At 70.5% G+C, this 57,460-nt stretch carries 51 protein-coding genes, 4 tRNA genes and 2 pseudogenes (1 of these 57 cut by a window edge); 12 read left to right on the top strand and 45 right to left on the bottom strand.

What is annotated here, in order from left to right; all coding sequences use genetic code 11:
* From IG05_RS0123130 to IG05_RS0123050, 17 genes are all read right to left on the bottom strand, one after another.
* A protein-coding gene (locus IG05_RS0123130; protein WP_030345403.1) for a glycosyl hydrolase 115 family protein crosses the window boundary here: on the bottom strand, positions 1-1,264 show its start. The gene continues 1,808 nt to the left of window position 1, outside the view; the window shows 1,264 of its 3,072 coding nt (coding positions 1-1,264); it begins with the start codon at positions 1,262-1,264; its stop codon lies beyond the left edge, outside the window.
* A gap of 153 nt (positions 1,265-1,417) precedes the next feature.
* Positions 1,418-2,353, bottom strand: coding sequence for a hypothetical protein (locus IG05_RS0123125; protein ID WP_234335972.1), 936 nt, complete (start codon positions 2,351-2,353; stop codon positions 1,418-1,420).
* Positions 2,354-2,474: 121 nt separating this feature from the next.
* Positions 2,475-3,668, bottom strand: a complete 1,194-nt coding sequence (tuf, locus tag IG05_RS0123120) for an elongation factor Tu (protein WP_030345400.1) — start codon at positions 3,666-3,668, stop codon at positions 2,475-2,477.
* A gap of 156 nt (positions 3,669-3,824) precedes the next feature.
* Entirely contained in the window at positions 3,825-5,951 is a 2,127-nt protein-coding gene (gene fusA, locus IG05_RS0123115) for an elongation factor G (protein ID WP_030345398.1), read from the bottom strand.
* A gap of 39 nt (positions 5,952-5,990) precedes the next feature.
* Positions 5,991-6,461, bottom strand: coding sequence for a 30S ribosomal protein S7 (rpsG, locus tag IG05_RS0123110; RefSeq protein ID WP_030345396.1), 471 nt, complete (start codon positions 6,459-6,461; stop codon positions 5,991-5,993).
* Positions 6,462-6,463: 2 nt separating this feature from the next.
* Positions 6,464-6,835: a 30S ribosomal protein S12 gene (rpsL, locus tag IG05_RS0123105; protein WP_003948652.1), complete on the bottom strand. Its 372-nt coding sequence runs from the start codon at positions 6,833-6,835 to the stop codon at positions 6,464-6,466.
* A 467-nt stretch (positions 6,836-7,302) separates the two neighbouring features.
* Complete coding sequence (locus tag IG05_RS0123100; RefSeq protein WP_030345394.1) at positions 7,303-11,202, bottom strand: DNA-directed RNA polymerase subunit beta'; 3,900 nt, start codon at positions 11,200-11,202, stop codon at positions 7,303-7,305.
* A 97-nt stretch (positions 11,203-11,299) separates the two neighbouring features.
* Entirely contained in the window at positions 11,300-14,785 is a 3,486-nt protein-coding gene (rpoB, locus tag IG05_RS0123095) for a DNA-directed RNA polymerase subunit beta (protein ID WP_030345393.1), read from the bottom strand.
* Positions 14,786-15,334: 549 nt separating this feature from the next.
* Positions 15,335-15,724, bottom strand: a complete 390-nt coding sequence (gene rplL, locus IG05_RS0123090) for a 50S ribosomal protein L7/L12 (protein ID WP_030345391.1) — start codon at positions 15,722-15,724, stop codon at positions 15,335-15,337.
* Positions 15,725-15,835: 111 nt separating this feature from the next.
* Complete coding sequence (gene rplJ / locus IG05_RS0123085; protein ID WP_014674354.1) at positions 15,836-16,366, bottom strand: 50S ribosomal protein L10; 531 nt, start codon at positions 16,364-16,366, stop codon at positions 15,836-15,838.
* Positions 16,367-16,893: 527 nt separating this feature from the next.
* Positions 16,894-17,811 (bottom strand): hypothetical protein, encoded by a 918-nt coding sequence (locus IG05_RS0123080; RefSeq protein WP_030345389.1) that lies wholly within the window; start codon positions 17,809-17,811, stop codon positions 16,894-16,896.
* 164 nt (positions 17,812-17,975) lie between these two features.
* Positions 17,976-18,701: a 50S ribosomal protein L1 gene (gene rplA, locus IG05_RS0123075; RefSeq protein ID WP_030345387.1), complete on the bottom strand. Its 726-nt coding sequence runs from the start codon at positions 18,699-18,701 to the stop codon at positions 17,976-17,978.
* 106 nt (positions 18,702-18,807) lie between these two features.
* Positions 18,808-19,242 carry a 50S ribosomal protein L11 gene (gene rplK / locus IG05_RS0123070; protein ID WP_030345386.1) on the bottom strand — a complete coding sequence of 145 codons (435 nt, stop codon included), beginning with the start codon at positions 19,240-19,242 and terminating at the stop codon, positions 18,808-18,810.
* A gap of 133 nt (positions 19,243-19,375) precedes the next feature.
* Positions 19,376-19,759: a hypothetical protein gene (locus IG05_RS43805; RefSeq protein ID WP_051790144.1), complete on the bottom strand. Its 384-nt coding sequence runs from the start codon at positions 19,757-19,759 to the stop codon at positions 19,376-19,378.
* 92 nt (positions 19,760-19,851) lie between these two features.
* A complete protein-coding gene (gene nusG / locus IG05_RS0123060; RefSeq protein WP_030345384.1) occupies positions 19,852-20,730 on the bottom strand; it encodes a transcription termination/antitermination protein NusG in 879 nt (292 codons plus the stop codon).
* A gap of 80 nt (positions 20,731-20,810) precedes the next feature.
* Entirely contained in the window at positions 20,811-21,095 is a 285-nt protein-coding gene (gene secE / locus IG05_RS0123055; protein ID WP_030345382.1) for a preprotein translocase subunit SecE, read from the bottom strand.
* Positions 21,096-21,201: 106 nt separating this feature from the next.
* Positions 21,202-21,274, bottom strand: a tRNA-Trp gene (locus tag IG05_RS0123050).
* Positions 21,275-21,534: 260 nt separating this feature from the next.
* Here IG05_RS0123050 and IG05_RS0123045 point away from each other — a divergent pair.
* Positions 21,535-22,761 carry a pyridoxal phosphate-dependent aminotransferase gene (locus IG05_RS0123045; protein ID WP_030345380.1) on the top strand — a complete coding sequence of 409 codons (1,227 nt, stop codon included), beginning with the start codon at positions 21,535-21,537 and terminating at the stop codon, positions 22,759-22,761.
* A gap of 126 nt (positions 22,762-22,887) precedes the next feature.
* Entirely contained in the window at positions 22,888-23,928 is a 1,041-nt protein-coding gene (locus IG05_RS0123040; protein ID WP_030345377.1) for an adenosine deaminase, read from the top strand.
* Between the two features lie 221 nt (positions 23,929-24,149).
* On the opposite strand, the gene IG05_RS0123035 is transcribed toward IG05_RS0123040, so the two are convergent.
* The 8 genes from IG05_RS0123035 to IG05_RS0123000 all read right to left on the bottom strand — a co-directional run bounded on the left by IG05_RS0123035 (position 24,150) and on the right by IG05_RS0123000 (position 29,159).
* Positions 24,150-25,241 carry a UDP-N-acetylmuramate dehydrogenase gene (locus IG05_RS0123035; protein WP_267883322.1) on the bottom strand — a complete coding sequence of 364 codons (1,092 nt, stop codon included), beginning with the start codon at positions 25,239-25,241 and terminating at the stop codon, positions 24,150-24,152.
* A gap of 199 nt (positions 25,242-25,440) precedes the next feature.
* Positions 25,441-26,901, bottom strand: coding sequence for a DHA2 family efflux MFS transporter permease subunit (locus IG05_RS0123030; protein WP_030345373.1), 1,461 nt, complete (start codon positions 26,899-26,901; stop codon positions 25,441-25,443).
* Between the two features lie 83 nt (positions 26,902-26,984).
* Positions 26,985-27,554 (bottom strand): TetR/AcrR family transcriptional regulator, encoded by a 570-nt coding sequence (locus tag IG05_RS0123025; protein WP_030345371.1) that lies wholly within the window; start codon positions 27,552-27,554, stop codon positions 26,985-26,987.
* Between the two features lie 110 nt (positions 27,555-27,664).
* Entirely contained in the window at positions 27,665-28,093 is a 429-nt protein-coding gene (locus tag IG05_RS0123020) for a MaoC family dehydratase (RefSeq protein ID WP_030345369.1), read from the bottom strand.
* A gap of 7 nt (positions 28,094-28,100) precedes the next feature.
* Positions 28,101-28,553 (bottom strand): MaoC family dehydratase N-terminal domain-containing protein, encoded by a 453-nt coding sequence (locus IG05_RS0123015; RefSeq protein WP_030345368.1) that lies wholly within the window; start codon positions 28,551-28,553, stop codon positions 28,101-28,103.
* A gap of 159 nt (positions 28,554-28,712) precedes the next feature.
* Positions 28,713-28,877, bottom strand: a complete 165-nt coding sequence (gene rpmG, locus IG05_RS0123010; RefSeq protein ID WP_003948671.1) for a 50S ribosomal protein L33 — start codon at positions 28,875-28,877, stop codon at positions 28,713-28,715.
* Positions 28,878-28,967: 90 nt separating this feature from the next.
* Positions 28,968-29,040 (bottom strand) — tRNA-Met (locus tag IG05_RS0123005).
* A 46-nt stretch (positions 29,041-29,086) separates the two neighbouring features.
* Positions 29,087-29,159: transfer RNA gene (locus tag IG05_RS0123000), tRNA-Thr, on the bottom strand.
* A gap of 419 nt (positions 29,160-29,578) precedes the next feature.
* On the opposite strand from IG05_RS0123000, the gene IG05_RS0122995 reads away from it, so the two are divergent.
* Positions 29,579-30,844, top strand: coding sequence for an amidohydrolase family protein (locus IG05_RS0122995; RefSeq protein ID WP_030345365.1), 1,266 nt, complete (start codon positions 29,579-29,581; stop codon positions 30,842-30,844).
* A 249-nt stretch (positions 30,845-31,093) separates the two neighbouring features.
* Entirely contained in the window at positions 31,094-31,750 is a 657-nt protein-coding gene (locus IG05_RS0122990; protein WP_030345363.1) for an SDR family oxidoreductase, read from the top strand.
* A 162-nt stretch (positions 31,751-31,912) separates the two neighbouring features.
* Here the strand turns inward: IG05_RS0122990 and IG05_RS0122985 are convergent, their stop codons facing one another.
* From IG05_RS0122985 to IG05_RS0122965, 5 genes are all read right to left on the bottom strand, one after another.
* A complete protein-coding gene (locus tag IG05_RS0122985; protein ID WP_030345361.1) occupies positions 31,913-32,125 on the bottom strand; it encodes a hypothetical protein in 213 nt (70 codons plus the stop codon).
* Between the two features lie 62 nt (positions 32,126-32,187).
* Positions 32,188-32,412: a hypothetical protein gene (locus IG05_RS0122980; protein ID WP_030345359.1), complete on the bottom strand. Its 225-nt coding sequence runs from the start codon at positions 32,410-32,412 to the stop codon at positions 32,188-32,190.
* A 44-nt stretch (positions 32,413-32,456) separates the two neighbouring features.
* Complete coding sequence (locus IG05_RS0122975) at positions 32,457-32,810, bottom strand: DUF6233 domain-containing protein (protein WP_037814508.1); 354 nt, start codon at positions 32,808-32,810, stop codon at positions 32,457-32,459.
* A gap of 429 nt (positions 32,811-33,239) precedes the next feature.
* Positions 33,240-35,069, bottom strand: coding sequence for an ATP-binding protein (locus IG05_RS0122970; RefSeq protein WP_078894397.1), 1,830 nt, complete (start codon positions 35,067-35,069; stop codon positions 33,240-33,242).
* A 5-nt stretch (positions 35,070-35,074) separates the two neighbouring features.
* Positions 35,075-35,533, bottom strand: a complete 459-nt coding sequence (locus IG05_RS0122965; RefSeq protein WP_030345355.1) for a hypothetical protein — start codon at positions 35,531-35,533, stop codon at positions 35,075-35,077.
* Positions 35,534-36,071: 538 nt separating this feature from the next.
* Between IG05_RS0122965 and IG05_RS49435 the strand changes: the two genes are divergently transcribed.
* Positions 36,072-36,290, top strand: coding sequence for a hypothetical protein (locus tag IG05_RS49435; protein ID WP_030345353.1), 219 nt, complete (start codon positions 36,072-36,074; stop codon positions 36,288-36,290).
* Between the two features lie 793 nt (positions 36,291-37,083).
* On the opposite strand, the gene IG05_RS42475 is transcribed toward IG05_RS49435, so the two are convergent.
* A complete protein-coding gene (locus IG05_RS42475; RefSeq protein ID WP_051790139.1) occupies positions 37,084-37,473 on the bottom strand; it encodes a hypothetical protein in 390 nt (129 codons plus the stop codon).
* 455 nt (positions 37,474-37,928) lie between these two features.
* On the opposite strand from IG05_RS42475, the gene IG05_RS0122945 reads away from it, so the two are divergent.
* Positions 37,929-39,086: a tyrosine-type recombinase/integrase gene (locus IG05_RS0122945; protein WP_234335970.1), complete on the top strand. Its 1,158-nt coding sequence runs from the start codon at positions 37,929-37,931 to the stop codon at positions 39,084-39,086.
* 56 nt (positions 39,087-39,142) lie between these two features.
* Here IG05_RS0122945 and IG05_RS0122940 read toward each other — a convergent pair.
* Positions 39,143-39,224 (bottom strand) — tRNA-Tyr (locus IG05_RS0122940).
* A 225-nt stretch (positions 39,225-39,449) separates the two neighbouring features.
* Between IG05_RS0122940 and IG05_RS0122935 the strand changes: the two genes are divergently transcribed.
* Entirely contained in the window at positions 39,450-39,938 is a 489-nt protein-coding gene (locus tag IG05_RS0122935) for a YajQ family cyclic di-GMP-binding protein (protein ID WP_030345349.1), read from the top strand.
* Positions 39,939-40,023: 85 nt separating this feature from the next.
* Here IG05_RS0122935 and IG05_RS0122930 read toward each other — a convergent pair whose 3' ends face one another.
* Positions 40,024-40,290, bottom strand: coding sequence for a GlsB/YeaQ/YmgE family stress response membrane protein (locus tag IG05_RS0122930; RefSeq protein WP_030345348.1), 267 nt, complete (start codon positions 40,288-40,290; stop codon positions 40,024-40,026).
* A gap of 154 nt (positions 40,291-40,444) precedes the next feature.
* Between IG05_RS0122930 and IG05_RS0122925 the strand changes: the two genes are divergently transcribed.
* Positions 40,445-41,698 carry an APC family permease gene (locus tag IG05_RS0122925; protein WP_030345346.1) on the top strand — a complete coding sequence of 418 codons (1,254 nt, stop codon included), beginning with the start codon at positions 40,445-40,447 and terminating at the stop codon, positions 41,696-41,698.
* 61 nt (positions 41,699-41,759) lie between these two features.
* Here the strand turns inward: IG05_RS0122925 and IG05_RS0122920 are convergent, their stop codons facing one another.
* The 12 genes and pseudogenes from IG05_RS0122920 to IG05_RS0122870 all read right to left on the bottom strand — a co-directional run bounded on the left by IG05_RS0122920 (position 41,760) and on the right by IG05_RS0122870 (position 53,147).
* Positions 41,760-42,152 (bottom strand): YccF domain-containing protein, encoded by a 393-nt coding sequence (locus IG05_RS0122920; RefSeq protein ID WP_030345344.1) that lies wholly within the window; start codon positions 42,150-42,152, stop codon positions 41,760-41,762.
* Positions 42,149-43,009: a zinc metalloprotease HtpX gene (htpX, locus tag IG05_RS0122915; RefSeq protein ID WP_030345342.1), complete on the bottom strand. Its 861-nt coding sequence runs from the start codon at positions 43,007-43,009 to the stop codon at positions 42,149-42,151. The genes IG05_RS0122920 and htpX overlap by 4 nt, the downstream gene beginning before the upstream one ends.
* Positions 43,010-43,199: 190 nt before the next feature.
* Complete coding sequence (locus IG05_RS0122910) at positions 43,200-44,717, bottom strand: NADH-quinone oxidoreductase subunit N (RefSeq protein ID WP_030345341.1); 1,518 nt, start codon at positions 44,715-44,717, stop codon at positions 43,200-43,202.
* Positions 44,714-46,288, bottom strand: a complete 1,575-nt coding sequence (locus tag IG05_RS0122905) for a complex I subunit 4 family protein (protein ID WP_030345339.1) — start codon at positions 46,286-46,288, stop codon at positions 44,714-44,716. Before IG05_RS0122905 ends, IG05_RS0122910 begins: the two co-directional genes overlap by 4 nt.
* A gap of 6 nt (positions 46,289-46,294) precedes the next feature.
* Entirely contained in the window at positions 46,295-48,289 is a 1,995-nt protein-coding gene (locus IG05_RS0122900; RefSeq protein WP_030345338.1) for an NADH-quinone oxidoreductase subunit L, read from the bottom strand.
* Complete coding sequence (nuoK, locus tag IG05_RS0122895; protein ID WP_030345336.1) at positions 48,286-48,675, bottom strand: NADH-quinone oxidoreductase subunit NuoK; 390 nt, start codon at positions 48,673-48,675, stop codon at positions 48,286-48,288. Before nuoK ends, IG05_RS0122900 begins: the two co-directional genes overlap by 4 nt.
* Positions 48,675-49,277: an NADH-quinone oxidoreductase subunit J gene (locus IG05_RS0122890; protein ID WP_030345335.1), complete on the bottom strand. Its 603-nt coding sequence runs from the start codon at positions 49,275-49,277 to the stop codon at positions 48,675-48,677. The genes nuoK and IG05_RS0122890 overlap by 1 nt, the downstream gene beginning before the upstream one ends.
* Positions 49,274-49,867 (bottom strand): NuoI/complex I 23 kDa subunit family protein, encoded by a 594-nt coding sequence (locus IG05_RS0122885; protein WP_051790136.1) that lies wholly within the window; start codon positions 49,865-49,867, stop codon positions 49,274-49,276. The genes IG05_RS0122890 and IG05_RS0122885 overlap by 4 nt, the downstream gene beginning before the upstream one ends.
* Before the next feature lie 2 nt (positions 49,868-49,869).
* A pseudogene (locus IG05_RS49430) lies at positions 49,870-50,760 on the bottom strand (complex I subunit 1/NuoH family protein); the annotation flags it as partial.
* Positions 50,735-52,105: pseudogene (locus tag IG05_RS49425) on the bottom strand (NADH-quinone oxidoreductase subunit C); the annotation flags it as partial. The pseudogenes IG05_RS49425 and IG05_RS49430, both read right to left, overlap by 26 nt.
* The gene (locus IG05_RS0122875) at positions 52,102-52,737 is read right to left on the bottom strand and encodes an NADH-quinone oxidoreductase subunit B (RefSeq protein WP_030345329.1); all 636 of its coding nucleotides are present in this window, start codon (positions 52,735-52,737) and stop codon (positions 52,102-52,104) included. The gene IG05_RS0122875 and the pseudogene IG05_RS49425, both read right to left, overlap by 4 nt.
* On the bottom strand, positions 52,728-53,147 hold the full coding sequence (locus tag IG05_RS0122870; RefSeq protein ID WP_030345327.1) for an NADH-quinone oxidoreductase subunit A: 420 nt from the start codon (positions 53,145-53,147) through the stop codon (positions 52,728-52,730). Before IG05_RS0122870 ends, IG05_RS0122875 begins: the two co-directional genes overlap by 10 nt.
* Positions 53,148-53,377: 230 nt before the next feature.
* Between IG05_RS0122870 and IG05_RS0122865 the strand changes: the two genes are divergently transcribed.
* The 4 genes from IG05_RS0122865 to IG05_RS42465 all read left to right on the top strand — a co-directional run.
* The gene (locus IG05_RS0122865) at positions 53,378-54,595 is read left to right on the top strand and encodes a sensor histidine kinase (RefSeq protein ID WP_030345325.1); all 1,218 of its coding nucleotides are present in this window, start codon (positions 53,378-53,380) and stop codon (positions 54,593-54,595) included.
* A gap of 287 nt (positions 54,596-54,882) precedes the next feature.
* Entirely contained in the window at positions 54,883-56,208 is a 1,326-nt protein-coding gene (locus IG05_RS0122860; protein WP_030345324.1) for a sensor histidine kinase, read from the top strand.
* Between the two features lie 130 nt (positions 56,209-56,338).
* Positions 56,339-57,010, top strand: a complete 672-nt coding sequence (locus tag IG05_RS0122855) for a response regulator transcription factor (protein ID WP_030345323.1) — start codon at positions 56,339-56,341, stop codon at positions 57,008-57,010.
* Between the two features lie 267 nt (positions 57,011-57,277).
* Positions 57,278-57,460: hypothetical protein (locus IG05_RS42465; protein WP_037814505.1), on the top strand; the 183-nt coding region annotated here is incomplete at its 3' end.

Below are 57,460 nucleotides of genomic sequence, written 5' to 3'. Positions count from 1 at the left end.
TGAACACCACGGTGACGTCGTCCGGCGCGCGCAGCCCGCGGTCCCAGTAGCGCTGGACCTCCTTGTAGAGCGTCCAGACCTGAGGGGTCTCGGCCGCCGGCCTGCCGGTGACCTCCTCGATGATGCGACGCTGGTCGGCGATGATCTGCTGCATCAGCTCGATGCCGTCGCCGTCGGGCAGGCCGGTGTCGCCGTTGCCGCGCATGCCGAGCGTCACCACGCCCTCGAAGCCCTGGTCGGCCATGCGCTGGATGCCGGCGCGCCAGTACGCGCGGATCGCCTCCGCGTTGCGGCGGTACGACCATTCGCCCGTCCCCCCGTAGGGGTCGGTCCCGGAGCCGGCGTGCCGGTTCCACTCCTCGATGCCCCGCATCATCGGCGCCTCGTGAGATGTGCCCATGACAACGCCGTACTCGGCGGCACGCCGGTGGTTGTCCGGGTCGTCCTCCGCGAAGGCCCGGCCCCACACCGCCGGCCAGAGGTAGTTCCCCTTCAGGCGCAGCAGCACCTCGAAGACCTTGGCGTAGAAGTCCGCGGTGAAGCCGCCGGGGTGACCCGGTGCCTTGCCGGGGCCGAAGTAGGCCGGCGCCCAGGTGCCGAGCGCGGGATTCTCGTCGTTCACGAAGATGCCCCGGTACTTCACCGCCGGGGTCCCCTGGGTGAAGCGGCCGGGCTTCACCCATACGTGGTCGCGCCGCGCCGGGGGCACGTCGTCCCACCAGTGCCAGGGCGAGACACCGATGCCGTACGAGACGTCGTACGCCCCGAAGACCGTGCCCCGCGGATCGCTGCCGGCGATGACGAACGCCCGCTCCACACCGGGCATCGGCCGGTCCACGACCGTCTGCAGCGAGGTCTCCCACCTGCCCCGCACGCCCGTCACGTCGAGCTTTCCGGACCGGATCAGCCCGTCGAGCAGCGGGCTGCGCCCGATCGTGCCGAGCAACACCGGGAAGCGGCCGAGCGTGCCGCCCGGGCGGACCCCCGTCACCCGTTCGAGGTCGTCCCGGAGATCCCCCGCGACCCGTACGACTCCGGGATGATCCTCCGGGCTCACCACCACCGGCGCGCCCACGAGGGAGAACGCCCCGTCCGAGAAGGAGACGTACGCCCCCGGGTCCGTCAGCACCGGGGCGCCGGCCGCCTCACCGGCCCCCGCCGTCCTGGGGCCGCCCGCCGCCCCGCCGGTCCACGCCCTCCCCGAGGCCGGCACGGACACGGCCCCGAGCCCCGCCCCCAGCACCGTCCTGCGCGCCACAGACATACGTCCCCTCCCCCACCCTGGGCCGCTTCCGCCTGGCCCGGACCCGATTTGCTCAGCGGCATGACAAATAGTGGAGGGAGCCGGCGGCGGGGGGAACGGGTCGGAGACGCCGAATAGTTTCGAAGGACGCGCGGGCTCAGCGGCCGTCCGAGATCAGGGGGCGTCCGGCACCAGGTTGTTCGCGCTCAGGACGTCGCCGCCCGGCGGGAGGCCCAGTGACCTGCGCAGGACACCGACGCCCGGGTCACGTACGGACACGGTCAGGGTGTAGGCCGGCTGACCGGTGATCGTGTTCGAGGAGTCGGTCGGCGGCGGGAGGTGCTCGGCCACGGCCGCCGCGCCGTATCCGGGACAGAGGGCCTCCGGCGGCAGGGACAGCTCGGCACCGCCGCCCTCGGCGAGGCCGATACGTACCGTGCCGGCGTCACCGGGCCGCGCGGGAGCGTCCCAGGTGACGGGCACGCCGTGGGCGCCGCCCACCAGCCCGTCCGGGCCCTCGATCTCGACCGCCACACCCTCGCCGCCCAGGGTCCGCGACAGCTCCAGCGCGCCCTTCGGGCCCGGCGCGAACAGCAGGCCGACGGTGAGGCGCCCGGGAACGCGACGGGACGGTTTCACGTACCCGTAGGAGCCGAGGACGAGCTGCGGGCCGGGCGACGGATCCGCGGAGCCGGGGGCCGGTGCGGAGGCGGCCGCCGGCAGCGGGAAGCGGTGGTAGCCCCTCGCTCCGCAGTGGTCGCCGTCGGAGACCCCGCCGCCCGGCAGCGCCACGGCCCGGGCCGGACCCGACGCGTCCGCGCGGGCCCAGGAGAGCAGGCCCTGCTCCCAGGCGCCGTAGACCACCACGGCCGCCGCGGCCAGCCAGGGCACGACCGCTTGGACGCCGGCGCGCACCGAGAAGCGGGCGGGACGCCGGAGCCCGCGGCGCACTCCGGCCCGGAGCCGGCCCAGCCGCGTCCTGGCGCGCGCGGACGGCTCCCTGGGAGCACCGGCACCGCCGCCCTCGGCGGCGTCGCGCAGGAACGCCGCCCACTGCTCGTCGGACAGGGGAGGCTGGTCGGACCCGTCGGCGGGCGGCACGGTACTCACGCGGAGAACCGTATGCGCTCCCCCGGAACGACAGGGAGCCGGGAATGCGGAAGAGGCCCGTACGACCGGAGTCGTACGGGCCTCCCCTCAGGTCAGGCAGTGACCTTCAAGCAAGCGGAACTTACTTGTTGATCTTGGTGACCTGGCCGGCGCCCACGGTGCGGCCACCCTCACGGATGGCGAACTTCAGGCCCTCTTCCATGGCGACGGGCTGGATGAGCTCCACCGTCATCTCGGTGTTGTCACCCGGCATGACCATCTCGGTGCCCTCGGGGAGGGTCACCACGCCGGTCACGTCCGTCGTACGGAAGTAGAACTGCGGGCGGTAGTTGTTGAAGAACGGCGTGTGACGGCCGCCCTCGTCCTTGGACAGGATGTAGGCCTGCGCCTCGAACGAGGTGTGCGGGGTGACCGAGCCCGGCTTGATGATGACCTGGCCGCGCTCGACGTCCTCGCGCTTGATGCCACGGAGGAGCAGACCGACGTTCTCACCGGCCTGGCCCTCGTCGAGCAGCTTGCGGAACATCTCGATGCCGGTGACCGTGGTGGTGGTCTTCTCGGTCTTGATGCCGATGATGTCGACGGTCTCGTTGACCTTCAGGACACCACGCTCGATACGGCCGGTGACGACCGTACCGCGACCGGTGATCGTGAAGACGTCCTCGATCGGCATGAGGAACGGCTTGTCGACGTCACGCTCGGGCTGCGGGATCGACTCGTCGACAGCCTTCATCAGGTTGAGGACGGAGTCGACCCACTCCTGCTCGCCCTCGAGGGCCTTGAGCGCGGAGACCTTGACGACCGGAACGTCGTCGCCCGGGAACTCGTACTCGGAGAGGAGCTCACGGACCTCGAGCTCGACGAGCTCCAGGATCTCCTCGTCGTCCACCATGTCGGCCTTGTTCAGGGCGACGACGATGTACGGAACGCCGACCTGGCGGGCCAGGAGCACGTGCTCCTTGGTCTGCGGCATCGGGCCGTCGGTGGCGGCGACCACCAGGATCGCGCCGTCCATCTGCGCGGCACCGGTGATCATGTTCTTGATGTAGTCCGCGTGACCAGGGCAGTCGACGTGGGCGTAGTGACGCGCCTCGGTCTGGTACTCGACGTGCGCGATCGAGATGGTGATACCGCGCTGACGCTCCTCAGGAGCCTTGTCGATGTTGTCGAACGGGGTGGCCTCGTTCAGGTCCGGGTACGCGTCGTGCAGCACCTTGGTAATGGCGGCCGTGAGGGTCGTCTTACCGTGGTCGATGTGACCGATGGTGCCGATGTTGACGTGCGGCTTAGTCCGCTCGAACTTCGCCTTCGCCACTGGGGTCCTCCTGTGGAGTGGTTCTGTACGCCTTACTTCATCGGCGCCAGGTGATCTTTGCTGTAAAGGCCCGGAACCCGGGGCAAACGCTCGCGATTGCGGACGTTTGCCCCTGGAGGCTCCGGAGTCAAGCCTACGGCGTGTGAACGCGGTGCGTTACTCGCCCTTGGCCTTCGCGATGATCTCCTCGGCGACGTTCCGCGGAACCTCGGCGTAGGAGTCGAACTGCATCGAGTAGCTTGCGCGACCCGACGTCTTGCTGCGGAGGTCTCCGACGTAGCCGAACATCTCCGACAGGGGCACGAGGCCCTTCACGACGCGGGCACCAGCCCGCTCCTCCATGGCCTGGATCTGGCCACGGCGGGAGTTGATGTCGCCGATGACTTCACCCATGTAGTCCTCGGGCGTGGTGACCTCGACGGCCATCATCGGCTCAAGCAGCACGGGGCTGGCCTTGCGCGCGGCCTCCTTGAAGGCCTGCGAACCGGCGATCTTGAAGGCGAGCTCGGAGGAGTCGACCTCGTGGTAGGCGCCGTCGTGGAGGATGACACGGACACCGGTCATCTCGTAGCCGGCGAGGATGCCGAACTGCATGGCCTCCTGCGCACCGGCGTCCACCGAAGGAATGTACTCCTTCGGGATACGGCCACCGGTCACCTTGTTCACGAACTCGTACGAGACGTCGCCACCCTCAAGGGGCTCGATGCCGATCTGCACCTTCGCGAACTGACCGGTACCACCGGTCTGCTTCTTGTGGGTGTAGTCGACGCGCTCGACGGCCTTGCGGATCGTCTCGCGGTAGGCCACCTGCGGCTTGCCGACGTTGGCCTCGACCTTGAACTCGCGCTTCATGCGGTCGACGAGGACCTCAAGGTGAAGCTCGCCCATACCGCCGATGACGGTCTGGCCGGTCTCCTCGTTGGTGTGCACCTGGAAGGAGGGGTCCTCCTCCGCGAGACGCTGGATGGCGACACCCAGCTTCTCCTGGTCACCCTTGGACTTGGGCTCGATCGCGACCTCGATGACCGGCGCCGGGAAGTCCATGGACTCCAGGATCACCGGGTTCTTCTCGTCGCAGAGCGTCTCACCGGTGGTGGTCTGCTTCAGGCCCATGACGGCGACGATGTCGCCGGCGCCCACCGAGTCGATCTCCTCACGCTTGTTGGCGTGCATGCGGTAGATCTTGCCGATGCGCTCCTTCTTGCCCTTGACGGAGTTCAGCACCGAGGTGCCGGACTCCAGGCGGCCCGAGTAGACCCGGACGAAGGTGAGCTTGCCCAGGTGCGGGTCGCTCATGATCTTGAACGCCAGCGCCGACAGCGGCTCTTCCTCGGACGGCTTGCGCTTGATGACCGTCTCGGGGTCCTTGACGTCGTGGCCCTCGATGGCCTCGATGTCGACCGGGGACGGCAGGTAGCGCACGACCGCGTCGAGCAGGGGCTGGACGCCCTTGTTCTTGAACGCGGTACCGCAGAACACCGGGGTCACCGTGGTGCCGGTGCCCTTGCCGGACGCGATGGTGATACGACGGATCGCGGCGTACAGCTGCTCCTCGGAAGGCTCCTCGCCCTCCAGGTACAGCTCCATGATCTCTTCGTCGTTCTCGGCCACGGCCTCGATCAGCTTGCCGCGGTACTCCTCGGCAGCCTCGGTGTGCGTGGCCGGGATGTCGACGACGTCGTACATCTCGCCCTTGGTGGCCTCGGCGGACCAGACGAGCGCCTTCATGCGGACCAGGTCCACGACGCCCTGGAAGTCGGCCTCGGCACCGATCGGGAGCTGCATGACGATCGGCTGCGCGCCCAGGCGGTCCGAGATCATGTCCACGCAACGGTGGAACTCGGCGCCCGTGCGGTCGAGCTTGTTGACGAAGCAGATACGCGGCACGCCGTAGCGGTCCGCCTGACGCCACACCGTCTCGGACTGCGGCTCGACACCGGCGACGCCGTCGAACACCGTCACGGCACCGTCGAGCACGCGCAGCGAGCGCTCCACCTCGACGGTGAAGTCGACGTGACCCGGGGTGTCGATGATGTTGATCGTGTGGTCGACGTCTTCCAGCGACCAGTGACAGGTGGTGGCAGCAGAGGTGATCGTGATGCCACGCTCCTGCTCCTGCTCCATCCAGTCCATGGTGGCAGCGCCGTCGTGGACCTCACCGATCTTGTAAGACACACCGGTGTAGAACAGGATCCGCTCGGTGGTGGTCGTCTTGCCCGCGTCGATGTGGGCCATGATGCCGATGTTGCGCACCTTGGCCAGGTCAAGTGAAGTGGTAGCCATAAGGCTTCAGTCTTCTCTCGGTCTCGATGTGGGTAGCGACTACCAGCGGTAGTGCGCGAAGGCCTTGTTGGACTCGGCCATCTTGTGGGTGTCCTCGCGCTTCTTCACGGCCGCACCGAGGCCGTTGGAGGCGTCGAGAAGCTCGTTGAGGAGACGCTCGGTCATGGTCTTCTCGCGACGGGCGCGGGAGTAACCGACCAGCCAGCGCAGCGCCAGGGTGCTGGCGCGGCCGGGCTTGACCTCGACCGGCACCTGGTAGGTGGCGCCACCGACACGGCGGGACTTGACCTCAAGGGTCGGCTTGATGTTCTCAAGAGCGCGCTTCAGCGTGATGACCGGGTCGTTGCCGGTCTTCTCACGCAGGCCCTCCATGGCGCCGTAGACGATGCGCTCGGCGGTGGAGCGCTTGCCGTTCAGCAGCACCTTGTTGATCAGGGAGGTCACCAGAGGAGAGCCGTAGACCGGGTCGATGATGACCGGGCGCTTCGGGGCGGGGCCCTTACGAGGCATTCTTACTTCTCCTTCTTGGCGCCGTAACGGCTGCGAGCCTGCTTGCGGTTCTTGACACCCTGGGTGTCGAGCGAACCGCGGATGATCTTGTAGCGAACACCCGGCAGGTCCTTCACACGGCCGCCGCGCACGAGCACGATGGAGTGCTCCTGCAGGTTGTGTCCCTCACCCGGAATGTAAGCAGTGACCTCGATGCCGCTGGTCAGACGCACACGCGCGACCTTGCGGAGGGCCGAGTTCGGCTTCTTCGGGGTGGTCGTGAACACACGCGTGCAGACGCCACGACGCTGAGGGGAACCCTCGAGTGCGGGCGTCTTGTTCTTCTCGACCTTGTCCTGCCGGCCCTTCCGGACCAGCTGCTGGATCGTAGGCACTACTTCTCCGGTTTCTGTGTGCCGATGTACAGCTAACCTGGAACGTCGCCGACCCACGCGGTCGGGTGTGTCGAATCCGCCAGACTCCCGCCGCAAGGCGAAAAGGGCGCGAATTACGGTGGCCGCTCGACGGCTCGCCATGCGGTTACAGGCACGCACAGGAGCCAGGGCACACCCCAGGCACAAGGTCTGAGCGTACCTACCTCATTGGCTGCGGTCAAAACAAATGGGGTGCACCTGATCACACCCGGCGCGCCGGCACGGTACGGCCCGGCGTGCAGCGCGGCCGCCCGGGCCCGTTCAGGCGCCCGCCCGCGCCCCCCGGGGGGGCTGCGTCGCCCTCCTCCGCCCGGGTCCCCGCCACGGCCGTCCAGCGGCGGCGTGGACCGCCTCACGGGCGCCCGCCCGCCGGCGACGCCGAAGGGCGGCCACCCCGTGGGGTGGCCGCCCTTCAGTGGACGTGCGCCTTACTGGTTGTACGGACCGTAGTCGTAGTCCTCCAGCGGAACGGCCTGGCCGGAGCCCGTGCCGAACGGCGAGTAGTCGATGTCGTCGTAGCCGACGGCCGAGTACATCGCGGCCTTGGCCTCCTCGGTCGGCTCGACCCGGATGTTGCGGTAGCGGGACAGACCCGTACCGGCCGGGATGAGCTTACCGATGATGACGTTCTCCTTGAGGCCGATGAGGCTGTCGGACTTGGCGTTGATCGCCGCGTCCGTCAGGACTCGGGTCGTCTCCTGGAAGGAGGCGGCCGACAGCCAGGATTCCGTCGCCAGCGAGGCCTTGGTGATACCCATCAGCTGCGGACGACCGGAGGCCGGGTGACCGCCCTCCTGGACCACACGACGGTTCTCGGTCTCGAACTTCGAGCGCTCGACCAGCTCGCCGGGCAGCAGCTCGGCGTCGCCGGACTCGATGATCGTCACGCGGCGCAGCATCTGCCGGATGATGATCTCGATGTGCTTGTCGTGGATCGACACACCCTGCGAGTTGTAGACCTTCTGGACCTCGCCGACCAGGTGGACCTGGACGGCACGCTGGCCCAGGATGCGCAGCACGTCGTGCGGGTTGGTGGCACCCACGGTGAGCTGCTGGCCCACCTCGACGTGGTCGCCCTCGCGGACCAGGACCTTGGCACGCTTCGAGATCGGGTACGCCGTCTCGTCGCTGCCGTCGTCCGGGGTGACGACGATCTTCTTGGTCTTCTCGGTCTCCTCGATCCGCACGCGGCCGGAGGCCTCGGAGATCGGGGCGACACCCTTCGGGGTACGGGCCTCGAAGAGCTCGACGACACGGGGCAGACCCTGGGTGATGTCGTCACCGGCCACACCACCGGTGTGGAAGGTACGCATCGTCAGCTGGGTACCGGGCTCACCGATGGACTGGGCGGCGATGATGCCGACCGCCTCACCGATGTCGACCAGCTTGCCGGTGGCCAGCGAACGGCCGTAGCACATCGCGCAGGTACCGACGGCGGACTCGCAGGTCAGGACCGAGCGGGTCTTGACCTCCTCGACGCCACGGCCGACGAGCTCCTCGATGAGGACGTCGCCCAGGTCGGTGCCGGCCGGGGCCAGCACCTGGCCGTCGACCACGATGTCCTCGGCGAGGCAGCGCGCGTACACGGACGTCTCGACGTCGTCCGCCTTGCGCAGCACGCCGTCGGCGCCGCGCTCGGCGATCCGCAGCTTGAGGCCGCGCTCGGTGCCGCAGTCCTCCTCGCGGATGATGACGTCCTGCGAGACGTCGACCAGACGACGGGTGAGGTAACCCGAGTCGGCGGTACGCAGGGCGGTGTCCGCCAGACCCTTACGGGCACCGTGCGTGGAGATGAAGTACTCCAGCACGGACAGGCCCTCACGGAACGAGGCCTTGATCGGACGCGGGATGGTCTCGTTCTTCGCGTTCGACACCAGACCACGCATACCGGCGATCTGCCGCATCTGCATCATGTTTCCTCGGGCACCCGAGTCAACCATCATGAAGATGGGGTTGGTCTTGGGGAAGTTCTCGTTCATCGCCTCGGCGACCTCGTTGGTCGCCTTGGTCCAGATCGCGATGAGCTCCTGAGTGCGCTCTTCCTTGGTGATCAGACCGCGCTCGTACTGCTTCTGGACCTTCTCGTCCTGCGCCTCGTAGCCCTTGACGATCTCCTTCTTCGCCTCGGGAACGACGACGTCGGAGATGGCCACGGTGACACCGGAGCGGGTCGCCCAGTAGAAGCCCGCCGCCTTCAGGTTGTCGAGCGTCGCCGCCACGATGACCTTGGGGTAGCGCTCGGCCAGGTCGTTGACGATCTCGGAGAGCTGCTTCTTGCCCACCGAGTAGTCGACGAACGGGTAGTCCTCGGGCAGCAGCTCGTTGAAGAGCGCGCGGCCCAGGGTGGTGCGCAGGCGGAACGAGTCACCCTGCTGCCACTCCGGCTCGCCCTCCTCGCGCGCCGGCGGGGTCCAGCCGCGCGGCGGGATGGTGCCCACCGGGAAGCGGATGTCGATCGGCGACTGCAGCGCGAGCTCGCCGGCGTCGAACGCCATGATCGCCTCGGCCGTGGAACCGAACGCGCGGCCCTCGCCCTTGGTGTCACGCAGCTCGCCGTCGGTGGTGAGGAAGAACAGACCGAGGACCATGTCCTGGGTCGGCATCGTCACCGGACGGCCGTCGGCCGGCTTGAGGATGTTGTTCGAGGACAGCATCAGGATGCGGGCCTCGGCCTGCGCCTCCGCGGACAGCGGCAGGTGCACGGCCATCTGGTCACCGTCGAAGTCCGCGTTGAACGCGGTGCAGACGAGCGGGTGGATCTGGATGGCCTTGCCCTCGACCAGCTGCGGCTCGAAGGCCTGGATGCCGAGGCGGTGCAGGGTGGGAGCACGGTTCAGCAGCACCGGGTGCTCGGCGATGACCTCTTCGAGGACGTCGTACACGACGGTGCGGCCGCGCTCCACCATGCGCTTGGCGCTCTTGATGTTCTGCGCGTGGTTCAGGTCGACCAGACGCTTCATCACGAACGGCTTGAACAGCTCCAGCGCCATGGCCTTGGGCAGACCGCACTGGTGCAGCTTCAGCTGCGGGCCGACGACGATGACGGAACGCGCCGAGTAGTCGACTCGCTTGCCGAGCAGGTTCTGACGGAAGCGGCCCTGCTTGCCCTTCAGCATGTCGCTGAGGGACTTCAGCGGACGGTTGCCGGGGCCCGTGACCGGGCGGCCGCGGCGGCCGTTGTCGAACAGCGCGTCGACGGCCTCCTGGAGCATGCGCTTCTCGTTGTTCACGATGATCTCGGGCGCACCGAGGTCGAGAAGGCGCTTCAGGCGGTTGTTGCGGTTGATCACACGGCGGTACAGGTCGTTCAGGTCGGAGGTCGCGAAGCGGCCACCGTCCAGCTGCACCATCGGACGCAGGTCCGGCGGGATGACCGGGACGCAGTCCAGGACCATGCCCTTGGGGCTGTTGGAGGTCTGCAGGAACGCGGAGACGACCTTCAGCCGCTTCAGGGCGCGGGTCTTCTTCTGGCCCTTGCCGGTGCGGATGATCTCGCGGAGCTTCTCGGCCTCCTCGTCGAGGTCGAAGGACTCCAGGCGCTTCTGCAGCGCCGCGGCACCCATCGAACCGTCGAAGTACGTGCCGAAGCGGTCGCGCAGCTCGCGGTAGAGCAGCTCGTCGCCCTCCAGGTCCTGGACCTTGAGGTTCTTGAACCGGTTCCACACCTCGTCGAGGCGGTCGATCTCGCGCTGCGCGCGGTCGCGCAGCTGCTTCATCTCGCGCTCGGCACCCTCGCGCACCTTGCGGCGCACGTCGGCCTTGGCACCCTCGGCCTCCAGCTCGGCCAGGTCGGCCTCAAGCTTCTTGGCGCGGGCCTCCAGGTCGGCGTCGCGGCGGTTCTCGATCTGCTGGCGCTCGACGGAGACGTGCGCCTCCAGGGAGGGCAGGTCGCGGGTACGGCGCTCCTCGTCGACGTACGTGATCATGTACGCCGCGAAGTAGATGACCTTTTCGAGGTCCTTGGGCGCCAGGTCCAGCAGGTAGCCGAGGCGCGAGGGGACACCCTTGAAGTACCAGATGTGCGTGACGGGCGCGGCCAGTTCGATGTGGCCCATCCGCTCACGGCGCACCTTGGCGCGCGTGACCTCGACGCCACAGCGCTCGCAGATGATGCCCTTGAAGCGGACGCGCTTGTACTTGCCGCAGTAGCACTCCCAGTCCCGGGTCGGACCGAAGATCTTCTCGCAGAAGAGTCCGTCCTTCTCGGGCTTGAGGGTGCGGTAGTTGATGGTCTCGGGCTTCTTGACCTCGCCGTGGCTCCACTGACGGATGTCGTCAGCGGTGGCCAGGCCGATCCGGAGCTCGTCGAAGAAGTTGACGTCGAGCACTATGCGTCAATCCCTCTCAGGGTCGAAAGTCTTTGGTCTGATACGGGGGCCTGGGGGTCGGCGGGGCCCTGTGGGTGAGGGCCCCGCCGGACTCCCGTCAGACCTCTTCGACGCTGCTCGGCTCGCGCCGGGACAGGTCGATGCCGAGCTCCTCCGCAGCGCGGAAGACGTCCTCGTCGGTGTCGCGCATCTCGATGGACATACCGTCGCTGGACAGCACCTCCACGTTCAGGCAGAGCGACTGCATCTCCTTGATGAGCACCTTGAAGGACTCGGGGATGCCAGGCTCGGGGATGTTCTCGCCCTTGACGATGGCCTCGTAGACCTTCACACGGCCGGTGACGTCGTCGGACTTGATGGTCAGCAGCTCCTGGAGGGCGTACGCGGCGCCGTAGGCCTCAAGGGCCCACACCTCCATCTCACCGAACCGCTGGCCACCGAACTGGGCCTTACCACCCAGCGGCTGCTGGGTGATCATCGAGTACGGGCCGGTCGACCGGGCGTGCAGCTTGTCGTCGACCAGGTGGTGCAGCTTCAGGATGTACATGTAGCCGACCGAGATCGGGTCCGGGAACGGCTCACCGCTACGGCCGTCGAACAGCCGCGCCTTACCGGTCGGGAGCACCATGCGCTCGCCGTCCCGGTTCGGGATGGTGTGCTGCAGCAGACCCGCCAGCTCGTCCTCCCGCGCACCGTCGAACACCGGGGTGGCGACGTTGGTGCCGGGGGCGACCTGGTCGGCGCCGATGACCTGCAGGCGCTGGGCCCACTCGTCGGCGAGGCCGGAGACGTCCCAGCCGCGGCTGGCGAGCCAGCCGAGGTGGATCTCCAGGACCTGTCCCGGGTTCATTCGGGACGGCACACCCAGCGGGTTCAGGATGATGTCGACCGGGGTGCCGTCCTCCAGGAACGGCATGTCCTCGATCGGCAGGATCTTGGAGATGACACCCTTGTTGCCGTGCCGGCCGGCGAGCTTGTCACCATCGGTGATCTTGCGCTTCTGCGCGACGTAGACGCGGACCAGCTGGTTCACGCCCGGCGGCAGCTCGTCGCCCTCTTCGCGGTCGAAGACGCGAACGCCGATGACCTTGCCGATCTCACCGTGCGGCACCTTCAGCGAGGTGTCGCGCACCTCGCGCGCCTTCTCACCGAAGATCGCGCGGAGCAGGCGCTCCTCCGGGGTCAGCTCGGTCTCACCCTTGGGCGTGACCTTGCCGACGAGGATGTCGCCGGCGACGACCTCGGCACCGATACGGATGATGCCGCGCTCGTCGAGGTCGGCGAGGACCTCCTCGGAGACGTTCGGGATGTCCCGGGTGATCTCCTCGGGGCCGAGCTTGGTGTCACGGGCGTCGACCTCGTGCTCCTCGATGTGGATCGAGGAGAGGACGTCGTCCTGCACGAGGCGCTGCGACAGGATGATCGCGTCCTCGTAGTTGTGACCCTCCCACGGCATGAACGCCACGAGCAGGTTCTTGCCGAGGGCCATCTCGCCGTTCTGGGTGGCCGGGCCGTCGGCGAGGACCTGGCCCTCGATGACGTGGTCGCCCTCGTTGACGATGACCTTCTGGTTGACCGAGGTGCCCTGGTTGGAGCGGGCGAACTTGGCCAGGCGGTACGTGATGTAGGTGCCGTCGTCGTTGGCGGTGGTGATGTAGTCCGCGGAGACCTCCTGGACCACACCGGCCTTCTCGGCCTTGACGACGTCGCCGGCGTCGACGGCGGAGCGGTACTCCATGCCGGTACCGACGAGCGGGGCCTCCGACTTAATCAGCGGAACGGCCTGGCGCATCATGTTCGCGCCCATGAGGGCACGGTTGGCGTCGTCGTGCTCAAGGAAGGGGATCATGGCGGTCGCGACCGACACCATCTGGCGCGGCGAGACGTCCATGTAGTCCACGTCCTCGGGGCCGACGTAGTCGACCTCGCCGCCACGGCGGCGGACGAGCACGCGGCTCTCCTCGAACCGGAGGTCGTCCGTCAGCGGCGCGTTGGCCTGCGCGATGACGAAGCGGTCCTCCTCGTCGGCGGTCAGGTAGTCCACCTCGTCGGTGACCTGGCCGTCGATGACCTTGCGGTACGGGGTCTCGACGAAGCCGAACGCGTTGACCCGGCCGTAGGAGGCGAGCGAGCCGATCAGACCGATGTTCGGGCCTTCCGGCGTCTCGATCGGGCACATACGGCCGTAGTGCGACGGGTGCACGTCACGGACCTCGAAGCCGGCCCGCTCACGGGAGAGACCACCCGGGCCAAGAGCCGACAGGCGGCGCTTGTGGGTGAGACCCGACAGCGGGTTGTTCTGGTCCATGAACTGCGACAGCTGGCTGGTGCCGAAGAACTCCTTGATGGAGGCGACGACCGGCCGGATGTTGATCAGGGTCTGCGGCGTGATCGCCTCGACGTCCTGGGTCGTCATGCGCTCGCGGACGACACGCTCCATACGCGCCAGACCCGTACGGACCTGGTTCTGGATGAGCTCGCCGACGCTGCGCAGACGACGGTTGCCGAAGTGGTCGATGTCGTCGGTCTCGACGACGACCGTGTCGCCGTTGTCACCGGTCGTCTCGGTCTCGCCGGCGTGCAGCTTCACCAGGTACTTGATCGTCGAGATGATGTCCTCGACGGTCAGGATGCCCGCGTCCAGCGGGGTGTCCGTACCCAGCTTCTTGTTGACCTTGTAGCGGCCGACCTTGGCGAGGTCGTAGCGCTTGGGGTTGAAGTAAAGGTTCTCCAGCAGCGTCTGCGCGGCCTCACGCGTGGGGGGCTCGCCCGGACGCAGCTTGCGGTAGATGTCGAGCAGCGCGTCGTCCTGGCCCTGGGTGTGGTCCTTCTCCAGGGTGGCGCGCATCGACTCGTAGTCGCCGAACTCCTCAAGGATCTGCTCGGTCGTCCAGCCGAGCGCCTTCAGCAGCACGGTGACCGACTGCTTGCGCTTGCGGTCGATACGGACACCGACCATGTCGCGCTTGTCGATCTCCATCTCCAGCCAGGCACCCCGGGACGGGATGATCTTGGCGGAGAAGATGTCCTTGTCGGACGTCTTGTCGATCGAGGAATCGAAGTAGACACCGGGGGAACGGACCAGCTGAGACACCACGACACGCTCGGTGCCGTTGATGACAAAGGTGCCCTTGTTCGTCATGAGCGGGAAGTCGCCCATGAAGACCGTCTGGGACTTGATCTCACCGGTCTCGTTGTTGGTGAACTCGGCGGTGACGAAGAGCGGGGCGGCGTACGTGAAGTCGCGCTCCTTGCACTCGTCGATGGAGTTCTTCGGCGGCTCGAAGCGGTGGTCCCGGAAGGTCAGGGACATCGACCCGGAGAAGTCCTCGATCGGCGAGATCTCCTCGAAGATCTCCTCCAGACCGGACTTGGTGGGGACGTCCTGACCGTTCTCAAGGGCCTCCTCGACCCGACTCTGCCAAGCGGTGTTGCCGAGCAGCCAGTCAAAGCTCTCGGTCTGCAGCGCGAGCAGGTTCGGAACCTCGAGGGGCTCCTTGATCTTTGCAAAGGAGATGCGCAGCGGGGCGGTGCTGGCGCCGTTGTTCGTATTCGCGGTCGAGGCAGTGCGCGAGGCGGCCAAGAGGGGGTCCTTCCGAGGGCTCGGACTCACTACGCGCGTACCGGTCCCTCTCCCGTACACAGAGACGGAGACCCCAGGTCAGGGGGGCTTCGGTCGACTGTGCTCAAGTGAGGGCAGACCCCTGGTGACGGGCAGGGGACAGCTAACAGGCAGCGCAAAGGGTCAGTGTAGCCACTTGGCACACTGATGTCCAGTGCGGGTTCTCAAAGACCCTCGTTGCCCTCAACGCCCTCTTCAACGCCCTCGGCATACCTGCCCTCAACGCACGTTGATACTGCCCTCTTCGTCGTCGATCCATGCCTCGGATTCGGATCCTTGTGACGACGCGTCCTGAGAATTGCGCGCTGCGTGCGGTTCGTCAAGGGTTCCTTGCCGGAACCGGAGTTTCGTCAGACACGACGAAGATCACCTTACCCCTCACGAACAGAGGTGCAAGGCGGCCCAGCCGGACCCCGGGGAACGCCGAAGGGCGACCACCCGGATGGATGATCGCCCTTCGGTGCGTTCGCGTTACAGCCCTAGCGGGCCGTTCCTGCGGTCGCGAAGGTCTTACTTGACCTCGACCGAGGCGCCGGCGCCCTTGAGGGCCTCGGCGGCCTTGTCGGCCTGCTCCTTGTTGACCTTCTCCAGGACCGGCTTCGGGGTGCCGTCGACGAGGTCCTTGGCCTCCTTCAGACCCAGCGAGGTCAGCTCACGCACGACCTTGATGACCTGGATCTTCTTCTCGCCGGCGCCGGTGAGGATGACGTCGAACTCGTCCTTCTCCTCCTCGGCCTCGGCGGCGGCGCCACCAGCGGCACCACCGGCGACGACGACCGGCGCGGCAGCGGCGGCGGTGACGTCGAACTTCTCCTCGAAGGCCTTCACGAACTCGGAGAGCTCGATGAGGGTCATCTCCTCGAACTGGGCGAGCAGGTCTTCCTGGCTGAGCTTCGCCATGATGGCGGTCCTTCCACTCAAATCGGCAGGTGCCGGATGTACTGGGTAAGGCGGGCGTACGTCGGCCCGCTGCGACCCGCGCCGTTGGTGCGGGTCAGAAAGCGAGCCGAATTACTCGGCACCGCCCTGCTCGGCCTGCTTGGCGCGCAGCGCGTCCACGGTGCGGACGAGCTTCGACGGCAGAGCCTGGAAGACGGAGGCAGCCTGGGACTGCTTCGCCTTGAAGGCACCGGCCAGCTTGCTGAGCAGAACCTCGCGGGACTCAAGGTCCGCAAGCTTCTTGATCTCGTCGGCGGAGAGGGCCTTGCCCTCCAGGACACCGCCCTTGATGACGAGATTGGGGTTGTCCTTGGCGAAGTCACGCAGACCCTTCGCCGACTCCACCGGGTCACCGGTGACGAAGGCGACGGCCGTCGGGCCAGCGAAGAGCTGGTCCTCCAGCGTGATCCCGGCCTCCTTGGCCGCAATCTTGGTCAGCGTGTTCTTCACCACGGCGTACTGGGCGTTCTCACCGAGCGACCGGCGCAGCGTCTTGAGCTGCGCCACGGTGAGACCGCGGTACTCGGTCAGCACGGCGGCGTTGGAGCTGCGGAACTTGTCCGTCAGCTCCGCAACCGCGGCAGCCTTGTCGGGCCTCGCCATAGAGCCTCGGCCTCCTTCCGGGTGATTCGGACCGCGCGGACCCGAAGGAGGACTGGGTAAAACGAAACGCCCCGGCGCAGGCGCACGGGGCGGACTCGACCGGCCGCACACGCGCTCGGCGCGCGCACTCCGGGAGTTCTTCCACAGTCACCTGCGCGGGTCGCCCACTTTTCAGCGGATCCTTCGGCCACCGCACCCTCGTTCGAGAGCACGGCAACGACCAGCGGTCTTTGGCTTCGGCAAGAGACTACGGGACGGGGGCTCCCGCGAGCAAATCGACCCGTTTCACGGCAGTGGGCCCGGCTGCGGACCCGCTACAACGGGCCCGGCTGTGGGCCGCTGCATGCACGGGGTACGGCTGCGGGCCCACTGCACCGGGGGCGACTGCGGGCCGCTGCCCGCAGTCGTACGGCGCCCTGTGGCGGCCCGGGCGGCGCACCCGGCCGCTCACCGCCGCCGAGCCCGGCCGGGGGCCCTCGGGCCGCTCCAGGCCGTAGCCGGGCTCCACGGCGCTTCCCCCTGGAACGTCAGGAGCTGGTGCCCGTGCCGCCGGACGCGAGGCCGCCGGACTTCATCATGTCGGCGAAGTCCTTGGTGTCGCTCGCCGGCGGCGCCTCGGCGGCGACCTTCGTGCCGTAGTCGGTGTAGTACGTCGTGCTGGTCATGGCGCCGTTGGACGTGTTCGCCTTCTCGGACTTCTTGACCAGCAGGTCCTGGTCGTTGATCCAGACGTCCACGGTCTCGGTGGTGACGCCGGCCTGGGTGAGCTGCTTCTTCAGCGCGGAGAGCTGCTCGGCGCTCAGGTTGCTGGTCTTGCCGGCCAGGTCGGCGACGTTCACCGTGCCGGAGTAGCGCGTGGTGTGCACGCCGGAGACCGTCTCCTCGCCGACCTTCTTGACGTCGCCGGAGGCCAGCAGCAGCTTCACGGACTGGTTCGGCGTGGCGTTCTGGATCTGGTCCTTCATGTACGAGCCGGACGCGCCGCCGAGCTTGGCGAGGTCGGCGTAGGAGTACTTGACCCAGTGCTTGCCGCCGCCCGCCTGCCGGGCGAAGGTGTCGCTCATGTGCGCGTAGTAGGCGTCCGGCAGGTACCGGGCCTCCATCGACGCGGTGCCGGCCTTCTTCATCATCTCGGCCATCTGGCCGCCGGTGTACGTGATGGTGAGGTTGCCCTTGAGGCCGTCGCCCCAGGTGAGGGCGCCGTTCGCGGTCATCGACATGAGGTCGCCGACGGAGGTGGTGGAGCGCACCCGGGCCGAGTCGGCCTTGTCGGTGGACTTCTCGGCGGAGCGCAGGGCCGCGATGGGGCTGACGTGCGTCACCGTCTTGCCGGCCGCCTTGCCGCCGTCCTTGCCGGAGTCGGAGGAGCCGCAAGCGGCCACCCCGGTCAGTGCGGCAACGACCGCTATGGAAAGGCCCGCCTTGCGCACGGTAGTGCTGTTCATCTCATCCCACCCCAATTGCGTGTCCCGTGCCTGCACCGTAACCCAGGCCACTGACAGTCGTCCGAAAGGTCGTACGGAAAAAGGACGGGCCCGGAACCGATCAGGTTCCAGGGCCCGCCCTTTTTACGCGTCCGTGACGCGGCTGCCCGCTCCGAGCCTCAGGCTCAGACGGCGGCCGGGTCCTCCTCGACGAGGAGGTTGCGGGTGCGGTTCGGGTCGACCGGGATGCCGGGGCCCATGGTGGTGCTGACCGCGGCCTTCTTGATGTAGCGACCCTTGGCGGCGGACGGCTTCAGACGGAGGATCTCCTCCAGCGCGGCGCCGTAGTTCTCCACCAGCTTGGCGTCGTCGAAGGACGCCTTGCCGATGATGAAGTGCAGGTTCGAGTGCTTGTCGACGCGGAACTCGATCTTGCCGCCCTTGATCTCGGTGACGGCCTTGGCGACGTCGGGGGTGACGGTGCCGGTCTTCGGGTTCGGCATCAGACCACGCGGGCCGAGGACGCGGCCGAGGCGGCCGACCTTGCCCATGAGGTCCGGGGTGGCGACGACGGCGTCGAAGTCCAGACGGCCCTTCGCCACCTCGTCGATCAGCTCGTCGGCGCCGACGATGTCGGCGCCCGCGGCACGCGCGGCCTCGGCACGGTCGCCGGTCGCGAAGACCAGGACCCGGGCGGTCTTACCGGTGCCGTGCGGAAGGTTCACGGTGCCACGGACCATCTGGTCGGCCTTGCGCGGGTCGACACCCAGACGGAAGGCGACCTCGACGGTGGAGTCGAACTTGGTCGTGGAGGTCTCCTTGGCGAGACGGACGGCCTCGAGCGGGGCGTACAGCTTCTCCCGGTCGACCTTGGCGTCCGCAGCGCGGAGAGCCTTGCTGCGCTTGCTCACAACTGCTCCTGTGTGTTCTGAAAGGAGTCGTGGTCACTGGGCCGAGCAGGCCCTGCCACGTGCGGCTGCGTATCCCTGGCAGCCGCATGACTTACGGAGGTGGGGTTCAGCCCTCGACCGTGACGCCCATGGAACGCGCGGTACCGGCGATGATCTTCGCGGCGGCGTCCAGGTCGTTCGCGTTCAGGTCGGGCATCTTGGTCTGGGCGATCTCGCGGACCTGCGCCTCGGTGATCTTGGCGACCTTGGTCTTGTGCGGCTCGCCGGAGCCCTTCTCGATGCCCGCGGCCTTGAGAATCATCTTCGCGGCCGGCGGCGTCTTGGTGATGAAGGTGAAGGAACGGTCCTCGTAGACCGTGATCTCCACCGGGATGACCCAACCGCGCTGCGACTCGGTCGCGGCGTTGTAGGCCTTGCAGAACTCCATGATGTTGACGCCGTGCTGACCCAGCGCCGGGCCGACCGGCGGAGCCGGGTTGGCGGCGCCGGCCTGGATCTGGAGCTTGATGAGCCCCGTGACCTTCTTCTTCTTGGGAGGCATGCTCTCTCCGGGTCCTTACTGAGAGGTTGATTGCCATCCGTGCCTTGGACCTGCACCCATGGGGGCAAGATCACACAGATGGCATACCGCACCACGATAGCCGCTGTTCCCACCAGACATGTAATCGCCCTGGTCAGACGGCCTGCGCGGGACCTCTGGACCGTCGGTCGCGCAGGTACGCGCCCGCGGCCCACAGGGTGATCAGGGTCGCCGCGCCCGGTACGGCGAGCAGCGCGGCCACGGTCCCGCGCCCGGTGTCCTCGGCCAGCACGACTCGCCGCGGGTCCCCGGGCGCGTGCCGTACCTCCACGGTGTCACCTTCGGCGTGCCCACGCGCGCGCGTGCCGAGCGGGAGGGCGGCCGTCACCTCCTCGCCCGCGAGCGGGAAGGTGACACCGCACCGGCCGAGGACGCACGTACCGCCGTGGAAGGTGGCCGTGGCCGGCTCCGCGTCCCGCAGTTCGCTCCGCAGCCGGGCCGCCGGGAGACACAGGGCGTACACCGCCGCCAGCAGCACCAGCGCGGCCCCGGCGCCGAGCGCGGCGGGCCGTACACGGCGAGAGCGCCCCGGCCCGGTGCTGACCGGCGGGGCGCTCTCGGCGGAAGTGATCAGTTCTTCTGGATCTGGTCGAAGGACAGCTCGACCGGGGTCTCGCGGCCGAAGATCTCGACCAGGCCCTTGACCTTCTTGGAGTCGGGGTTGATCTCGTTGATGGTCGCCTGGAGCGTGGCGAACGGGCCGTCGGTGACGGTGACCGAGTCGCCGACCTCGAAGTCCAGGACCTGGACCTCGACCTTGCGCTGCGGGGCGGGCTTGCCCTCGGCCTCGGCGGCCTCGCGGGCGGCCTTCTCCTCGGCCTCCGGGGCGAGCATCTTGACGATCTCGTCCAGGGTCAGCGGGTACGGGTCGTAGGCGTTGCCGACGAAGCCGGTGACACCCGGGGTGTTGCGGACGACGCCCCAGGACTCGTTGGTCAGGTCCATGCGGACCAGGACGTAACCCGGCAGCTTGTTCTGCTTGATCGTCTTGCGGTCGCCGTTCTTGATCTGGACGACCTCTTCCTGCGGCACCTCGGCCTGGAAGATGTAGTCCTCGACGTTCAGCGAGACGGCGCGCTGCTCCAGGTTGGTCTTCACGCGGTTCTCGTAGCCGGCGTAGGTGTGGATGACGTACCACTCGCCGGGCAGGGTCCGCAGTTCCTCGCGCAGGGCCTGGACCGGGTCCACCGGGGCGGCCGGCTCCTCCTCGGCGGCCTCCTCGCCGTCCTCGTCGGCCTCGGCGGCGTCCTCGTCGGCCTCTTCGTCCTCGTCCTCGGCGTCCTCGACGTGCAGGGCGGCCTCCTCGGCCGGCTCACCCGCCTCGGCCTCGGCAGCCTCGAACTCGTCCTGCTCGTCCGCGCCCTCGACGATGTCGAGCTCGTCATCCACCGTCTCGGCAGCCAGCCCGCGGGGCTCGGTGGCGTCGTCGTTCAGGTTCGGGTCAGACACGATGGCTGCTTCTTCCTGGATACATAGGGGTGGAACATGCGAAAACGGGCGCCGGTGCCACGGCGCCCTTCGCTCTTGGCTCAGCCGAAGACGTACTTGGCCGCGTGGTTGAGCCCATAGTCAATCACGGTCACCAGGGCGATCATGATGACGACGAAGAAGATCACCACGGTGGTGTACGAGGTCAGCTGGTTGCGCGTCGGCCAGACGACCTTGCGGAGTTCCGCGATGATCTGGCGGTAGAAGGTGGCCAGGCGCTTGAGCGGGCCCTTCTTGGCACGCTTGCCGCCCTTGCGGACCTTCTTGGACTCGGGCACCTCGTCCTGGGCATCAGGCGTGTCGATGGAGCCCACGGCGTCCGTCATAGTCCTCACCTGGTCCCGGGTCGTGGCCGTGCCGCGCCCGGTTTCTGAGCCGCACGGCGGTGCATTGCTGTACGTACATGCGCACACATCCTGGCGGTGTGTGTAGCAGGGCCGGAGGGACTTGAACCCCCAACCGCCGGTTTTGGAGACCGGTGCTCTACCAATTGAGCTACGACCCTTTGTGTGTCCCCCAACGTACCGCATCCGACCGGGTGCTCGGTGTGCACCGGCCCGGCCGCGGCTGCTGAAGGCCAACGAGGTGAGAGTGTACGTGGTCCTCGCCCCGGCGTCGAACAGAAAGCGGCCGTCCGGGACCGTGTGGCCAAAGATCGTCCTGGCCGGGGGCCGGATTCGGACCCCTGTTCACGCCTCGACCCTTCCTGTTCAGTCTGTGAAACCAGTGTGCCGGGCGCATTTGCGGTCTGGAACGATGGGCCGCATGAGCGCTGCAACCCCTCCCACCGAGCGCCGGGTCTCCGCCCGAGTCGGCGCGATCTCCGAGTCCGCCACCCTCGCCGTGGACGCCAAGGCCAAGGCCCTGAAGGCCGCCGGGCGTCCGGTGATCGGCTTCGGCGCCGGTGAGCCCGACTTCCCGACCCCGGACTACATCGTCGAGGCGGCCGTCGAGGCCTGCAAGAACCCCAAGTACCACCGCTACACCCCGGCCGGCGGCCTGCCCGAGCTGAAGGCCGCCATCGCCGCGAAGACGCTGCGCGACTCCGGCTGGGAGCCGGACGTCTCCCAGATCCTCGTCACCAACGGCGGCAAGCAGGCCATCTACGAGGCCTTCGCCGCGATCCTCGACCCGGGCGACGAGGTCATCGTCCCGGCGCCGTACTGGACGACGTACCCGGAGTCGATCCGTCTGGCCGGCGGTGTCCCGGTCGAGGTCGTCGCCGACGAGACGACCGGCTACCGGGTCTCGGTGGAGCAGCTGGAGGCGGCCCGCACGGAGAAGACGAAGGTCGTCCTCTTCGTCTCCCCGTCCAACCCGACCGGCGCGGTGTACTCCGAGGCCGAGACCGAGGCGATCGGCCGCTGGGCCGTCGAGCACGGCCTGTGGGTGCTCACCGACGAGATCTACGAGCACCTCGTCTACGGCGACGCCGTCTCGGTGTCCCTGCCGGCGCTGCTGCCCGAGCTGCGGGACAAGTGCATCGTGGTCAACGGTGTGGCGAAGACGTACGCCATGACCGGCTGGCGGGTGGGCTGGGTCATCGGCCCGAAGGACGTCGTCAAGGCCGCGACCAACCTCCAGTCGCACGCCACGTCGAACGTCTCCAACGTCGCCCAGGTGGCCGCGCTGGCCGCCGTCTCCGGCGGCCTGGAGGCCGTGGCGACGATGCGCGAGGCCTTCGACCGGCGCCGCAAGACCATCGTGCGCATGCTCAACGAGATCGACGGCGTGGTCTGCCCGGAGCCCGAGGGCGCCTTCTACGCCTACCCCTCGGTGAAGGCGCTGCTCGGCAAGGAGATCCGCGGCAGGCGCCCGCAGGACACCGTGGAGCTGGCCGCGCTGATCCTGGAGGAGGCCGAGGTCGCGGTCGTCCCGGGCGAGGCCTTCGGCACGCCGGGCTACCTGCGGCTGTCGTACGCGCTCGGCGACGAGGACCTCGTCGAGGGCGTGAGCCGGATGCAGAAGCTGCTGGCGGAGGCGCGGGACTAGTTCCCGGCGTCCACGCGCGCGTGCGGGCCGTTTCCCCCGGGGAGACGGCCCGCTCCTGTGTGCGGGCAAGACCACGTAAGGGGAAACGGCTACCGGGACGGCGGTGGCGTACGGCAGGATCTGGGAATGGAGCGTGTACGTGATCTCTCTGAGCTGCCGAAAGCCCATCTGCACCTGCACTTCACCGGCTCGATGCGGCCGGCGACGGTCCTGGAACTGGCCGACAAGCACGGCGTCCGTCTGCCCGACGCGCTGACGGAGGCCCTGACCAGCGGGGAACCGCCGAGACTGCGGGCCACGGACGAACGGGGCTGGTTCCGCTTCCAGCGGCTGTACGACGCGGCCCGCTCCTGCCTGCGCGAACCGGAGGACATCCGGCGCCTGGTCCGGGAGGCCGCCGAGGAGGACCTGAGGGACGGCTCGGGCTGGCTGGAGATCCAGGTCGACCCGACGTCGTACGCGCCCCGGCTGGGCGGTCTGATCCCAGCCCTGGAGATCATCCTGGACGCGGTGGAGACGACGTCCCGGGAGACCGGTCTCGGCATGCGGGTGCTGGTCGCCGCGAACCGGATGAAGCACCCGCTGGACGCGCGCACGCTGGCCCGGCTGGCGGTGCGGTACGCGGACCGGGGTGTGGTCGGCTTCGGGCTCTCCAACGACGAGCGGCGGGGCATGGCCCGCGACTTCGACCGGGCGTTCCACATCGCGCGGGAGGGCGGTCTGCTGTCGGCACCGCACGGCGGCGAGCTGACCGGCCCGGCGTCGGTCCGGGACTGCCTGGACGACCTGCACGCCACGCGGATCGGGCACGGGGTGCGCGCGGCCGAGGACCCGCGGCTGCTGCGGCGGCTGGCCGACCGGGGTGTGACCTGCGAGGTGTGCCCGGCCTCGAACGTGGCGCTCGGTGTGTACGAGAAGCCGGAGGACGTCCCGCTGCGCACGCTCTTCGAGGCGGGCGTCCCGATGGCCCTCGGCGCCGACGACCCGCTGCTGTTCGGCTCCCGGCTGGCCGCCCAGTACGAGATCGCCCGCAGCGCGCACGGCTTCACGGACGCCGAGCTGGCGGAGCTGGCCCGGCAGTCGGTGCGCGGTTCGGCCGCCCCGGAGGAGGCCAAGGCGCGGCTGCTGGCCGGCGTGGACGACTGGCTGGCCCGCCCGCCGGCCTGAACGGCCCCCGGCCGCGCGGTGGCGGCCCTCAGGGCCGGCCGGCCACGGAGATTCCGCCCAGCAGGGTCCTGACGAGCCGGGTTGCGAACGCGTCCACGGGCGGGCGTTCGCCGCTGTCGGTGATCGACGCCGGGGAGACCGTGAAGCAGGGGGTCGGGGTGGCCTACTGAGCAGGCCGCCCGCCCGGCCGGCCGCGGGCCGGGCCGGCGGGCCGGCCCGTGCTACGGCCGGAGGCTCACGCCCACCGTCACCGGCTCGTTGACCAGCGTGATCCCGAAGGCCTCGCGGACCCCGGCGACCACCTCGCGGGCCAGGTCCAGCAGGTCCTCGGTGGTGGCGCCGCCCCGGTTGGTGAGGGCGAGGGTGTGCTTGGTGGAGATACGGGCGGGGCCGCTGCCGTAGCCCTTGGTGAAGCCCGCCTTGTCGATCAGCCAGGCCGCGGAGGTCTTCCTGCGGCCCTCCCCCGCCGGGTAGGCGGGCGGCTCGACGCCGTCGCCCAGCCGCTCGCGCACACGCGCGTGGAACGCGGCGAACTGCTCCTCGGTGAGGATCGGGTTGGTGAAGAAGGACCCGGCCGACCAGGTGTCGTGGTCCTCGGCGTCCAGCACCATGCCCTTGCCGGCCCGCAGCTTCAGCACGGTCTCGCGCGCGTCGGCCAGCGGCACCCGGTCGCCGGGCTCCACACCCAGCGCGCGGGCCGCCTCGGCGTACTTGACCGGCGCGGACAGCCCGCCCGCGTCCTCCAGCTCGAAGCGGACCCGGAGCACGACGTAGCGCTCGGGGTCGGCCTTGAAGCGGCTGTGCCGGTACGAGAAGGCGCACTCCTCGTTCGTCAGCGTGACGGTCTCGCCGGCCCGCCGGTCGTACGCGATCACCTCCGTGATCGTCGAGGAGACCTCCTGGCCGTAGGCGCCGACGTTCTGGATCGGCGTGGCGCCCGCGGATCCGGGGATGCCGGCCAGGCACTCGATCCCGGCGAGCCCGGCCTCCACGGTGCGGGCGACGGCGTCGGTCCACACCTCGCCGGCCGCCAGCTCCAGGGCCGCGCCGCGCAGTTCCACCCCGCGCGTGGCGATGCGCAGGGCGGTGCCGTCGAAGCCCTTGTCGCCGATGACCAGGTTCGATCCCCCGCCGATGACCAGCAACGGCGTACCGCTGTCGTCGGCCTCGCGGACGGCGGCGATCACCTCGGCGTCGGTCGTGGCGGTCACCAGCCGGGTCGCGGGGCCGCCCAGCCGGAAGGTGGTCAGCGGGGCAAGGGGGGCGTCGTGGAGTACCTGCACGCGCCCAAGACTACGAGACGCCTCCGACAGCCCCGCGCCCGCACGAGCCGGGCCGCACCGGCCGGGCGTCGACGCGTGAGCCGCGCAGACGCGCACAGGCGCTGACTCGCCGACTCGCCGACTCGCCGAGAAAAGCACGCACGCGCGGGTGGACCGTCGGAGGAATCGACGGTCCACGCGCGCGTGTGCGGTGCCGGCGGCCGGCTGTGGCAGGTCTGCCGGGGCGGGATCAGCGGGAGGAGGTTTCGAGGACCGGCGCGAGGCCCTGCTCCGCCGCCGCGGCGGGGTGCCCGGCGCCGCGGCGGGCGGGAATCGCCAGGGCCGCGACCGCGGCGAGGGCGACCACCGCCGAGCCGGTGACCAGGGCCGGCCGCAGCCCGTCGACGAAGCTCTGAGCGGACTCGTAGCCGCCCTGTGCCGAGAAGATCGACGACATGACCGCGATGCCGAGCGCACCGCCCACCTCGCGCAGCGCGTTGTTCGCGCCGGAGGCGATGCCCTGTTCCTGCGGGCGGACGCTGGACATGACCAGGTTGGCGGCCGGTGCGAAGTACAGGGCCATGCCGATCCCGCTGATGATCAGGGCGGGCAGCTGCACGGCGTAGGAGGCGTCGGCGGTGGCCACCCAGGCCATGTAGCCGAGGCCGGCCGCCTGCAGGAACAGGCCCGCGGCGACGACCGGTCGGCCGCCGATCCGGTCGGAGAGGATCCCGGCGACGGGCGCCACGAGCATCGGCATGCCGGTCCACGGCAGCATCCGCAGCCCCGCCTCGGTGGGCGAGTAGCCGAGGACGCCCTGCATGTACTGGCTGAGCAGGAAGATCGAGCCGAACATGCCGACGAACATCAGCAGGCTGGCCGCGTTGATGCCGGAGAAGGCCCGGGAGCGGAACAGCCGCATCGGCAGCATCGGGGCGGCCGCGCGGGAGCTGTAGCCGACGAAGCCCGCCAGCAGCGCTCCGCCCGCGGTCAGCGCGGTGAGCACCACGGGGTCGGTCCAGCCGTCGGCGGGGCCGCGGACCAGGCCGTACACGATCCCGAAGAGCCCGCCGCTGGCCAGCAGCGTGCCGGGTATGTCGAGCCGGGCGCCGGCGCCGTAGGACTCGGCGAGGCGCAGCCGGGCGAGCGGCAGCGCGGCGAGACCGAGCGGGACGTTCAGCCAGAAGATCCAGTGCCAGGAGACGTGCTCGGTGAGGCTGCCGCCGATGAGCGGCCCGGAGGCGACGGCGAGCCCGTTGACGGCGCCCCAGATGCCGTACACCGTGCCGCGCCGGGCGGCGGGTACGGCCGCGGTCAGCAGGGTCAGCGTGAGCGGCATCATCACGGCCGCGCCGACGCCCTGGACGGCTCGGGCGGCGATCAGGGAGCCGATGCCCGGTGCCATGGCCGCGGCGGCGGAGGCGCCGGTGAACACGGCGAGTCCGGCGATGAAGAGCCGGCGGCGGCCGAAGCGGTCGCCGAGCGCGGCGCCGAACATCAGCAGGACGGCGAAGGTGAGCGTGTAGGCGCTCACGGTCCACTCCAGGTCGTCCAGCGCGCCGCCGAGGTCCTCGCGGATGGAGGGCAGGGCGGTGGTGACGACGAGGTTGTCCAGGGCCGCCATGAAGCCGGCGACGCTGGTGATGACGAGTGCCCACACCGCCCGCGCGCGGGATGTGGTGGTATCCGGTGCTGCTGTGTCCTGTGACATCGCTCCCCCAGTGGGTGATCAGTAGTTAGTTATCAATGACTAACTTTTGCGGCCAGGAAAAGGCGCCGCCTTCCCCGGTCGCTTCACTTCTCCAGGCGCCCATCCAGGCGGGCCGACGGGTACAGGCCCTCCCACACCCGGTGCTCAGGCGGAAAACCCATGGCGACCAGGCAGTTGATGAGCATGCCGTACGCCATGAAGACGGTGGTCTCGTTGGTGTCCGCGCCGAGCGGCAGGTGCACGGTGTCCCACAGCCGCATCCAGCCGGCCCGGACCTTCTCCCCGAACTCGCGGTCGCCCTCCACCTCGGCCGCCGCCACGGCGACGTACATCTGCATCTGCATCAGCAGCCGCTCGGGCCGCTCCGCGATGACCTTGGTGTACGCGTTCGCCATGGCATGCAGGGCCTCTTCGCCCCGCAGCCCCTCGGAGGCCTCCTCGAACGTCCGGATGGTGTCCTCCACGCAGCGTTCGGCCACCGCGAGGAAGATCGCCTTCTTGCCCGGGAAGAGCCGGAACAGGTACGGCTGCGAGACTCCGACCCGCTTGGCGATCGCCTCCGTGGAGGTGCCGTGGTATCCGCCGCGTGCGAACTCGGCGGTCGCGGCCTGGATCACGCTCTCGCGCCGCTCCTCTGCGCTCATCCTGGGCATGCGGGTAAGTTAGTACTCAATCACTAACTTGGTCAAGCGCGCCGGCCGGCGTGGTACGCGTAAGGGGCGCCTCCCCATGGAGGACGCCCCTTACCGCCGCCTCACGGCCGTCAGGCGAGCCGTACGACCGCCCGGGACATGCCCAGCACCTTCTGGCCGCCGCTCATGGCCGTCAGGTCCACCCGCACGGTGTTGTCGTCCAGCTTGGCCGCCACCTTGCCGCTGACCTCGATCAGGGCGCCCTGGTCGTCGTTCGGGACCACGACGGGCCTGGTGAAGCGGACCCCGTACTCCACGACCGCGCCCGGGTCCCCGGTCCAGTCGGTGACCACGCGGATCGCCTCCGCCATGGTGAACATGCCGTGCGCGATGACGTCCGGCAGGCCCACCTCCTTGGCGAACTTCTCGTTCCAGTGGATGGGGTTGAAGTCCCCGGAGGCGCCCGCGTAGCGCACCAGCGTGGCGCGGGTCACGGGGAAGGTCCGGGCCGGCAGCTCGGTGCCGACCTCGACGTCGTCGTACGCGATCTTCGCCGTCATCGGGTCCTCACGCCTCCTCGGCCGCGCGGGCCACGAGCTTGGTCCAGGCGGTCACGACGTGCTCGCCGGCCTCGTCGTGCACCTCACCGCGGATGTCCAGGATGTCGTTGCCCGCGAGCGACTTGATGCCCTCGATCGTGGACGTGACCGTCAGCCGGTCGCCGGCGCGCACCGGCCGGGCGTAGGCGAACTTCTGGTCGCCGTGCACCACGCGGCTGTAGTCCAGCCCGAGCTGCGGGTCCTGGACGACCTCTCCGGCGGCCCGGAAGGTGATGGAGAACACGAAGGTCGGCGGTGCGATCACATCGGGGTGGCCGAACGCCTTGGCGGCCTCGGGGTCCGTGTACACCGGGTTGGTCTCGCCCACCGCCTCGGCGAACTCGCGGATCTTCTCCCGGCCCACCTCATAGGGCGCGGTGGGCGGGTAGGTCCGTCCCACGAAGGACTGGTCGAGCGCCATGGCCCGGCACCTCCTGATCTCTGCTGTGATGGCCCCAAATTAGCGGGAAACCGGTCATGGAATGCGCACGGGGCCGGTGGGGCGCCGTGGGCGCCGGGCCGCGGAAAACGCCGTGAGGCCGCCCCCTCGGAAGGGGACGGCCTCACGGACGAGCCTGATTTATCGCGTTTCGCGGTGCGCGGTGTGCGCGTTGCAACGCGGGCAGTGCTTCTTCATCTCCAGACGATCCGGGTTGTTACGCCGGTTCTTCTTGGTGATGTAGTTCCGCTCCTTGCACTCCACGCAGGCCAGCGTGATCTTCGGGCGGACGTCGGTGGCAGCCACGTGAGTGCTCCTAAGACGAACGGATGGACTAATTCAACGCAAGAAAGAGTAGCCGATCGAAGGACCGACCCCGCAATCGGCTACTGTCAGTAGCGGTGACCGGACTTGAACCGGTGACACAGCGATTATGAGCCGCTTGCTCTACCGACTGAGCTACACCGCTTTGATGAGATCGATTCCCGCCTCGCGACGGGAACCTCTCACACCAGAGCCCCAAAACGGAATCGAACCGTTGACCTTCTCCTTACCATGGAGACGCTCTGCCGACTGAGCTATTGGGGCGAGCGATGAAGACATTACACGGTCTGCCGCCGTTCACCCAAATCCGTATCCCGCCGCCGGCCGCACCCCTCGTCGCAGGCTTCCCGGCCGCGCCCGGAGGCCCCCGCGTCCCCGCCGGACGCCGATCTGCGCGCGCACACGTACACGTACACGTGCGCGCCACCGGGTCCGGGGTCCGTCACGCGCGCGGACACCCGCGTACCGCCGAGGGTGGGCCACACCGGTACGACGGTCCGTCACGCGCGTGGGCGAGCCGCATACCGCCAGGGGCGGGCCACGCCGGTACGACTATTGCGCTCCTGCGCGCCCTGCGCGGTTCGCCACCCTAGGCTCGTCTCACTCTGCGTGATCATGGGTCGGCCACGGCCCCGATCCCTCACGCCAGCCCACCCGAGCCCCCGGCCCCACCCTGGAGCGCGATGCCCGACAGCCAGCCGCAGCCGCACCCGCCGTCGGACTCGTCGGGGCCTTCGGGATCGTCTGATCCCGCCGCCCTCCTGCTCTGCGGGGCGCGGCTCACCGACGGCCGGACCGTGGACGTACGGCTGGGCGGAGGGCGCATCGAGGCGGTCGGTACGACCGGCAGTCTCACCCCGGGCCCGGGCCGCAAGGGCGTCACGCGCGTGGACCTGAGCGGCTACCTGCTGCTGCCGGCCCCGGCCGAACCGCACGCCCACGGCGACACCGCGCTGTCCGCCGAGCGCCCCGGCCCGGCGTCGTACGCCCCCGAGGACGTGCAGCGCCGGGCGACGGAGGCGGCCCTGCTGCAGCTCGGGCACGGGGCGACGGCGCTCCGCGCGCACGTGCGCGTGGGGGACGTCCAGGGCCTCGGCGCGCTGGGCGCGGTGCTCCAGGCGCGGCGGTCGCTGCGGGGGCTGGCGGAGCTGACGACGGTGGCGATGCCCCGGCTGCTGACCGGGGTGGCCGGCGCCGACGGGCTGGTGGTGCTGCGGGACGCGGTGAAGATGGGCGCCTCGGTGGTGGGCGGCTGCCCCGACCTGGACCCCGATCCCACGGGCTACGTGGAGGCCGTCCTGGAGGTGGCCTCCGAGCACGGCTGCCCGGTGGACCTGCACACGGACGCCGCGGACCCGGCCCGGCTGTCCCGGCTCGCGGCCATGGCGGGGGGCCTGCGCCCGGGCGTGACGATCGGACCGTGCGCCGGCCTCGCGCGCCTGCCCGCCGAGGCCGCCGCCCGCGTCGCCGACCAGCTGGCGGCGGCCGGCGTGACGGTGGTCTGCCTGCCCCAGGGCGGCTGCGGCGGCGCCGACCGGCGCGGCGCGGCACCGGTACGGCTGCTGCGCGCGGCCGGGGTGCGGGTGGCGGCCGGCAGCGGCGCCCTGCGCGACGTCTCGAACCCCGTGGGCCGCGGCGACCCCTTGGAGGCCGCCTACCTCCTCGCCTCCGCCCACGGGCTGCGCCCGGAGGACGCCTACGACGCCGTGTGCGCGTCCTCCCGCGCGGTGCTGGGGCTGCCGGAGGTCCGCGTGGAGGCGGGCTTCCCGGCCGAGTTGCTGGCCGTACGCGGTGACCATCTGGCCGGCGCGCTGTCCCTGGCGTACAGCCGGATCGTGGTGCACCGGGGGCGCGTGGTGGCCCGTACGAGCGCGGTACGCGAGTACTGCAACTCGGCGGCGGCAGCGGAACTGGGGCTGCCGCGGCAGGGGCGCGGAGAGCTGTCCTGAGGGCTGGGCTGGGCTGGGCGGGGCGCGGGAGCTGCTCTGATCGCTTACGGGAGGAGCGGCCGGGCGTGCGGGCTCGTGCGCACGCCGGCACCTGCTCCCGGGGCACACTCCGGGCGCCTGAAGCGGGGTGTACGACGGGTGCGTCACCGAGAGGGCGTCCACACAGGCACGCGCCCGGTATGCCGGGTCCTTGCCTGCGCCGGTTAACTCGTGCGGCGGATGCGGTCCTGCGGGCGTACGGTCGGATTCATGCGCATTGTCATCGCTGGTGGTCATGGTCAGATCGCGCTGCGGCTGGAGCGTCTGCTCTCCGCGCGCGGGGACGAGGTGGCGGGCATCATCCGCCACCCGGGACAGGGCGACGATCTTCGGGCGGCGGGTGCCGAACCGGTCCTGCTCGACCTGGAGTCCGCCTCGGTGGAGGGGGTCGCGGCGCATCTGCAGGGCGCGGACGCGGCGGTCTTCGCGGCCGGTGCGGGCCCGGGCAGCGGCACGGCCCGCAAGGACACGGTGGACCGGGGCGCCGCGGTGTTGTTCGCGGACGCCGCCGTACGCGCGCGTGTGCGCCGTTTCCTGGTGGTGTCCTCGATGGCCGCGGATCCCGCGCACCAGGGGGACGACGTGTTCGACGTCTACCTGCGCGCCAAGGGCGAGGCCGACGCGTACGTCGCCCGGCAGGACGCCCTGGACTGGACGATCCTGCGCCCGGGCGCGCTGACGGACGACGCCGGTACCGGTCTCGTCCGGCTGGAGGCGCACACGGGGCGCGGCTCGGTCCCCCGGGACGACGTGGCGGCCGTCCTCGCGGAGCTGGTTGACACGCCGGCGACGGCCGGTCTCACGCTGGAACTGATCAGCGGTTCGACGCCGGTGTCGGTCGCGGTGAAGTCGGTGGCCGGGAACTGAGCCGGCGGGAACCGAGCCGGGCCGCCGGTCGTTGACCTGTCGAACCGGACCACCCGCCTGCCCGGACCGGCCCGCTGACAGGGCGTCGGACGCTCCCGCACCGCGCCCCGCCCGCCGCGCTGCCGGTCCGTCAGGAGCCGGCAGACCGGCGCCCGTCAGGGATCAGAAGAGCGGCAGCTGCCCGGGGAAGTCCGGTACGGCGTAGCCGTCCAAGGACGGCTGTGCCGCTCCGAGTTCCGCCGGCTGCCGCGACCCGGCGCAGGAGACGAGGTCGCCGCTCCCCCGCGCGCCGGGCGGGTCGTGGCGTGCGAAGCGGCCCGCGACGACGGCGATCTCGCGGCGGCACACGGGACAGGTTCTGCGTCGGGAGGACATGCCGTCAGTGTGCCCGGGGCGGGCCGTGTGCGCGCAGGCGCCCGGGCGGGAGCGGCGGCCGGTCAGGTCCGGGTCTCGGCCTCCCAGCGGTCGGGGCCCACTCCGCGCCAGTCGATCAGCGGCGAGTCGGCGACTTCCTCGGGTTCGATCTCCAGCCCCGCACGGCGGAGGAACTCCACCAGGTCCCGCACGTTGTGGGCGAGGCCGAGGATCTCGCCGTCCACCCGCACTCGGCGACCGCCGGTCGGGGACGGCAGGTGGACGACGATGGGACGTTTCCCGGCCATGGCTCCAGCATCTTCCGGACCGGCCGGGCCCGCACCCGGGCCGGTCATTCGAGAATCCCCAGCGCGGTGTCCGGCCGGCACAGCGGGCACGCGGGGACGCCTCGGTCGGTGAGGGCCCGTACCGCCTGCTCCCGGCCGACGCCCTTCGCCCGCCCGCCGGCGCCCGTACAGCCGCCGACGTGGACGTAGACCGCGCTGCGGCCGTTCAGGCCCCGCTCGATCGCCCATTCCGGAGCTGCCTGCCGGACGGCGAGACGGCGCTGCCGCTCGGCCTCCCGACGCTCCTCGTCGGCGATCCACCGGTCCATCAACGCAAGCTGCCGGGCAGCCTGGCGTTCGACGACGCGGCGGGCGAACCGCAGCATGTCGAGGCGCGTCAGCGGACGGTCTTCGTTCACACGTTCGATTCTAGTGGTCCAGCAGAGAAACGCGACCACGCACCCGCAGTCCCGCACGGTCACCGGTCACGCCGGTCACGCCGGTCACGCCGAGCCGGCGGATTCCGACCACCACCTGGCAGAGACATTTCGCGAGAGCGTGCAACCCGCGCGCGTGTCGGGGAGTACCTACGGACGGATGTCCAAGCCGCGGCCACCGCTCCCGGTGGTCGTCGCAGGCCGGCGCACGGGCCCGGCCGTCCGCGCGGCGTCCGCACCCGCCTCCGTCGTCGCCGAGCGGTCCGCTCCGCTCCCGCTCACCGGCAGGTGCCGCAGGTGGTCACGCAGGTGATCGGCAAGGGCCGAATGGACGGGCACCGCCGGTCGGTCGCGCTGGAGTTTCACCGCTGGGAGGCAACTGGGGAAACACGGCTTCGTGCGGCTCCCTGCCTAGGCCTGGTCACTGAGACGCAGGCAGCGCCTCACATAGTGCGCAGTCTCCACGCCGTGTTGATCGCCCGCCTCGTGGAAGAATGCTGCGGCCTGAGCCAGTGCCTCACCCGCCGCCTTGTGGAGCTGCTCGTCTTCATGGAGCAGGCGGCTGAAATTGATCAGTGCCCAGGCTTCGTATCTGCGCGCGCGGTGCTCGCGGAAGATGGCCAGAGCCCTGACCTGGGCATCGAAAGCACAAGCCAGCAGGTCGTGCTGTTCATGGGTGCCGTGGTGCTCAAGCTCGCGGCCAAGGGCAGCCAGAGTCTTCGCGACGAGGCCGTTCGACCCTTCCGGGAGTTGCGACAGGGCCAGCACGGTTTCGGTGACGGCGACCAAGTCGTCGAAGTGCCACCACGAGCTGAGACACAGTCCACCGAACCAGGCGAGTATCACTCTTCTCCGATCATCACAGCCCGCCGCCTGCGAAGCGGTGACCGCGGCCACCAGGTTCGGGCGTTCGCCATCCAGCCACCCCCTAGCCTCCGCACGGCCGCTGAACCGGAAGTCGGTGACACTGGGCGGGGCAAACACTTCTGCCCGGCTGATGGGCATAGACCACCCTGTATGGATGGCCGCTGCCGCATGGAAGATGTAGTAGTCGTAGAGGCGAGTGCGGGCGTTCTCGCGGTCGTCGGCGTCGGCGTGGACCTTTCCGGCTTCATCGGCATACAGGCGCACCAGATCGTGCAGACGCCAGCGGCCCCAGCTACGCCCAGGCTCGATGAGATGGGTACGGGCGAGATCCTGCAGCAGCTCCTCGGTCTCGTGCCGGTCGATGGCGACCAAGCGGGCTGCGGCTCCGGTAGATATGTCAGGGCCCGCATTGAGCGACAACAGCCGGAACAATCGCGCGTGGAGGGGATCGAGGCGCTCGTAGGACAGGTCGAACGCGCTCCGCACGCACCGCTCCTGCCTGCGCAGCCTGTTCAGGCGCAGATGCTGGGCTTGCAGGGCCTGCGCGAGGGATGACAACGGGCGGGCAGGACAGTCCGCCAGGAGGGCGGCGGCAATGCGCAGCGCCAGGGGCAGGCACCCACATGACCGGGCGATGGCGGCGGCGGCGTCCGGCGAGTCCGGCACGCGGGTATCACCGGGACCGCGGGCTTCGCGCACAGCCCGATCCAGCATGTCGATCGCAGATGTTTCGTCGACGCCGTCCAGATCGAACAGCCGGGCGCCGAGATCCAGCGTGTCGCGAGAGGTGAGGATGGCGGCAGTGAGGCCGTCGGCGGGAAGGAGCGGCCGCGCATGGTCGGCACTGGAGACGTTGTCGAGCACGACCAGGATCCGGCTTCCCGCACCCGCGAGAGCAGCGAGGGCGCTGCGAAAGAGACGTGAACGGTCTTGCAGGCCCGGCGGTATCTGCTCGTGTGACACGCCCAAGGCGCGTAGGAGGCCGTCCAGAGCCTGTTCGGGCGGCAGTCGACGCTCGGGGTCGTAGCCGAACATATCCACGAACAGGACGCCGCCGGGGAACCAGCCCTGTTTCTGCAGGGCGCGCCTGGCGGTCTGCACGACCAGCTCCGTCTTGCCGATCCCCCCGAGACCGGTCACCAGCGAGGCAGGCGCCGTCTGCGCTGCTCCTGGTTCGAGAACCCGTAGCAGTTCACCGATCTCCCGGTCTCGGCCGGTGAAGACGGCTGAGACCGGGGGCAGGCCGCTCAGCGCGGGGCTGATCACCTGGGGTGGGTACACGTTGACGGTGCGTCCCTGGATCACTGTCCCGAGGAAGACCCCGCCGCTGATCCGGTTCTCCGCCACAGGGCCTTGGCCGCCGACCGCTGCCATTCTGCTCAGTCCCGCTGCCCGGGATCGGCGCCGCCCGGAGGAGTCGACGGCGCGGTCTGAGCACGAGTGGTGAACGACGCCCCGGAAAAGTCACGGCCCTGGAGAACCGGACCGTGGAAAGTCCCGCCGCTGATCTCGTTACGGGTCTCTCCGCCCACACGGTGCACCAACTCTGTTGCCCGCGTGAGCCACTGTTGCAGTCCTGCGTGGAAGTCCATGTCCGCCGCCGCCCGCATCGCGAGCGCAGCACTCAGTGCTTGGGCCAGCATCGGATCGTCAGGCCGCTCTTCCAGCCGCGTCAGTTCCGCCTCTCCCGGGCGCGTTGCCGTGAGCTGCCCGCCGTCCTCGTCACGCTGGAACGGTCGACGCACCAGCACGCCCAGTCCTGCCCACACCTGCCGACCCAGCTCACCGCCGGCACCGCCGGCCAACGCCGCCAGCAAGCCCGCCGATATCGCGTCCATCCCCTGGCTCCTCTCACCCGTACGGATGTCACAGGAGCAGACACCACAACCAGCTGCGACACCAGATGCCGCCTGTGTTACCGGCCACGGGATTCCATGGGCAACGAGCCTGAGCCCGCCCAGTAAACGGCCCGGTTCGCCCTCGGGCAAGCCCCCGCCGGCACCGTTACGCCTGCTTGGCCATGCGGTGCGCGGATCTGCCCTCGGCCTGTCACCTCCATCTTGTTCCTGGCGCTTCCGGTGCGCCATTGCAGGCGCCGCCACAGAAGTCGATCAGCGCAGCGCATCTGCAGCGGGACGGGTTCAAGAGGCTCTGACCTGCTGTTTCCTCACCCAGCGCCGCTCTCGGGGGGCACATGGCGAGGAAACGGGCCTGCCCGTCTCCGAGTTGCGCGCCGAGCAGGGCTTCATCACGTGGTACGAGCACAGCCGTGCGTACGCCGACCGCTAGTGGGCGCTGACGCCGGCGAAGTCGCGGAAGAACTACGCCGACGCGCCGGCCACCATCACCCCTGCCCTTGTGAGGACCAAGGCGGGAATGCCCGACACCGCGCTGGTGCGGCGCGCGCTGTACGTGTGGGCGTACAACCGGAACCGCTGGGACGAGACCCCGCCGGACGATGTGGCCCGCGCCGCGAAGGTGCTGGATCACACCCGCGAGCGGGCAAGCAGCCGGATCGACGCAGCCCTGCGAGAGTGGAACGAGCCGGAGCGATCATCCTCTCCCCCGGGGGGACGCCTGGGGGACACGCACTGACTGACATCGGGAGCAGAAGACACTTCCTAGCTGCTGTTCAGCCTCGCAGCCGGTTCTCCGCCCCGCGCCTGCCCAAACGAAGCCGTCTCAAGGTGTGCCCCGCCAGCACACCGCATCCCGGTGCGAGCGCTGCTGGCGAACCCACCACAGGATGACGTCCTCTACCGCACGGGCAGTCCGATACGGAAACTTGGCGCATGGACTGGACGGCACCAGTGAGCGCTGTGATCGGCGGCCTGGTCGCCGTCGTCGCTACCTACCTCACCGACCGCAGGCGCTGGCGTCGCGAGGAACGGGCACGGGCTAGAGACCGCCAGGAGGCTCTCTACGCAGCGTTCCTGACTGCTCTGTTCGGCGCACGAGAACAGATCTTCGCCGCGAGCCGATGGCCGCGGAGCGCGTCCGCTCGCAGGAACATGGCGGCCATGGCAGTCCGTGAGCACGACGTCTACGCCCGCCGCTATCAGATGGAACTGATAGCAAGTCCTCGTGTGAGAGAGGCTACGCGAACCGCCCTCGCTGCCTTGCTCGCCTACCGGAACGAAGTCGCATCCGGGAGGCGCTGGAACACACCGGGGTGCGAGGCTCGACGGGAGAGGTTCCGTGCCTCGCAGCAGAGCCTGCTAGAAGCCATGCGCATTGACCTGGGCACCAGCCACTGGACGCCGGCGCCATGACGCCGCGGCAGTTTTACAGTCCGCGTGGGGCATCTGCTCCGAGCTGGGCTTGTCCACGACCCGAAGCTGCTGGCCCCACGCCCGCCCCACGTTGCCTTCGAGAACACATCGCAGCGCTAGGCAGTTGGCATCTCGCCGCTTCGGCGCTCGGAGAGCACACGCCTGAGCTGAACGACACCCGTCACGACGGTTGCGATCAGAGATCCTGTGACGATGACAGCCAGGCAGGCAACCATCGGATTCACCCAGCCTGGAACGAGGTCATACGAGGCGTTGCACATGTTGTGCAACGGGAACGGACCCGACGGCTGCGGCCCTAGCTCCTGCCGGTAGCTCGCGTCGAAGCGTTGCCCCTCAGCGAGCTCGCAAGTCTCCGCCACGTCAAGGCCACCGGAGAACGCTCCCCACAACCAGGTAGGGACGAGCACTATGCCCGCGACTATGGAAGTGCCGAACCAGAAGCCTGGGTTCCACCGGAGACGTGCCTTACCAGAGACCTTGATCACCTTGCACTCCCCCTCCCCGCAGATGCTGGATTCCTCCGTCTAGCTGCGCAGACGCAGCAACGGGCCGTGGCAACCTGTCGCGCCCGCTCGGTCATTGCCGGCTGTTGGCGGTTGTCTTGGGTCGTCCTCGCGTGGCCCGAGGACGGCCCAGCTCTGGGCCCGGCAAATTTACAGTCCGCGCAGCACGAGTGCCACGGCCTGCCCTTTCGCCGTGCGGCGCAGCGCCCGCCCCACACGTACCCCGCAGCTCCTGCATCCCCGACCTTGAACAGCATCTCGGTCATCTGACCCATTGCTGCTTCTGATGCCCGGGGAGGAGGCACGGGGCTGGGGGCTGCACTCCCGCCGAGTTTCTCGGCCCGCCACGTGCCTCCCGGTACCGCCACGCGCGCGAGTACATCGAGATGAAGTGGGCGCACTCCCCCGGATCGACGCGCCGAACTCTCGCGGAAGCCATGGCCACGGTCACGCCGGCTCCCGTCAAGGACACCAAGGGCATGGCCGACCCGAGGACCGTGCGCACGGCGCTCTACAGCTGGGCATTCAACGTGAGCCGACGCGACGAGGAACCGCCGGACGAGGTGGCCAAGGTGCTCGCCTGGTTCGAGCGGAAGTCGTTGCCCACGTCCTCACTGGCCGACCGCATGCGGGTCCGCGCCGCCCTGGACGCCCTGACGCGAAAGCTGGACGGCACCACGGCGTCCGCCTCGACCATCCGCCGTAAGCGCGCCATCTTCCACAACGCGCTCAACTACGCCGTCGACGCCGGCCGTCTGACAGACAACCCTCTGCCACAGGTGCCGCGGAAGGCTCCGGAGCAGGTGGCGGAGGAGCTGGACCCCGCCTCTGTCCCCGATCCCCGGCAGGCTCTCGCCCTGCTCGATGCCGTGCGTACGCAGAGCGCCCGCGGGCGCCGTCTGGTGGCGTTCTTCGGGTGCATGTACTACGCGGCGGCGCGGCCGGCGGAAGTCATCGGGCTCCGGCTGGAGGACTGCGACCTCCCCCGCCGCGCCTGGGGAACGCTGTGGCTCAGGGAGACCCGGCCCCGGTCGGGGTCCGCGTGGACCGACAGCGGCGAAGCGCACGACCGGCGCGGCCTCAAGCACCGGCCCCGGAAAGCGGTCCGCACGGTGCCGATTCCGCCCGACCTGGTCAGCCTGCTGCGGTGGCACATCACTGCGTACGGCGTCGCTCCCGACGGCCGGCTGTTCCGAACGCAGCGGGGCGGACTTATCCAGGACAACGGACACGGCGAGGTCTGGGCGGAAGCGCGCATGCGCGCTCTTACCCCTGCTCAGCAGGCGTCGCAGTTGGCCAAGCGTCCTTATGATCTTCGCCACGCAGCCGTATACACGTGGCTCAGCTCCGGCGTGGAACCACAAGTGGTCGCCGCGCGGGCCGGCCACAGTGTGGCCGTGCTGTTCCGGGGCTACGCGAAGTGCCTGGACGGCGCCGCCGTCACGGCGAACGCCCGGATAGAGCAGGCGTTCGAGAACGGCAGCTGGAGGGGGCGAAAGCTGCCCCACGTCTGCCCCACACGCACTGGTCATCACCCGAATCAGGGTGAGACACACCGGGAGAAAGCCCCTATACCGGCGATCCAGTGCCAGTGAACGCCGAAAGGGTCCGTGATCAGCATTGCTGCTGGTCACGGACCCTTTCGGACCTGTGGCGGCGCCAGGATTCGAACCTGGGAAGGCTGAGCCGGCAGATTTACAGTCTGCTCCCTTTGGCCGCTCGGGCACACCGCCGGGTACTGCTGCCGCTTCGAACCCACTTTCGCGGTGTTCCCCGGCAACGACGTAAACAATACCCGATACGCAGGGGTGCTTCGCCACCCCATTGATCTCCACCCGCGGGGCGCGGGATGGCTAGGCTGGGGCGGATGCGGCCCGGTGCTCCACCGGGCCCGGCGGTCGCCGCCGCGCACGCCGGCACGCACCCGATACGCACCCCGATACAAGGAGCCACAGGACATGGCCGACTCCAGTTTCGACATCGTCTCGAAGGTCGAGCGGCAGGAGGTCGACAACGCCCTCAACCAGGCCGCCAAGGAGATCTCGCAGCGCTACGACTTCAAGGGCGTCGGCGCCTCGATCTCGTGGTCCGGTGAGAAGATCCTCATGGAGGCGAACTCCGAGGACCGGGTGAACGCCATCCTCGACGTCTTCCAGTCGAAGCTCATCAAGCGCGGCATCTCGCTGAAGGCGCTGGAGGCGGGCGAGCCGCAGCTCTCCGGCAAGGAGTACAAGATCTTCGCGTCGATCCAGGAGGGCATCTCCCAGGAGAACGCGAAGAAGGTGGCGAAGATCATCCGCGACGAGGGCCCCAAGGGCGTGAAGGCCCAGGTCCAGGGCGACGAGCTGCGCGTCAGCTCCAAGAGCCGCGACGACCTGCAGACCGTCATCGCCCTCCTCAAGGGCAAGGACTTCGACTTCGCGCTGCAGTTCGTGAACTACCGGTAGGACCGGTGACGGGCGCAGAGACGACAAGGGTGGGCACCCGCGGGTGCCCACCCTTTCTCCGTGCCGCCGCGCCTCGCGCGCGCGGTCAGTCGCGTGAGTTGCCGAACAGGATCCGGTAGACGATCAGCAGCACCAGAGAGCCTCCGACGGCCGCGGCCCAGGTGGCGCCGTCGTAGAAGTGCTTGCTGATCGGGTGGTCCAGCCAGCGGGCCGAGATCCAGCCCCCGATGAACGCGCCCGCGACGCCGATGAGGGTCGTCCCGATGAAGCCGCCCGGGTCGCGTCCCGGCAGCAGGACCTTGGCGATGGCTCCGGCCAGCAGTCCGAGAATGATCCAACCGATGATGCTCATGCCGTGAACCTGCCCTTCCGCGCTGTGTCCGCACTGTCGGCTCCCTGGGATTCCCGTGGGACCCGCCGCCCGTCGCGCGCGTGTTCGTGCCGTGTCGATGAAGAGGACGTCCCAGGGCCGTCCGCCGGTTGCCGGGATCACTAGGGTGCGGCGCATGACACGTACCGATGCCGCCCTGCGCCGCACTCTGGGCGTGCGGGACGCCGTGGTCGTCGGCCTGGGTTCGATGGTCGGCGCCGGCGTCTTCTCCGCTCCGGGGCCGGCCGCGCGCGCGGCCGGGTCCGGGCTGCTGCCCGGGCTCGCCCTCGCCGCCCTGGTGGCCTATTGCAACGCCATGTCCTCGGCCCGGCTCGCCGCCCGCTACCCGGCCTCCGGCGGGACGTACGTGTACGGCAGGGAGCGGCTCGGCGCCTTCTGGGGCCATCTCGCCGGCTGGGCCTTCGTGGTCGGCAAGACGGCCTCCTGCGCGGCCATGGCGCTCACCGTGGGCGCGTACGTGTGGCCGGGGCAGGCGCACGCGGTGGCGGTGGCGGCCGTGGTGGCCCTGACCGCGGTGAACTACGGCGGGATGCACAAGTCGGCGTGGCTGACGCGAGCGATCGTGGCCGTCGTGCTGGCCGTGCTCGCCGCCGTGGTCGTGGTGTGCCTGGCTTCCGGACGAGCCGGTGCCGGGCGGCTGGACACCGGCCTGTCCTGGGGGGCCGGCGGGGTGCTCCAGGCGGCCGGGCTGCTGTTCTTCGCGTTCGCCGGGTACGCGCGCATCGCCACCCTCGGAGAGGAGGTGCGCGACCCGGCGCGCACGATCCCGCGGGCGATCCCGGTGGCGTTGGGGATCGCTCTGGTGGTGTACGCGTGCGTGATCGTCGCCGTGCTCACGGTCCTCGGTGCGGACCGGCTCGGGCAGGCCGCGGCGCCGCTGGCCGACGCCGTACGGGCGGCCGGGGCGCCGGGGCTCGTGCCCGTGGTGCGGGCCGGGGCCGCGGTGGCCGCGCTGGGCTCGCTGCTCGCGCTGATCCTCGGGGTCTCCCGGACGACGCTCGCCATGGCCCGGGACGGGCACCTTCCGAGCGCCCTGGCGGCCGTCCACCCGCGGTTCCGGGTGCCGCACCGGGCGGAGCTGGCCGTGGGCGCGGTGGTCGCCGTGCTGGCCGCGACGGTCGACGTGCGCGGCGCGATCGGCTTCTCGTCGTTCGGTGTGCTCGTCTACTACGCCATCGCCAACGCCTCGGCCTGGACGCTCGGGCCGGGCCCGCGCGCCCGCGTGGTGCCCGCGGTGGGCCTCCTGGGCTGCGCCACGCTGGCGTGCGCGCTGCCGGCGGCCGCGGTGGCCGTCGGCGCGGGCGTGCTGGCCGCGGGCGTGGCGGCCTACGGCGTGCGGCGGTGGCGGGCGGGCCGGCGCGGGGCGTGACGCCGGCCCGGCGGACCCTGCACGCGCGCGTGCGGGCGACGGCGCGGCTGCGACGCCCCGGTCAGCGGGTCGCGAACGGCTGGTCGGTGCGGACGATCTCGCGGCCCAGCGGCAGCAGGGAGACCGGGATCAGCTTGAAGTTGGCGATACCGAACGGGATGCCGATGATCGTGACGCACAGGGCGATGCCGGTGGCGATGTGGGCGAGCGCCAGCCACCAGCCGGCCAGGACCAGCCACAGGACGTTGCCCACGCAGGACGGCGCGCCCGCGTCGCGCCGCTCGACCGTGGTGTACCCGAACGGCCAGAGGGCGTAGAGGCCGATGCGGAAGGCGGCGACGCCGAACGGGATGCCGATGACCGTGATGCACAGCAGCACGCCGGCGGCCAGGTAGCACAGGAACAGCCAGAAGCCGCTGAGGACGAGCCAGATGACGTTCAGAAGGGTCTTCACAGGCGTCCTGCCATCTTCTCCAGGCGGGCGATGCGCTCCGCCATCGGCGGGTGGGTGGAGAACATCTTGGACAGTCCCTGCCCCGCGCGGAAGGGATTGGCGATCATCATGTGGCTCGTCGTCTCCAGCCGGGGCTCGGGCGGCAGCGGCAGCTGCTGGATGCCCGTCTCCAGCTTGCGCAGGGCGCCGGCCAGGGCGAGCGGGTCGCCGGTGAGCTGGGCACCGGAGGCGTCCGCCTCGTACTCCCGGGAGCGGCTGATGGCCAGCTGGATCAGGCTCGCGGCGAGCGGGCCGAGAATCATGATCAGAAGCATGCCGAACAGGCCGGGGCCGTCGTCGTCGTCCGAGCGGCCGACCGGGATCAGCCAGGCGAAGTTCACCAGGAACATGATCACCGAGGCGAGCGCGCCGGCGACGGAGGAGATGAGGATGTCCCGGTTGTAGACGTGGCTCAGCTCGTGGCCGATCACGCCGCGCAGCTCCCGCTCGTCCAGCAGGCGCAGGATGCCCTCGGTGCAGCACACGGCCGCGTTGCGCGGGTTGCGGCCGGTGGCGAAGGCGTTGGGGGCCTCCGTCGGTGAGATGTACAGCCGGGGCATGGGCTGGCGGGCCTGCGTGGACAGCTCCCGCACCATCCGGTACAGCGTGGGGGCCTCGAACTCGCTGACCGGGCGGGCACGCATCGCGCGGAGCGCCAGCTTGTCGCTGTTCCAGTACGCGTACGCGTTCGTGCCCAGGGCGACCAGGACCGCGACGACCAGTCCGGTGCGGCCGAAGAAGCTGCCGATGGCGATGATGAGTGCGGACAGTCCGCCGAGGAGTACGGCGGTCCTGAGCCCGTTGTGCCGGCGGTGCACGGTGCGCCCTCCAAGTCGTGCATCTGGGGAACACTCTGATCCAGTGGACCCTCCCGCTGATGACAACGCCAGGCGGCGGCCACGAGTTCCCCGACGGGTACGGCGGCGCGCGCGGGCTGCCCGGGTGACGTGCGGGTTCGGCCACGCGCGCGGTGCCGGGACGAGTGCCCCACGCGCGCGTGACGACTCCTCAGAACAGTCCGGTGGCCGCGAAGCGGAGGACCAGCTGGGGTGCCCCGGACAGGGCGACGCCCAGGACGCCGCTCAGGGCGAGCGCGGCCGTGAGGGGCGCCGGGACGCGGTGCCGCACGGGTTCGCCCTCGGGGGCGCGGAACAGCAGGGCCGTCCACTGCAAGTAGTAGAAGAGGGCGATCACGACGTTGACGGCCATGACGACGGCGAGCCAGCCGAGGCCGGCGTCGACGGCCGCCGAGAACACGGTGACCTTGGCGAACAGACCGATGACGCCCGGCGGCAGCCCGGCCATGCACAGCAGGAAGAAAGCCAGCAGGAGCGCGCTGAGCGGGTTGGTCGCGTACAGGCCCCGGTAGTCGCTGATCCGGTTCAGGGCGCGGCCGCGGCCCACCAGGGCGGCCACGGCGAAGGCACCGAGGTTCACGGCGGCGTACATCAGGGCGTACGCGACCGTGGAGCCGATCGCCTTCTGGGCGTCCTTGGTGTATCCGGCGGCGGCGATCGGCACCAGCAGGTAACCGGCCTGGCCGACGGAGGACCAGGCGAGCAGCCGTACGGCGCTGTACGCGCGCGTGGCCTGCTGGCGCAGGGCGGCGACGTTGCCGACGGTCATGGTCAGGGCGGCCAGCGCGGCGAGCGCGGGCCCCCACACGTCGGCGTACGAGGGGAACGCGACGACGGTGACGAGGATCAGGCCGGAGAAGCCGACCGCCTTGCCGACGACGGACAGGTAGGCGGCGACGGGCAGGGGCGCGCCCACGTAGGTGTCGGGCACCCAGAAGTGGAAGGGCACGGCGGCCGTCTTGAAGGCGAAGCCGACCAGGGTGAGGACGACGCCGGTCTGCGCGAGGGTGTGCAGCTGCCCGTCGACGTGCGGCAGGCGCTGGGCCACCTGGGTGAGGTAGAGGGTGCCCGTGGAGGCGTAGACGAAGCTGATGCCCATGAGGCTGACCGCGGTGGCGGTGACCGAGGACAGGAAGAACTTCAGGGCGGCCTCGGAGGACCGCTTGTCGCCGTGCCGGATGCCGACGAGGGCGAAGGCGGGCAGGGAGGCGACCTCCAGGGCGACGATCAGGGTGGCGAGGTCGCGGGAGGCGGGCAGCAGGGCGGCGCCGGCCGCGGAGGACAGCAGCAGGAACCAGAACTCGCCGGCCGGGACGCGGCGCCGCTCGTCGTCCAGGTGGGTGACGGAGAGCAGGGCCGCGAGCAGGGCGCCGCCGAGGACCAGGAACTGGATGACGAGGGTGAAGTGGTCGGCGGTGTAGCTGCACGCGCGCGCGTGGCCGTCGGTGCAGAAGGTGCTGCGGTCGCCGTCCAGGAGGGGCAGCAGCAGCGCGGTCGCCGCGGCCAGGCCGGCCACCGAGACCCAGCCGAGCACGGCCTTGCGGGGCTCCGGCACGAACAGGTCGGCGACGAGGACGGCGAGCGCCACGACGGCCGCGAGGGTGGGCGGTGCGATCGCCAGCCAGTCGACGGACTGGACCAGCGACTCGGCAAGCGGCTGGGCGCTCATCGGGGGCCTCCTGCGAGGAGCTGCTGCACGGCCGGGTCGGTCAGGCCGAGCAGGGCCCTCGGCCACAGTCCGGCGAGGACGGTGAGGGTGACGAGCGGGGTCCAGGCGGCGAACTCGTACCCGTGCACGTCGGCGAGTTTCGGCACCTCCCGTTCCGCGCCGCCCATGCAGACGCGACGGACCACGATCAGCATGTACGCGGCGGTCAGCAGGGTGCCGAACGCGCCGATCGCCATGAAGGTGAGGAAGGCGGGCCGGCTGAGGTCGGCGCCGGGCCGGAACGCGCCGAAGAGCGCGAGCATCTCGCCCCAGAACCCGGCGAGTCCGGGCAGGCCGAGGGAGGCGACAGCGCCGAAGGCGAGCAGCCCGCCGAGGCGCGGGGCCCTGCCGTACAGCGCGGCGCCGGTCTCCTCGGCCAGGGTGTCGAGGTCGGTGCTGCCGGTGCGGTCCTTCAGCGCACCGACCAGGAAGAACAGCAGGCCGGTGATGAGGCCGTGGGCGATGTTGGCGAACAGGGCGCCGTTGACGCCGGTCGGGGTCATGGTGGCGATGCCGAGCAGGACGAAGCCCATGTGTCCGACGGAGGAGTAGGCGATCAGGCGTTTGAGGTCGCCCTTCGCGCCCTGCTTGGCGAGGGCCAGGCAGGCCAGGGATCCGTAGATGATCCCGACGACGGCGAACGCGGCGAGGTACGGCGCGAAGGTGTGGAAGCCGTGCGGCGCGATCGGCAACAGGATCCGAACGAACCCGTACGTACCCATCTTCAGCAGGACACCGGCCAGCAGGACCGAGCCGACGGTCGGGGCGGCGGTGTGGGCGTCGGGCAGCCAGCTGTGCAGCGGCCACATCGGCGTCTTCACCGCAAGCCCGATCCCGATCGCCAGAACGGCGATGACCTGCACGGATGCGGTCAGCGACCGGCCGTTGTCAGTGGCGAGTGCCACCATGTCGAACGTGCCCGCCTTGATTCCGATCAGGAGCAGGCCGAGCAGCATGACCACGGAGCCGAGCAGCGTGAACAGGATGAACTTCCACGCGGCCCGGGTCCGGCCCTCGCCGCCCCAGCGGGCGATGAGGAAGTACATCGGGATGAGCACCATCTCGAACGCGAGGAAGAACAGCAGCAGGTCGAGGACGGCGAAGGTCGCGAGGGTGCCGGACTCCAGCAGGAGCAGCAGGGCGACGAACGCCTTCGGGGACGGGCCCGACGGCGGCTTGAAGTAGGAGTAGAGCGCGCAGAGGAAGGTCAGCAGCGCGGTCAGGACCAGGAGGGGGAGGGAGATGCCGTCGGTGCCGAGGTGGATCCGCACGTCGAGTGCGGGGATCCAGCTGATGTCGGTCGTGGCCTGCATCTTCGACGGATGGTCGTGGTCGAAGCCGAGCGCGAGGACGATAGCGGCGACGAGGACGACGCCGGTGACGGTCACACCGTGCCGGAGCACGGCCTGCGCGGGTGACTTCCCCTTCAGTCCGGGCGGGGCGGGCAGCAGAGCGGCGGCGGCGCCGAGGAGCGGGCCGACGACGAGGAATGCCAGAAGGAACTGCATCACGGACTCGTTGATATCGATCACGCCTGCTCACACTCCCGTGGCGACGAGGAGGACGGCGACCGCCAGGACGACGGTGCCGGCGAGCAGCGCGCTCACATAGGTCTGCACATTGCCGGTCTGGGCGCGCCGTACGGCGGCCCCGAGGAGCCGGGGCAGGGCGGCGGCGCCTTGGACGTAGGTGTCGACGACCTCACGGTCGAGGAACCGGACGAGACGCGCGCCGGCCTGCACCGGGCGGACGAACAGCGCCGCGTACACGGCGTCCAGGTGGAAGCCGGCCGCCGCGTGCCGGTGCAGCGGGCCGAGCAGCAGCCGGGCCGGGTCGGCCGGGTCGGGGGCGGAGGCGATGTCGCCGTAGGCCGGTTGGTGGGTGGCGATGGCCTCGGCCTCGACCAGGCCGGCGTCCTCCTCGGGGTGGGCGGCGACCGCACCGAGCGGGACGCGGGCGGCGAGCGCGGCGGTGCGCTGCCAGGCGCCGTAGGTGAGCAGCCCGCCGACCAGGGCGAGGCCCGTGCCGAGGATGGAGGTGAGCAGGGCCGGGGTCAGGTCGCGGCCGTCGAACCAGCCGGGCAGCGAGCGGTAGGCGAGCCCGCCGAAGGCGAGGGAGGGGACCGCCAGGACCCAGAGCACCACGGTCATGGTCAGCGGCTGGCGGCCGTGGTCGGGGGCCTCGGCACCCCGGCCGCGGAAGGCCAGCAGCCACAGCCGGGTGGCGTACGCGGCGGTGAGCAGGGCGGTGACCAGACCGGCGACGAGGACGATCCAGCCGGCGGCGCCGGGGGCGTGCCCGGTGTGGCCGGAGATCAGGTTCTCGGCGGCGCCGAGGACGGACTCCTTGGAGAAAAAGCCGCTGAAGGGCGGGATCGCGGCGAGGGCGAGCAGTGCCACGGTCATCGTCCAGTAGGCGTCCGGGACGCGGTCGCGCAGGCCGTGCATGCGGGACATGGCGGCCAGCGAGTTGGTGCCGGCGGCGTGGATGACCGCGCCCGCCGCGAGGAACAGCAGCGCCTTGAAGGCGCCGTGCGACAGGAGGTGGAAGACGGCGGCACCGCGGTCGCCGACGGCGAGGGCGCCGGTCATGTAGCCGAGCTGGCCGATGGTCGAGTAGGCGAGGACGCGCTTGATGTCGTCCTGGGCGAGCGCGGCCAGACCCGAGCCGGTCATGGTCACGGCGGCCATGACGGCGAGGACCACCATCGCGGCCCGGGAGGCCTCGAAGAGCGGGAGGAGGCGGGCGGTGAAGTAGACACCGGCGGCGACCATCGTCGCGGCGTGGATCAGCGCCGAGACGGGTGTCGGGCCCGCCATCGCGTCCGGGAGCCAGGTGTGCAGCGGGAACTGCGCCGACTTGCCCGCGACGCCCGCGAGCAGCAGCAGGGCGATCACGGTGGGGTGGCCGATGCCGCCGCTCGCGACGGCGCCGAGGACGCGGGTGATGCGGAACGACCCGGCGTCGGCGGCCAGCGCGAACAGGCCGATGAGGAACGGCACGTCGCCGAGCTTGGTGACCAGGAAGGCCTTCAGGGAGGCGGCGCGGGCCTCGGGGGTCTCCCAGTAGTGGCCGACCAGGAAGTAGGAGCAGATGCCCATGACCTCCCAGCCGACCAGCAGCACGATCAGGTCGCCGGAGTAGACGACCAGGAGCATCGCGGAGGTGAAGAGGGAGACGAGAGCGGCGTACGAGGGGTAGCGGGGGTCGTCGCGCAGGTAGCCGGTGGAGTAGATCTGCACGCAGAGCGCGATGAACGCGACCAGGACGGCGACGAGTGCGGCGAAGCCGTCGAGGTGCAGGGCCAGCTCGATCGGCACGGATCCGGTGGGCGTCAGCTCGGTGTGGGCGTCGACGGCCGTGCCGCCGCCCTGCCGTACGGCGACCAGCGCGGCCAGCACCAGCGAGGCCAGCGGCGGCAGCACGGCGAGCGGGCGGACGAAACCGGGGGCGGTGCGGCCGAGCAGCAGGCCGGCTGCCGCGCCGAGGAACGGCAGGAGGGGGACGAGGACGGCGAGGGTGGTCGTGGTCACGCGGTGGCCTCAGCCTTCTCGGCCGCCGGGGTGTCGGGGCCCTCGGTCTCAGGACCTTCGGTCTCGGGGCCTTCGGCGGTGTCGCGGAGCTTGTCGATGTCGGCGGTGCCGCGGTTGCGGTGGACGGCGAGCACGATCGCCAGGCCGATGCCGATCTCGGCGGCGGCGATGGCGATGGTGAACAGGGTCAGTGCCTGGCCGGAGTGCAGGGTGTCCTTCGCGGCGCGGCTGAGCCAGACGTCGAAGGCGACCAGGTTGAGGTTGACGGCGTTGAGCATCAGCTCGACCGACATCAGGACCAGGATGGCGTTGCGGCGGGCGAGGACGCCGTACAGGCCGGTGCAGAACAGGAGGGCGGAGAGTACGGCGGGGTAGGCGAGGTGCATCAGCGGGCGCCTTCCTTCCCGGGGACCGCGGTGGCGGCGTCGGCCTTGGCCTTGCGGGACAGGACGATCGCGCCGACCAGGGCGGCGAGGAGCAGCACGGACAGCGCCTCGAAGGGCAGCACCCAGTGCCGGAACAGGCTGGCGCCGGTGACCTCGGTGGTGCCGGCGGCCGGGCCGGTCAGGTCGATCCAGGTGGTCCGGAAGGCATCGACGACCACCCACACCAGGGCGACCGCGGCGGCGACGGCCACGGCCACGGCGGCCCAGCGGTTGCCGGAGTCGGCGTCCGGGGAGCGGCCGATGGGGGCCCGGGTGAGCATCAGACCGAACAGCAGGAGGACGACGACGGAGCCGACGTAGATCAGGACCTGCACCCAGGCGATGAACTCGGCCGTGAGCAGCAGGTACTCCACGGCGAGGCCGCCGAGCGCGACCACCAGCCACAGGGCGGCGTGCACGAGCTGCCGGGTGGTGACGGTGACGAGCGCGGCGCCGAGGGTGACCAGGCCGACCAGCAGGAAGGCGATCTCGACGCCGGTCGGGGAGAGGAAGCCGTGCGGGTCGGCGGCGGCCACGGTGGCCGTTGCTGCGGCGAGGGTCACGACGCGCCCTCCTGCGGCTCGGCCGGCTCGACCGGCTCGGCCTGGGCCGCGGCCAGCTTCTCGGCGGTCTTCCGGGCGGCGGCGATCTCCTTGGGCTCCTCCGCGCCGGGGTCCAGGGCGGGCGGGGCCGGCACGGTCCACATCCACTCGCGGAGCTTGTCCCGCTCGTGGGTGAGGTCGCGGATGTCGGTCTCGGCGTACTCGAACTCCGGGGACCAGAACAGGGCGTCGAAAGGACAGACCTCGATGCAGATACCGCAGTACATGCACAGCGAGAAGTCGATCGCGAACCGGTCGAGGACGTTGCGGCTGCGCTCACGGCCGCCGGGGGCGGCGGGCGGGACCGTCTCCTTGTGGGAGTCGATGTAGATGCACCAGTCGGGGCACTCGCGGGCGCACAGCATGCAGACCGTGCAGTTCTCCTCGAACAGGCCGATCACACCGCGGGTGCGGGGCGGCAGTTCGGGCAGGACGTCGGGGTACTGCTCGGTGACGTGCTTCCTCGTCATCGTGCGCAGGGTGACGGCCAGGCCCTTGGCGAGGCCGCTGCCGGGGAAGCGGGAACGGGAGGGTGGGGACGGCACAGCCATGGTTAGCTGATCACCACCTTGACGATGCCGGTGAGGGCGATCTGGGCGAGGGAGAGGGGGACGAGGAGAGTCCAGGAGAGCTTCTGGAGCTGGTCCTCACGCAGCCGCGGGTAGGTCACGCGGAGCCAGATGACCAGGAACGCGAGGATCGCGGTCTTCAGCAGGGTCCAGACCCAGCCGAGGCCGTCGGCGCCCCACGGGCCGTGCCAGCCGCCCAGGAAGAGGACGGTGGTCAGGCCGCACAGGACGACGATGCCGGCGTACTCCGCCAGCAGGAACAGGGCGAAGCGCAGGCCGGTGTACTCGGTGTACGCGCCGAAGATGATCTCGGAGTCGGCGACCGGCATGTCGAACGGCGGGCGTTGCAGCTCGGCGAGTCCGGCGACGAAGAAGACGACCGCGCCGACGATCTGCCAGGGCACCCACCACCAGTGGAAGGAGTGCAGGATGCCGGGCAGGGAGACCGTGCCGGCCGCCATCGCCACCGAGGCCGCCGCCAGCAGCATCGGCAGTTCGTAGGCGAGCAGCTGGGCGGCCGTGCGCAAGCCGCCGAGCAGGGAGAACTTGTTGGCGCTGGCCCAGCCGGCCATCAGCGAGCCGAGCACGCCGACGCCCATCACCGCGAGCACGAAGAACACGCCGGCGTCCAGCACCTGGCCCACGGCGCCCTCGCCCGGGCCGATCGGGATGGCGAGGAGGACGAGGAGGTACGGCAGCAGGGCCACGGCGGGGGCGAGCTGGAAGATCCGGCGGTCGGCGCCCGCCGGGACCACGTCCTCCTTCTGCGCGAACTTCACGCCGTCCGCGATGAGCTGGGCCCAGCCGTGGAAGCCGCCGGCGTACATGGGGCCGAGGCGGCCCTGCATGTGGGCCATCACCTTGTGCTCGGTCTGGGTTCTCGGGGGTGGCGGGGCTGTTGGCGGAGACCGGGGCTTCCGGGGCGGCGGGGCGTGGCTCAGGGGCGGGTGACCGTTCCGGCTCCGGCGCCTGCTCCTTGCCCTTGTCCGGCTCCGGCTCCGGCTCCGGCTCCGGCTCCGGCTGAGGCTCCAGCTGGGGTTCCGGCTGCGGCCGCGGTTCCGGCTCCGGCTCCGGTTCGGTGAACGCCGGGCGGGCGTGGTGCCACGGGGCGTCGGAGCTGCGCGGGGCGGTTCCCCGTGGGGCGGGGCGGGTGGCGCTGGGGCCCGTCGGCTCCGACGGCTCTGTCGGCTCCGTCGAGGGCGCCGTCGCCGCCCGCTGGGTGGCCGAGCCCTCGGAGGCGCTGCGGGCGCGGCGCGGCCGGGCGGGTGCGGGCGCAGGACCGGGCTCGTGCGCGACCGAGGCCTCGGCGGCCGGTCCTTCCGCCGGGCCCTCCGCCGCCGCCCGGACGGCGTCGCCCTCGGTCGCGGCCTGCTTGCGGCTCGCCGCGTCCTCGTCCCGCGCCGCCGCCTGGCTCACCGAACCCTCGCTCGCACTGCGCGTCCGACGCGGCCGGCCGGAAGCAGCACCACCAGCACCAGCAGCGGTAGCTGCACCAGCACCAGCAGCGGCACCGGTCTCCCCCGCCTGCGGAGCGGCCTGGCCGGCCGAGCCCTCCGAGGCCGTGCGGGTGCGTCGTACCGGGCGGTCGCCCGCCGGGCGGCCCGCCGCCCGGGCCGGGCGGGCCGGGGCAGGGGGCAGCTGGCCCTTCAGGGGGCCCCACTCGTTGGGGTCCGGTACGCCCGGGGGCAGCATCTGGCGGCGCTTCGGGCCGCCGTGCGCCGCACCCGCCGCGGGCTCCCCGGGCTCCTTGGCGCCGGGCCAGGCCTTGGCGACGCGGGCGGCGAGCACGAAGTCCTTGCGGAGCGGGTGGCCCTCGAAGTTCTCGGGCAGGAGGAGGTGCTCCAGACCCGGGTGGCCCTCGAAGTCGACGCCGAACATCTCGTGGGTCTCGCGCTCGTGCCAGGCGGCGCCCGCGTAGACGCCGACGGCGGAGGGCAGCGAGGGGGCGTCGTGCGGGACCGTCGTACGGACCAGGAGGCGGCGGACCGGGTTCAGGGCGACGACGTGCGCGGCGACGCGGAAGCCGGTGCCCGGTTCGTCGACCGCGCTCAGCCAGTCGAAGTAGGTGCAGGACAGCGTCGTACGGGCCGTCTCCAGGGCGGAGAGCCAGGCGGACGGCGGCACGTCCACGGTCAGCACCTCGTACGACTCCTCGGCCACCGCCTGCGGACCGAAGAGTTCCGCGGCGGGGGCGGGCAGCCAGCCGGCGGCCGTGCTCATCGCGTGCCTCCCTCACCGGCCGAGGCCGGCGGCCGCACCAGTCCGCTCTGCAGCGCGGCGGCGGACGGCCGGGCGGCCCCGTTGTCGTACCGCTCCCCCAGCGACTCGCGGGCGATCTTCTCCTGGAGCTTGAGGATGCCCTGGAGCAGCGCCTCGGGGCGGGGCGGGCACCCGGGGACGTAGACGTCCACCGGGATGATCTGGTCGACGCCCTTCGTGACGGAGTAGGAGTCCCAGTAGGGGCCGCCGCAGTTGGAGCAGGCGCCGAAGGAGATGACGTACTTCGGCTCGGGCATCTGCTCGTACAGCCGCTTGACGGCCGGGGCCATCTTGTCCGTGACCGTGCCCGAGACCACCATCAGGTCGGCCTGGCGCGGGCCCGGTGCGAACGGGATCACGCCGAGCCGGATGAAGTCGTGGCGGGCCATCGACGCGGCGATGAACTCGATCGCGCAGCAGGCGAGGCCGAAGTTGAACACCCAGAGCGAGTAGCGGCGGCCCCAGTTGAGGACGACCTTCATCGGCTCGGGTGCCAGCCGGGCGAGGGCGCCCAGCCGCTTCGGCTCCGGCAGCAGGACGGGCTCGGACACCGGCTCGGGCGCCGATCCGGGCACTGAGGGGTTCACGTCCATGCCAGGACGCCCTTCTTGTATGCGTACAGCAGGCCTACGGCGAGGAAGCCGAGGAAGACGAACATCTCCACGAGGGTCGTCGCGCCGTAGCCGGGGGCGGCGAAGACCGTCGCCCAGGGGAACAGGAAGACCGAGTCGACCGCGAAGATCACGTACAGGAAGGCGTAGACGTAGTAGCGGACCTGGGTGTGGGCCCAGCCCTCGCCGACGGGGTCGACACCGCACTCGTAGGTCAGCAGTTTCTCCGGCGTCGGCACGACCGGCCGCAGCAGGCGGCCCGCGCCGAAGGCGACCGCGACGAACAGCACGCCGATGAGCGCGAGCAGTCCGACCACCGAGTAGGACCGGAAGTAGCCGGCCGCGACGACGTTCGCCGCGGCGAACGACGAGTCCCCCAACGTCTCCCGCACGGTCCGTCCCTCGCTCCCTGACCTCGTGACCTTAGTGAATAAGTGAACTCTGTGTCGCAACGCGATTCGAGGATGTGTACGCACGGGAGTCTAGGCCCTGATAAAGACCGGGTAAGCAGCCCGTCACGCCGTGAGACAGCCGGGCCCGCCCGGGGTGGGGTTTTCCCCCGGCGGCGGAGGCAGGCATACCGCATGGCGTCAGGCGGGCCGCCCACGGCACGCTGAGCAGCATGACCGCTCTCCGCCCCGCCGCCGGCCGGTCCGACGGCACCGACGGCACCGACGAACGCGACGGATCCGACGGCCCGCACCGGCTGCCTCCGCCCCGGCCCGCCTACGACGCCCACACCTGGAAGGAGATCGCGCATCTTCTGCTGAACCTGCCCGTGGCGGTGTCCGGGTTCGTGTACGCGCTGACCGTGCTGGTGACCGGCGGCGCCCTCACCCTCACCGCGATCGGGCTCCCGCTGCTCGCACTCAGCCTGCTGGGCGCCCGGCAGCTGGGCAAGCTGGAGCGGGCCCGGGCCCGGAAGCTGCTCGGGGTGCGGGTGGCGGAGCCGTCGCCGCTGCCCATCGCCCGGGGCGGGGGCGCGATGCAGCGGCTGTGGATGGCGCTGAAGGACCCGGTGGGCTGGCGGACGCTGCTGTACGACGCGATCCGGCTGCCCTGGGGCATCCTCACCTTCTGCACCGTGCTGATCTCGCTGTTCGTGCTGTGGCCGGTGCTGCCGTACCTGGCGCGGGCCATGGCGAACCTGGACCGGGCGATGGTGCGCGGGCTGCTGTCGCCCTCGGACGAGCTGGAACGCCGTATCGCCGAACTGGAGTCCGACCGCGGGATCGTGGTCGACACGGCGGCGGCCGACCTGCGCCGGATCGAGCGGGACCTGCACGACGGCGCCCAGGCGCGGCTGGTCAACCTGGCCATGGGGCTCGGCCTGGCCAAGGAGAAGCTGCTGGAGGACCCGGACACGGCGGCGGCGATGGTCGACGAGGCGCACGGCGAGGTGAAGCTGGCCCTCCAGGAACTGCGCGACCTGGCCCGGGGCATCCACCCGGCGGTGCTCACCGACCGCGGCCTGGACGCCGCCCTGTCGTCCATCGCCTCCCGCTGCACGGTGCCGGTGAAGGTGACCGTCGACCTGCCGGCCCGGCCCGCGGAGGCCATCGAGGGCATCGCCTACTTCACCGTCTCCGAACTGCTGCAGAACGTCAGCAAGCACAGCGGGGCCCGGACGGCCGCGGTCGAGGTGTGGCGGACCGCGGACCGGCTGATGCTCCAGGTACGGGACGACGGCCGGGGCGGTGCCCGGCTGGACGGGGGCAGCGGCATGCGCGGCCTGGCGGACCGGCTGGGCGCCGTGGACGGCCTGTTCGTGGTCGACTCCCCGGCCGGCGGTCCGACGGTGGTCACCGCGGAACTGCCGTGGCGGGACCGTACGGCCTGAAACCCCGCCGGGACGCGCCGGCCCGCCCTCCCGGCGGCCGGGGTGGGGAAAACCCCCCGCTCAGGACGCCGACGGACTCCATGTCGCGCGGACGCGCGGCGGACGACCCTGGACGTATGGCTGAGCCGCCGCCAGGACGAGTACAGCCCAACCGCCGACAGGGCATGCGGCTGAACGGCCGCCAGGACACGAACGGCTGCACCGCCGCCACGACACGGACGGCTGCACTGCCGCCAGGACACGAACGGCTGCACCGCCGCCACGACGACGAGGACGGGACGACACCGATGGCCACGGAGTACGGACAGGGGTTCGCCCACCGGAGCGCACCGCACCACCGGCTGCCCGCCGCGCTGCGGGCGCCCGTCGAGGGACGCAGCCTGCGCGAGTTCGCGTACGTGCTGCTGGGCCTGCCGATCGCGGTCGTGCTGTTCACGTGGACGGTGTCGATGGTCGCGCTCGGCGCGGGCCTGCTGGTGACCTTCCTCGGCATCCCGGTGCTGGCGGTGGCGCTGGCCGGCTGCCGGGGCTTCGGCGTGCTGGAGCGGGCGCGGGCGCGCGGGCTGCTCGGACTGGAGGTGGCCGAGCCGGAGCCGCTGCGGCCGCGCACGCCGGGCCCGGCGGCCTGGACGGCCGCGCTGCTCAAGAGCGGCGCCTCCTGGCGGCACGCGCTGTACGCGCTGGTGCAGTTCCCGTGGGCGGTGTTCTCCTTCTCGGTCGCGCTGGCCTTCTGGACCTGCGGCTGGACGCTGCTGACCTATCCGCTGTGGTTCTGGGTGTTCCCGGCGTACGCCGGCGAGGGCGGTCTGCAGCTCTACGGCGACGCCCACCACAGCGTCTACCTCGACAACCCCTTCGAGATCGGCGTGACCGCGCTGGTCGGGCTGGTGTTCACGCTGGTCACGCCGTGGCTCGTGCGGGCCCTGACCACCGTGGACGGGCTGCTGGTGCGCGGACTGCTCGGCCCGTCGCCGCTGTCGGCGCGGGTGGTGGAGCTGGAGTCGGACCGCGGAGCCGTGGTCGACACGGCCGCCGCCGACCTGCGGCGCATCGAGCGGGACCTGCACGACGGGGCACAGGCCCGGCTGGTCAATCTGGCGATGGACCTGGGGCTGGCCAAGGAGAAGCTGCGGGAGGATCCGGACACGGCGGCCCGGATGGTGGAGGAGGCGCACGGCGAGGTGAAGACGGCCCTGCAGGAGCTGCGCGACCTCGCGCGGGGCATCCACCCGGCCGTACTGACCGACCGCGGCATGGACGCGGCCCTGTCGTCCGTCGCCTCCCGCTGCCCGGTCCCGGTGCGGGTGGAGGTCGACCTGCCGGCCCGGCCGGCGCCGGCCATCGAGGGCATCGCCTACTTCACCGTCTCCGAACTGCTGCAGAACGTCGGCAAGCACAGCCGGGCCCGGTCCGCCGCGGTCGACGTCTGGCGTTCGGCGGACCGGCTGATGCTCCAGGTGACCGACGACGGCGTGGGCGGCGCGGACGTCTCCCGGGGCTCCGGGCTGGCCGGGCTCACCGCGCGCCTGGACGCGGTGGACGGCGTCCTGCTGGTGGACTCCCCGGCGGGCGGCCCCACCCGGGTGATCGCGGAACTGCCCTGGCGGGGCTGAGGACACCCGCGCTCTGATCCGGTACGGCGGCGGTCCGGCACGAATGCTGGAATGCTGGTGCTCCGTGGGACGGCACGGACGGATGCCGTCGCGGAGACCGGGGCGCAGGGCAGTGGGGGGCCGGAAGATCGTGGAGGACAGGGTGCGGGTGGTCATCGCCGAGGATTCCGTGCTGCTCAGGGAGGGCCTGACCCGGCTGCTGACCGACCGGGGGCACGACGTCGTGGCCGGCGTCGGTGACGCGGACGCGCTCGTGAAGACCATCGCGGAGCTGGCCGACCAGGGTGAGCTGCCCGACGTGGTGGTGGCGGACGTACGGATGCCGCCGACCCACACCGACGAGGGCGTCCGGGCGGCCGTCCTGCTGCGCCGGCTGCACCCGGGGCTCGGGGTGCTGGTGCTGTCGCAGTACGTGGAGGAGCGTTACGCCACCGAACTGCTGGCCGGATCCAGCCGGGGCGTCGGCTATCTGCTCAAGGACCGGGTCGCGGACGTGCGGGAGTTCGTGGACGCGGTGGTGCGGGTCGCCGGGGGCGGTACGGCGCTGGACCCGGAGGTGGTCGCGCAGCTGCTCGGCCGCAGCCGCAAGCAGGACGTGCTGACGGGGCTGACGCCCCGGGAGCGCGAGGTGCTCGGACTGATGGCGGAGGGGCGGACCAACTCGGCGATCGCGCGGCAGCTGGTGGTCAGCGACGGTGCCGTGGAGAAGCACGTCAGCAACATCTTCCTGAAGCTGGGTCTGGCCCCGAGCGTCGGGGACCACCGGCGGGTTCTGGCCGTTCTGACCTACCTGAACTCCTGAGACGGGGGTCCGTCCGGGAGTGCGGGGGTCCACGGGAGGCGGTACCGGACGGCGGCTGGAGAAGGAACCTGGAAACGCGCGGGGAGCGCCTTGACCGGCGCCCCGGCGATGCGGGACATCATGTGAACGCAGCGCGACAGGCCGTCTCGAATTCGTCCAATCCACGGATGACCTCGGGAAGGCGACCCTAACCGACGTAGGGTTGATCCTGGGATGGTCCGTGGGACGACCGGCCCCGGACAGCCGCCTCGAAGGAGGTCCAGTTCAGTGACCAGCCAGGTCAGCAGCCCAGCGGAGCAGACCGACGGAACCGTCGTGGGAGAGCAGCGCAAACCGGGCGGCGCGAAGGACGTGCGGCGTCTGGACCGGGTGATCATCCGGTTCGCGGGGGACTCGGGTGACGGGATGCAGCTCACCGGGGACCGGTTCACCTCGGAGACCGCTTCGTTC

This window comes from Streptomyces sp. NRRL S-1022 (assembly GCF_000720135.1).
Taxonomy (GTDB): Bacteria; Actinomycetota; Actinomycetes; order Streptomycetales; family Streptomycetaceae; genus Streptomyces.
The sequence above is the reverse complement of the archived record's forward strand: the minus strand, read 5'-3'. Positions and strand labels throughout refer to the sequence as shown.

Excerpts from the sequence above, each read along its gene's own strand:
- IG05_RS0122885 (WP_051790136.1), bottom strand. The coding sequence starts at position 49,867 with ATGGCTGTGCCGTCCCCACCCTCCCGTTCCCGCTTCCCCGGCAGCGGC.
- fusA (WP_030345398.1), bottom strand. The coding sequence starts at position 5,951 with ATGGCTACCACTTCACTTGACCTGGCCAAGGTGCGCAACATCGGCATC.
- IG05_RS0122925 (WP_030345346.1), top strand. The coding sequence starts at position 40,445 with ATGACACGTACCGATGCCGCCCTGCGCCGCACTCTGGGCGTGCGGGAC.
- IG05_RS0122860 (WP_030345324.1), top strand. The coding sequence starts at position 54,883 with ATGGCCACGGAGTACGGACAGGGGTTCGCCCACCGGAGCGCACCGCAC.
- IG05_RS0122965 (WP_030345355.1), bottom strand. The coding sequence starts at position 35,533 with ATGGACGCGATATCGGCGGGCTTGCTGGCGGCGTTGGCCGGCGGTGCC.
- IG05_RS0122970 (WP_078894397.1), bottom strand. The coding sequence starts at position 35,069 with ATGGCAGCGGTCGGCGGCCAAGGCCCTGTGGCGGAGAACCGGATCAGC.
- IG05_RS0123015 (WP_030345368.1), bottom strand. The coding sequence starts at position 28,553 with ATGGCGCTCGACCAGTCCTTCGTGGGACGGACCTACCCGCCCACCGCG.
- IG05_RS0122980 (WP_030345359.1), bottom strand. The coding sequence starts at position 32,412 with ATGGCCGGGAAACGTCCCATCGTCGTCCACCTGCCGTCCCCGACCGGC.
- IG05_RS0123020 (WP_030345369.1), bottom strand. The coding sequence starts at position 28,093 with ATGACGGCGAAGATCGCGTACGACGACGTCGAGGTCGGCACCGAGCTG.
- IG05_RS0123045 (WP_030345380.1), top strand. The coding sequence starts at position 21,535 with ATGAGCGCTGCAACCCCTCCCACCGAGCGCCGGGTCTCCGCCCGAGTC.
- IG05_RS0122875 (WP_030345329.1), bottom strand. The coding sequence starts at position 52,737 with ATGGACGTGAACCCCTCAGTGCCCGGATCGGCGCCCGAGCCGGTGTCC.
- IG05_RS0122910 (WP_030345341.1), bottom strand. The coding sequence starts at position 44,717 with ATGAGCGCCCAGCCGCTTGCCGAGTCGCTGGTCCAGTCCGTCGACTGG.
- IG05_RS0122985 (WP_030345361.1), bottom strand. The coding sequence starts at position 32,125 with ATGTCCTCCCGACGCAGAACCTGTCCCGTGTGCCGCCGCGAGATCGCC.
- rplJ (WP_014674354.1), bottom strand. The coding sequence starts at position 16,366 with ATGGCGAGGCCCGACAAGGCTGCCGCGGTTGCGGAGCTGACGGACAAG.
- IG05_RS0122935 (WP_030345349.1), top strand. The coding sequence starts at position 39,450 with ATGGCCGACTCCAGTTTCGACATCGTCTCGAAGGTCGAGCGGCAGGAG.
- IG05_RS0123040 (WP_030345377.1), top strand. The coding sequence starts at position 22,888 with ATGGAGCGTGTACGTGATCTCTCTGAGCTGCCGAAAGCCCATCTGCAC.
- IG05_RS0123080 (WP_030345389.1), bottom strand. The coding sequence starts at position 17,811 with ATGAACAGCACTACCGTGCGCAAGGCGGGCCTTTCCATAGCGGTCGTT.
- IG05_RS0122995 (WP_030345365.1), top strand. The coding sequence starts at position 29,579 with ATGCCCGACAGCCAGCCGCAGCCGCACCCGCCGTCGGACTCGTCGGGG.
- IG05_RS0122990 (WP_030345363.1), top strand. The coding sequence starts at position 31,094 with ATGCGCATTGTCATCGCTGGTGGTCATGGTCAGATCGCGCTGCGGCTG.
- secE (WP_030345382.1), bottom strand. The coding sequence starts at position 21,095 with ATGACGGACGCCGTGGGCTCCATCGACACGCCTGATGCCCAGGACGAG.
- IG05_RS49435 (WP_030345353.1), top strand. The coding sequence starts at position 36,072 with ATGCCCGACACCGCGCTGGTGCGGCGCGCGCTGTACGTGTGGGCGTAC.
- IG05_RS0122865 (WP_030345325.1), top strand. The coding sequence starts at position 53,378 with ATGACCGCTCTCCGCCCCGCCGCCGGCCGGTCCGACGGCACCGACGGC.
- IG05_RS0123025 (WP_030345371.1), bottom strand. The coding sequence starts at position 27,554 with ATGCCCAGGATGAGCGCAGAGGAGCGGCGCGAGAGCGTGATCCAGGCC.
- rpsG (WP_030345396.1), bottom strand. The coding sequence starts at position 6,461 with ATGCCTCGTAAGGGCCCCGCCCCGAAGCGCCCGGTCATCATCGACCCG.
- rplK (WP_030345386.1), bottom strand. The coding sequence starts at position 19,242 with ATGCCTCCCAAGAAGAAGAAGGTCACGGGGCTCATCAAGCTCCAGATC.
- nuoK (WP_030345336.1), bottom strand. The coding sequence starts at position 48,675 with ATGCACCTCGCCTACCCCGCCGTACTCTCCGCCCTCCTGTTCTGCACC.
- rplL (WP_030345391.1), bottom strand. The coding sequence starts at position 15,724 with ATGGCGAAGCTCAGCCAGGAAGACCTGCTCGCCCAGTTCGAGGAGATG.
- IG05_RS0122930 (WP_030345348.1), bottom strand. The coding sequence starts at position 40,290 with ATGAGCATCATCGGTTGGATCATTCTCGGACTGCTGGCCGGAGCCATC.
- IG05_RS0122945 (WP_234335970.1), top strand. The coding sequence starts at position 37,929 with ATGGCCACGGTCACGCCGGCTCCCGTCAAGGACACCAAGGGCATGGCC.
- IG05_RS0123030 (WP_030345373.1), bottom strand. The coding sequence starts at position 26,901 with ATGTCACAGGACACAGCAGCACCGGATACCACCACATCCCGCGCGCGG.